We start from the raw sequence: 55821 nt of genomic DNA, 5'->3' as shown, positions 1-55821 counted from the left end.
CGGCAGCGGGCTGTCCCACTGGACCCGGTAGTGGAACAGCAGCATGGCGGCGACCAGCAGCACCGTGCCGATGATCGGGAAGATCTTGTACTTGCCGGTCTTGGAGATGATGCGGCCGACCACCATGGTGCCGGCGATCATGCCCACCATCAGCGGCAGCATCAGCAGGCCGGACTTGGTGGGGCTGACGCCCTTCACGATCTGGAGGTACAGCGGGACCATCATCATCCCGCCGAACATGCCCATACCGATGAGCACGGACAGCAGGCTCATCTTGCTGAACACGGAGCTGCGGAACAGGCGCATCGGGATCAGCGCCTCGTCGCCCATCGCCCGCTCCACGAAGACCCAGGCGATCAGGCCGACCACGCCGACGGCGTAGCAGACGTACGAATTGGTGGAGGTCCAGCCCCAGGTCTGACCCTGCTCGGCCACCAGCAGCAGCGGCACCACGCCGATGGCGATGGTGAGCGCGCCCCACCAGTCGATGCGGTGCTCGCGCCGGGTGTGCGGAAGGTTCAGCACCTTGGCGACGACGAAGAGCGCGATGATGCCGACCGGGACGTTGACGAGGAACACCCAGCGCCAGCCCGCGATGGCCAGGATGCTGCTGCGACCGGCAAGGAAGCCGCCGATCAGCGGGCCGAGGACGCTGGAGGAGCCGAACATGGCGAGCATGTAGCCCTGGTACCGGGCGCGCTCGCGGGGCGGCACGATGTCACCGATGATCGCGAGCGCCAGCGACATCAGACCGCCGGCGCCGATGCCCTGGAAGGCGCGGAAGGCCGACAGCTCGTTCATCGAGGTGGCGAAGGAGCAGGCCGCCGAGCCGGCGATGAAGATCGTGATGGCCGCGAGGAAGAAGGGTTTGCGGCCGTAGAGGTCGGAGAGCTTGCCGTACAGCGGGGTGCTGATGGTCGACGTGATCAGGTAGGCGGTGGTGACCCACGCCTGCGCGCTGAGTCCGTGCAGATCGTCCGCGATGGTGCGGATCGAGGTGCTGACGATGGTCTGGTCGAGGGCGGCGAGGAACATGCCCAGCATGAGACCGCTGAGGATCGTCATGATCTGGCGGTGCGTCAGCCGGCCGGCCGGTGGCGGCGGCGACGCGGATATCGCTGTTGTTCCCCCGCGGGCCGGGGACGCGGACATGGTCATGCGTGCAGATCTCCTTGCCTCGCCTCGCCCACCGGGTGCTGCCCGGTTCCGAGGCTCGTATACGTGCTGTCCACCAGGTCGTCGTTGAGGCGCTTCAGCAGACGGGTGAGAAGGGTGCGGTCCTCGACCGGCCACGGTTCGAGGAGTCGGGTCAGCTCCGCCTCGCGGCGGTGTACGGCGCTCTGGTACGCGGCGCGACCGGCCTCGGTCGCGCTGAGCAGCGAGCCGCGCCGGTCCTCCGGGTCCGGGTGGCGTTCCACCAGGCCGCGGTCCACCAGCGAGCGCACCTGCCTGCTGACCGTCGACAGGTCGAGGAAGACGTCCGCCGCGAGATCGGTCGCGCGGCACCGGCCGCAGGTCACCAGCCGGGCGAGCAGCACACGGTCGGCGGCCCCGCACTCGAATCCGGCGCGCTGGGTCCAGGCGGCGAAGAGCCGCATGAGGCGGACCATCTCGGCGCCCAGGCCCGACGCGGCGGCCTCGGCGCCCATGGTCTCCGCGATCGCCGGAGCCTCGGCACCCACGGTCTCCGCGATCACCGCGGCCTCGGCGCCCACCGCGTCGGCGATCGCGGTCGCGGTGTACGCCGCCCCGGCGGACGGTGCGTCGTCCGTACGTGCGTCGTCCGCCCGCACGGCATCCGTCCGTACGGCGCCCTCATGGCCTCTGCGGCTCTCTGTGCCGATCATCACTCACATTCCGTTGCTTGCGGCTACCAAGTGAGTGTAGGGCCTGGCCGACGCCACCTGTACGCCGGTGTCCGGTCATGGTTCGGCAATACGACGGCCTGCGCGGTGGGGGGAGCAGGGTACCCGGCCAGGCTGTGTGCCCGGACCGCGCGCGCCGCCGGCCGGGCATCGCGGCACGGGCCCCCTGCCGGGCGGAACGCGCTCTGGGGTGACCGCTGCGGCGCCCCCACCCGTGGGGCACGGGAGGCGCCGGACGCGCACGCGCGGGTGAGGGCGGGGGTGTCACGCGGTCCGGATCGGGCCGGGTGCGAAGGGCGCGCGATGTGTCGAGCACCTGTTGTCCCTCGTTCCCGGAACGTTCAACTCACCTCCCTGTCAGGGTCCTTCGGCGCACGCCCACGGTCCTTGCGGTCCCGAAGGGGTAAGACGACGTTGCTCGGCCTGCTGCTGGGGCTCGCCGCCGCCGACGGGGGCACTCTGGAGATCCTCGGTGTGCCGGTCGGGCGCGCTCTTTCGGCCGTTGACGGAGTGGCCGGATTCGTCGACGGGCCCGGCCTGTACCCCTCGTCGACCGCCCGGCAGAACCCGGCCGCGCTGGCCGCACTGCGCGGGCGCGACGCGCGCACGGCGGGGATCGGGGAGGTGCTCACCGAGGTCGGTCTGCGCGATGTCGCCGACGACCGAGAAGCCGCTCGCGGCGCGGTGGGACAGCTGGAAGTCCGAGCAGCACCTGACCGGGCCGAACGCGGTGCCCGACTACGCCAACCCGGCCCAGATGAACCACTAGATGAACCACTACACGTGGTACCAGACCCACAACTGGGCCAAGCCCTACCCCGGTGAGAAGAAGCTGTACGCGCCGAACGACGTCCCGGGCGCGTACATCCCGTCGTCGGAGAACGACGGCTGACGCACCCGACCGGGCATGAAGAGGCCCCCGGCCGGTGTCAGCGCCGGCCGGGGGCCTTCTCCCTGTTTCCGGTGGGGTGCCCCGGTGCAGGGTTCATCCATGGCTGATCCTTCCGCAGGAGCATGGCCGGCCGGCTATCGAGTCCGCCCCGCCACCACCGCCGACACCGACGCGGTGCACCGCCTGGTCGGCGCGGGCGAGCGCGCGCTGCACGGCCTGGCCGCGACCGACGCCGATCGCATCGCGGCCGATCTCGGCATGGCCGGGGCCGCTGCGGCGTGTGACACGGTGCTGGTCACCGGTCCCGCAGGGGATCCGGCCGCATGGGGCTGGGTGCGGGGGCGGCGGGCCACCGTCCATGTGCATCCAGAGCACCGCGGTCGGGGGCTCGGCACCGCCCTGCTCGCCTGGTCCGAGGCGCGGGCCCGGGAGCTGGGCGGCGACCGGTTGTCCCAGACGGTCTCCGACAGCGATCTCGCGGCCGCGGCACTGCTGCGCTCGGGCGGGTACGTCAGGGTGGTCACCGAGTGGCTGCTGGAGATGCCGCTGCCCGGCGAACCGGAGGTTCCGGAGCCGCCCGCGGGGATCACGGTGCGGGCGTTTCGCGCGGGCGACGAGGAGTCCGCGTACCGGCTCACCGAGGACGCGTTCGACGAGTGGCAGCAGCGGCGCAAGCCGTACGCCGAGTGGGCGCGGCTCACGGTCGGGCGGGCGACGTTCGCCCCGTCGGCGTCACCGCTCGCCTTCGAGGGCGATCGGCTGGTCGGTGCGGTGCTGTCGCTGGACGCGGGGGGCCTGGACGGCGGCGAGGGGTACGTGGACGGGGGTGAGGGGTACGTCGAGCGGGTCGCCGTCCGCCGCGATCAGCGCAACCGGGGTATCGCGCGGCTGCTGCTGCGCGAGGCGTTCCGCGCCTTCTACCTCCAGGGCAGGCGCAGTTGTGTCCTGTGGACGCATTCGGACACGGGAGCGCTGGCGCTGTACGAGCGGATCGGGATGACGGTGCGACGCAGTTCCACGGTGTACGGCAAGGCGCTCACCGTGGGATAGCCGACCGAGGGGCTTCCGGTCTGCCCCCGCTCGCGCGCTGGTGCTGGCCCCCGTACCGGTCCGGCTGCCAGCCGGAGTGATCGTGTCGTGGGTGATCTCTACCGTGGTGCGCATGGCAATTCCTTTACTTTCACCCGCGCTTCGCAGAGGTACCGCGCTCGTGGCCGGGGCCGTCACCTTGGTCCTGCTCGCCGCGCCCCTGGCCGCCGCCCGGGCACCGGACACGTCCCGGGCGTGCGGCACGCACGAGGCGGTACGGCGGTCGGTGCACCGGCTGGTCACCGCGGACCGGATCGCCGGAGCCGCGGTCCTCGTCGACGGGCGTGCCGCAGCGCCGGGTTGCGCGCGCTGGTCCGTCACGGACGGGGTGGCCGACCTGCGCACCGGCCGCCGTACGAACACCACGGACCGGCTGCGGATCGGCAGCATCACCAAGACGTTCACCGCCACCGTGGTCCTGCAGCTCGCCGCCGAGCACCGGCTGTCCCTGGACGCCCCGGTCGAGCGCTATCTGCCCGGCCTGATCCAGGGACATGGCTACGACGGCCGCCGGATCACCGTCCGCCGGCTCCTCCAGCACACCAGCGGTCTGCCCGACTACCTCGAAGCACCCGAGTGGGCGAACCCGGAAGCGCTGCGCCGTCGCCACTTCGAGCCGCGCGAACTCATAGCCGCTGCGCTCCGGTTGCCGCATCCGGAGCAGTCCTGGCACTACGCGACCACCAACTACGTCGTCGCCGGGCTGATCGTCCGGGCGGTCACCGGGCACTCGCCCGAGGCGGAGATCACCCGGCGCGTCATCGTGCCGCTCGGGCTGCGCGACACCTACTGGCCCGGCGACGACCCCCGGATCCAAGGCCCCCATTCCCAGAGCTACTTCACGGACGCCGCGGGCCACCGGGTCGACGGCACCGACTGGAACATGACCTTCGGGGACGTCGGCGGTGCCCTGGTGTCCACCCCGGAGGACCTGACACGGTTCGCCACCGCGCTGTTCGGCGGGCGGCTGCTGCCGGCGGCCCAACTCGCCGAGATGCGGCGCACGGTGGCCGCCGACCCCGACCGGCTCTGGCCCGGTGCGCGCTACGGACTCGGTCTGATCACGACCCCGCTGTCCTGCGGCGGCGCCTGGTGGGGGCATGCCGGGACGGTACCGGGCGGGCACCGGGCGCTGGTGGCCGAGGGACCGGGTGGACGCAGCGTCGCCGTGGCACTGAACGAGATACCCGCGACGCTCCAGGCCGAACTGGACTTCCTCGACGTCGTGGACAAGGCCTTCTGCGACGAAGGCTCCCCCAATGGAAGGACAACCGCATGACCACCTCCCTCGCGGGCGACCTGCGCCGTGGCCACCGCTTACGCGGGCTCATGGCACGGACCGGTCCGGTGGCCGCGCTGTGCCTGGCCGGAGCGCTCACCCTGAGCGCCGCCCCCGCCGCCCCCGCCGCCTCGGCGGCACCCGCCGATCCCCTGGCCCGCTACCACCACCAGCACCTCACCTGGAAGAGCTGTCTGCTCGGCCCGGACGACGAGACCGGCAAGGAACTGGAGCAGGCGGGCGCCCAATGCACCGAAGTCACCGTGCCGTTGGACTACACACACCCCGACGGCCGGACGATCACCGTCGCGCTCTCCCGGATCCGGGCCACCGACCCCGCGCACCGCATCGGCGCGCTCGTGCTCAACAGCGGCGGTCCCGGCGGGCAGACCATCGGTGATCCGCCGTGGGTGCGCAAGGCGATGAAGGACGTCGGCGGCCGGTACGACGTGGTGGGGGTGGATCCCCGCTTCGTGGGCCGCAGCACCACGCTGGACTGCGGATGGCCGACCGGCAGCATGATCCGCGGGGCGGGCAAGGACCGTGCCGACTTCGATCGCATGACATCCTTCTCCGCCGACCTCGCCCGCCGCTGCCGCACCCGCGCGGGCGACCTGGTGCCGTACGCCAGCACCCGCGACACCGCCCGCGACATGGATGTCATCCGGGCCGCGCTGGGCGAGCGCCGGATCTCCTATCTCGGCTACTCGTACGGCAGTTACCTCGGCGAGGTGTACACCACGATGTTCCCCGGCCGCACCGACCGGGTGGTCCTCGACGGTGTGATCGACCCCGCCCGCTACGGTCCCCGGCTGCTGCGGGGCACGGAAGCCGCCGGGAAGCACGCCCTGAGCGACTGGGCGGACTGGGCCGCCGCCCGCGACAAGGACTACGGCCTGGGCCGTACCGGGAGCGCGGTCCTCGCGACGGTGGAGGCGATCCAGTCGGCCGCCGAGCGCGCTCCGCTGCGGGTGGGCGAGTACCGGGTGGACGACCAGATCGTCCCCACCGTCATGTTCAACGGCCTCTCCCAGGACAACCCCTCGGCCTTCGGCGACTTCGCCCAGGGGGTGCGGGACCTGCGGCGCGCCGCCGAGGGGCACCCGGTGTCCCCGTCCCCCTGGCTGGCCGACGTGCTCCAGTTCCTGCTGACGGGACACGACTCCGGGTACGGCAGCGCGCAGACGGCGATCCTGTGCGCCGACGGGGCCGCGCCCCGCGATCCGGAGTCCTACTGGCGCGATCTGCGGCGGGCCGATCCCGAGGACCGGCTGTTCGCTCCCGTCACGAACAACATCAACGCCTGCGCGTTCTGGGCTCCTCCGCGCGAGGCACCGACCACCATCCGCACCGACCTCCCGGCCCTGCTGGTCAACGCCACCGGCGACCCGCGCACCCTCTACTCCGGCGCCGAGACGGTCCACCGCGGCTGGCCCAGCTCCCGCCTGATAACCCTGCACGACGCCGATCAGCACGCCGTGTTCGGGATCTTCGGCAGCGCGTGCGTGGACGACGCGGTGGACGCCTACCTCGCGACCGACCGGCTGCCGGCCGCGGACATCTCCTGCCCCCGGGGCCGTTCCTGACGCGTCAGGAACGCATCAGCACCTCGTCAGGGGCCGCTGCCATCCTCTTCTTGTGAACGGAACGGGGCACCGCCCCGGACCAGGAACAAGGAGAGGTGCCCGGAGTGGCTTATCGGGGACCGAAGAGCTCGCCTCGAGGTCGGATCCTTATGGGGTCCACGCAGGTTCAAATCCTGCCCTCTCCGCCAGTACGGTCCGGTTCCGGTCATCGCCCGGTACCGGGTGCGGATTCGTCCTGGTCCTCGGCCTCCGGCGGCGGGGACCAGGGCGGCTCCAGGGGCGGCGGCCCCTCCCAGGCGCCGCGGAGCATCTCCTTGAGGGTCTTCGGCGGGGTCTCCTTCTCCTCGTGCACATGCATGAGACGGGCGGTGCTCACCCGTATGTGGCACTGGTGTCCCCGCAGCCCGACGAGGACCACCCACGAGCCGTCCTGGGCGAGAAAGGCGTGCCGCGCGGGCTGGTCCCCCGGTTTGGCGTGGCGGGTCAGAGTGGTGGGCAGGTAGTGCAGCGCCGCGTCCTCGGCCACGGCGGCGATCCTGGCCTCGTCCCCCTTGACGCGGTGCGCGGCCGCCAGCTTCCAGTGGTGCAGCCTGAACTCGATGGCCTGATGATGTTTCGTGTCCCGTATGTCTTCCTCGATGAGGATGTACCAGTCAGCACTCATGATCCGCGCATCCTGTCATGCGCCCCGGCGCACGCCTCCACCGAGCGGGTGCCTTCCGGCGCGCCGGGCCGGTGTCCCGTCGGCGTCGGTCACCGGTGGCTCCTAGCCTCGGAGCATGCCCCGGCTTCCCGCACATGTACGCGCCTGTCTGTTCGATCTCGACGGGGTGCTCACCCAGACCGCCAAGGTGCACGCGGCGGCCTGGAAGGAGATGTTCGACGCCTACTTGCGAGAACGCGCGCAGCGGGAGGGCACACAGTTCGTGCCCTTCGACGCGGTGCGGGACTACGACGAGTACGTGGACGGGCGGCCAAGGGAGGACGGGGTGCGGACGTTCCTCGCGGCGCGCGGGGTGCGGTTGCCCGAGGGGTCGCCGCAGGATCCGCCGGACGCCGAGACGGTCCAGGCGCTGGGCGCCCGCAAGAACGAGCTGGTGCTGCGCCGGATCCGGGAGGACGGCGTGGAGCCGTACGAGGGCTCGGTCCGCTTTCTGCACGAGGTCCGCGCGGCGGGTCTGGCCTGCGCGGTGGTGTCGTCCAGCGCGAACGCCCGGGACGTGCTGGCCGCGGCCGGTATCGCGGACCTGTTCGACGAGCGGGTCGACGGGGTGGTGACCCGCGAGCGGCGGTTGCACGGCAAGCCCGCTCCGGACACCTATCTGGAGGCGGCGCGGGAACTGTCCGTGGAGCCCGGCGCGGCGGCCGTGTTCGAGGACGCGCTGGCCGGTGTCGAGGCCGGGCGGGCGGGACGGTTCGGGCTGGTCGTGGGGGTGGACCGGGTGGGGCAGGCGGAACAGCTCCAGGCGCACGGCGCCGACATCGTCGTACGCGACCTGGCGGAACTTCTGGAGTCGCCGTGATCACGCATCCCAGCTACACCGTCGAGCCCTGGTCCCTGCGCGAGACCGAACTGAACCTGGATGTGCTCGCGCAGAGCGAGTCGGTGTTCGCGCTGTCCAACGGGCATGTCGGCTGGCGCGGCAACCTGGACGAGGGCGAGCCGCACGGGCTGCCCGGCGCCTATCTCAACGGGGTCCACGAGCGGCATCCGCTGCCGTACGCGGAGGCCGGTTACGGCTATCCCGAGTCCGGCCAGACCGCGATCAACGTCACCGACGGCAAGGTCATCCGGCTGCTGGTGGACGACCATCCGTACGACCTGCGCTACGGCCGGCTGCTGTCCCACGAGCGGGTCCTGGACTTCCGTACCGGTGTGCTCAGCCGCACCGCCCGCTGGACCTCGCCCGGCGGGCGCACGGTCCGCATCACCTCACGGCGGCTGGTGTCCTTCACCCAGCGCGCGGTGGCCGCCGTCGTCTACGAGGTGGAGCCGGAGGACGGCCCGGCCTCGGTGGCCATCCAGTCCGAGCTGGTCGCCAATGAGCAACTCCCCCATGTGGAGGGCGATCCCCGGGTCGCCGCCGCGACCGAGTCCCCGCTGACGGCCGAGGAGCACTACGCCGAGGAGACCCGGCTGCGGCTGGTGCACCACACCGACCGCAGCGGGCTGCGGGTGGGCGCGGCCGCCGACCATCTGGTGGAGGGGCCCGAGAACACCCGCTGGTCGGCGCAGTGCGAGCCCGATGTCAGCCGGTTGACGGTGACCGCGGACCTGACGCCCGGACAGCCGTTGCGGCTGGTGAAGTTCGTCGCCTACGGCTGGTCCGGGGAGCGTTCGCTGCCGAGCATGCACGATCAGGTGGACGGGGCGGTGGCGGTCGCCGTCAGCACCGGCTGGGACGGTCTGGTCGCCGAACAGCGGGCGTATCTGGACGAGTTCTGGGCGGGCGCGGACGTCGAGGTGGAGGGGGACGCGCAGATCCAGCAGGCGGTGCGGTTCGCCCTCTTCCATGTGCTTCAGGCGGCGGCCCGCGGCGAGAACCGGGCGATCCCCGCGAAGGGGCTGACCGGGACCGGGTACGACGGGCACTCCTTCTGGGACACCGAGGCGTATGTGATGCCGGTGCTGACGTTCACCGCGCCGGAGACCGTGGCGTCGGCGCTGCGCTGGCGGCACAGCACCCTGCCCGCGGCCCGCGAGCGCGCTCGTCAACTGGGCCTGGAGGGCGCGGTGTTCCCCTGGCGGACCATCGACGGCGCCGAGTGCTCCGCCTACTGGCCGGCCGGGACCGCCGCGTTCCACATCAACGCGGACATCGCGCTGGCCACGGTCCGGTACATCGCGGCGACCGGGGACGAGGAGTTCGAGCGCGGGGTGGGGTTCGACATCCTGGTGGACACCGCCCGGCTGTGGCGCTCCGTCGGCCATCACGACCCGGAGGGCGTCTTCCACATCGACGGGGTCACCGGGCCCGACGAGTACAGCGCCATCGCCCGGGACAACCTCTACACCAACTTGATGGCCCGTCAGAATCTGCTGGCGGCGGCCGATGTGGCCATCCGCCACCCGGACCGGGCCGACGAACTCGGTGTGGACGACGAGGAGGCCGCGGCCTGGCGGGACGCGGCGGCCCGGATGGCGGTCCCGTACAACGAGGCCCTGGGCGTGCACGAACAGTCCGCCGGATACACGCACTTCCAGCGCTGGGACTTCGAGGGGACCCCGCCAGAGAACTATCCGCTGCTGCTCAACTACCCCTACTTCGACCTGTATCGCAAGCAGGTGGTGAAGCAGGCCGATGTGGTGCTGGCGATGCTGGAGTGCCCGTACGCGTTCACCGAGGAGGAGAAGGCCCGCAACTTCGCCTACTACGAGGCGCTGACGGTCCGCGACTCCTCGCTGTCGGCGTGCTGCCAGGCGGTGCTCGCCGCCGAGACCGGGCACCTCCGGCTGGCGTACGCCTATCTCGCCGAGGCCGCGCTGATGGATCTGGACGACCTGGAGCACAACACCCGCGACGGGCTGCACATCGCCTCCCTCGCCGGGACGTGGATCGCCGTCGTCGGCGGCTTCGGGGGCCTGCGCTGGCATCTCGGCAAGGACGAGCGGCCGGATGTGCTCGGCTTCGCGCCGCGGCTGCCCGAGGCGCTGTCCCGGGTGGTGTTCACGGTGCAGGTGCGCGGGCGCCGGCTGAAGGTGGACATCGGTCCGACGCGGGTGCGCTACCGGCTGGTGGAGGGCGACCCGGTGACGGTCCTCCACTACGGCGACCCGGTCACCGTGGCGACCGACGCGCCGCAGGACCGCCCGGTCCCGCCCCCGCCGGTGCGCCCGGAGCCGCAGCAGCCCCGGGGCCGGCGCCCGGAGGGACTGGCCGAGCAGGACGAGACGACGGAGCAATAGCCGTACGGACGGCCCGAGTTCATACCGGCCGTTCACCCGGATGGGTATATCCGGCCAAGAGTCACGGTGCGGGCGCATGACCGGCTCCCAGGCGGTGAGACATCGGTCATGGAGATGAACATGGACGAACCGCCGCGGGGCGACCCGTTAGCGGGCGCCCCGCGTTTCCCGGCCGCGACCGACGTGGTGTTCACGGCGGACTTCGCCTCCACGACCCAGTGGGTCGCGGGCCGTTCGCGGGCGTTCCCGGGCGGTGGCCCGGCCCATCCGGACGAGGACCGGCTGGACCGGCTGGTGCCCGATCCCGGCTACTGCCGCTCGGGGCTCTTCCGGGCCACCCGCCGGGCGGACGGCCGCTGGAACACGGGGCTGCTGACGACGGAGGGCAGCCGGGAGGGGTTCACGGTGCAGCCGGGCGATGTGCTGGAGGCACGGGTGCGGCTGCCCCGGGAGACCGGTGCCTGGCCGGCGATCAGGACCTGGCGGGACGGCGGTCAGGGGGTGGACGTGTTCGAGTACCACGTGGACAACCCCGACCATCTGGAGTTCACCAACCGTGTGCGCAGCGCCAGTTGCTATCTCCACGACGAAGCGGTCCGTCCTGGCGCCTGGGTGGATCTGCGCACCGAGTTCGGGCCGCGCTGTGTGATCTGGTCGCTGAACGGCGCCTCGGTCTTCGCCGACCACCGGGGCGTGGGGCAGGCCTGGCGGGCCCATCTCATCGTCGCCCTCTCGGTGTGCGCCGGGCGCTACCATCCACCGCCGGAGCCGGGCACGAGCGAGATGTCGTTCGAGGTGAGCGGCCTGACCGTGCGCCGCCCGTACGGTGGCGTCCGTACGGCGTACGCGGGGCCGGTATGAGCCGTCCTCCGGCGCCCCCTGGCGAAGGTGGTCCGTCCGTGTCCGTGCCCAGTCTGCTCGCGGTGTTCGCCCACCCGGACGACGAGTCCCTGTCGGCGGGCGGGGTGCTGGCCCGGCACGCGGCCGCGGGCGCCCGTACCGGCGTCGTCACCTCGACATGGGCCGCGGACACCGGGCGCGCCGCCGAGTTGGCCGAGGCACTGCGCATCCTCGGCGCGGGAGAGCCCCGATTGCTGGGGTACGCCGACGCGCGGGTGCCGTGGTCGGCGCCGGGCCGCGCGCGGTTCTGCGACGCACCGCTGGACGAGGCGGTACGGCGACTGGTGGCGCACATCCGCGCGTTCCGCCCGCAGATCGTCGTCACGCACGACGCGTACGGCGGGGTGACGGGGCACCCGGATCATGTGCACACGCACCGGGTGACGGTGCTCGCCGCCCAGGCCGCCGGGCTGGCGCGATTCCATCCGGAGGCCGGTGCTCCCTGGCAGCCGCGCGCCCTGTATCTGGCGACCCATCCGCACTCGGCCGTGCCGGCGCTGCGGGAGGTGGTCGGGGAGCGCAAGACGACGTACAGCGTGCCGGACGAGCAGGTGACGGCGGCGGTCGATGTCGGACCCTGGCTGGAGCGGAAGATCGCCGCCGTGCTGGCGCACCGCTCCGAGGTGGAACGCGGGGCCGTACCGGGTCTGCTCGCCCGTCTCTCCGTACCGGAGTGGAAGCGGCTGATGGGCACGGAGTGGTTCATCCGGCATGATCTCGCCACCACGGCACCGGCTTGCACGGAGCTGACCGTCTGACCGGCCGCCGAGAGGCGGGCGCCCGGCCGATTGGCCATGCTGGGCTGAGACCGGCAGTTCTGCGCGACAAGGAGCACGGCATGCCGATGGACGCGATCGGACGATTCATGGCGGCTCTGGACCCCGACCAGCGGGCGGCCATCGGCGCGAAACCACACGCCGAACAGCAGCAGCTGGCCGCGGCCTGGGAGCGGGAACTGGAGGCCGACGACGAGCTGGACACCCTGGACGAACTGTCCCCACCGGCGGCCGAGGCCGAGGCGGCACGCCGCGTCCTGCACCGCGAGGCGGGCTGAGCGACGGACGACCGGGAGCCGGAGGGCCGAGGGACGCGGAACCGGGGACGGCGGGCCGGGAGACGGCGCGCCGCGTGCGTGAGCGCTGCGTGACGATGGCAGCGCTCACGCACGCAGCGCGCCGTCCAAGCCCCGCAAGTACTCGCCCACCCGCCCGCCCCCGGCGGGAGCCGCGGGCAGGCGGCCGAGGACGGTGATGACGGCGGCCGGGGCGTGTGCGTGTGCCCAGGCGAGGGCGTCGGCGGCGACGGCCGGATCCCCTTCGGCCGCCAGTTCCCTCGCCCGTGCGGCATGGGCCGCGGCGCCCAGGATGTGTTTGACCTGGTGGGCGTCGGCGAGGGGGTGGAGGAACGCGGCGCCCGCCGCGTGGCCCGCCGCGCGGGCGGCGTCGGCGGCGGCCGGTACGGCGGGCTCGCGTGCCGCGCGGAACGCCGCGAAGCCGCTCATCCGCAGTGCCCGGGTGCGGCGGCCGCCGCCCTCGAAGGCGCGGGCCGCCTCGATGGCCTCGCGGGGGCGCGGGTCGGCGGGAAGGCTCTGTTCGAACAGGTGCAGGACCCTGTCGGCGCAGTCGGCCGCGAAGCCCGTGATCTCCCGCAGCTCGTCCTCGGTCAGCGCTATCCGGTCCATTCGGTCCGCCCGGTCTGTCCGGTCCGTCTTGCTCGGCTTGGTCGGCACGAGCCCCATCCTGCCGTAGACCGGATCCGCGGCGGGGGTCGTTCAGCCGTCCGGAGGTGGACCGAACGGCCCCGTGGCGATCGTGGGGCGGACGCGGAGACTGGTGACCGAGCGGCCGGAAGGCCGGCGTCCCGTCGGGCAGGAGCGTTCTCGTCATGCGGCAACCCAGCGGCAGCGACTTCGGCGGCCGGTCATGGTGACCACGGCCGTGGGCGCCGGACCCGGTGCCGCGAGCGGAATCGGCGCGGCGGCGGCCCGGCCCGGCGAGGACGTGCTGCGCGAGTGGGAGGTGACACCGGCCGGGCTGACCGAGCAGGAGGCGGCGCGGCGGCTGGAGCGCTGGGGGCCGAACGCGGTCCGCTCGCACCGGGCGCGCGGGCTGCTGGTCCTCTGGCACCAGGTGCGCTCCCCGCTGCTCGGCCTGCTGCTGGCCGCCGCCGTCGTGTCGTACTTCGTGGGCGAACGCAACGACGCCGTGATCATCGCGGTGATCGTGGCGCTCTCGGTCGGCCTCGGTTTCGTCAACGAGTACCGGGCGGAGAAGACCGCCGAGTCGCTGCACGCCCGCATCAGGCACCGGGTGCTGGTGCTGCGCGACGGCCGGCCGCACGAGGTCGACGTCACTCGACTGGTCCCCGGTGATGTGGTGGAGCTGCGGCTGGGCGATGTGGTGCCCGCGGATCTGCGGCTGCTGTCGGTGACGGAACTGAGCTGCGACGAGTCGGCGCTGACCGGCGAGTCCCTGCCCGTCGCCAAGGACACGGCGACCGTGCCCGCCGGGGCCGCGCTGGCGGAGCTGACCGGGTGTGCGCTGATGGGCAGCGTGGTGCACGTGGGCAGCGGGCGCGGGGTGGTGGTCGCGACGGGACCGCGCACGGAGTTCGGGGCGATCGCGGCCGGGCTCGGCGAGCATCAGCTGGAGACCGAGTTCCAGGTGGGGCTGCGGCGGTTCTCCATGCTGCTGGTGTACGTCGCCGGGGCGCTCACCACGACGATCTTCGTGATCAACGTGGTGCTGCACAAGCCCCTCATCGACGCGCTGCTGTTCTCCCTGGCGATCGCGGTCGGCATCACCCCTCAGCTGCTCCCGGCGGTGGTCTCCACGTCTCTCGCGGCCGGCTCACGGCGGCTGAGCCGACTGAAGGTGCTGGTCAAGCGGCTGGTGTGCATCGAGGACCTCGGGGACGTGGACATCCTGTTCACCGACAAGACCGGCACGCTCACCCTCGGGCGGATCGAGTTCATGCGGTCGGTGCCACTGGGCGACGCCGCCGCGCAGGACGTGCTGCGATGGGGCCTGCTGTGCACGGAGACGGAGTTCGACCAGGGCCGCGCGGTGGGCGGCAACCCGCTGGACGCGGCGCTGTGGGACTCCCCCGCGGCCGACGCCCAGCGCGCCGCCGTGGCCGGGTGCGCCAAGGCGGGGCTGCTGCCGTTCGACCATGAGCGGCGGCTGGTCTCCGTGACCGTCACCGATGAGTCGGGCGCCGCGCTGCTGGTGACCAAGGGCGCCCCCGAGGCCGTACTGGAGCGCTGTGCCCAGGTGCCGCAGGAGGCGCGGCGGCGGCTGGAGGCGGAGTTCGCGGCGGGCAACCGGGTGGTGGCCGTCGCCACCCGCGCCCTGCCGGCCGCCGTGGCGCCCACCGCCGAGGACGAGCGGGGGCTGCGGCTCGCCGGACTGCTGGTCTTCCTCGACCCGCCGAAGCCCGACGCGGCGGCCGCGCTGGAGCGGCTGGCCAAGCTCGGGATCGGCGTGAAGATCGTGACCGGTGACAACGCGGCGGTGGCGGTGAAGGTCTGCCGCGATCTGGGACTCGGCGAGGTCGCCGCGCTCACCGGAGCGGACCTGGACGGCATGGACGACGCCGGGCTGACCGCGGCGATCGCGCGTACGACCGTGTTCGCGCGGGTGAGCCCGGAACAGAAGGCACGGATCGTCCGGTTGCAGCGCGGGACCGGCAGCGATGTCGCCTTCCTGGGGGACGGTGTCAATGACGCGCTCGCCCTGCACGCGGCCGATGTGGGCATCTCGGTGGACTCGGCCACCGATGTCGCCAAGGACGCGGCGGACATCATCCTGCTGGAGAAGAGCCTCGGCGTGCTGGCGGACGGGGTCGCCGAGGGGCGGCGCATCTTCGCGAACACGATCAAGTACGTGCTGATGGGGACGTCCAGCAACTTCGGCAACATGTTCAGTGCCGCCGGTGCCTCGCTCTTCCTGAGCTTCCTGCCGATGCTGCCCTCACAGATCCTGCTGAACAACCTGCTGTACGACAGCAGCCAGCTGGCCATCCCGACCGACGAGGTGGACGAGGAGCAGGTGCGCCGCCCGGCGCACTGGGACATAGCGTTCATCCGCCGGTTCATGCTGTGCTTCGGCCCGATCAGCTCGCTGTTCGACTTCGCCACCTTCGGCGTGATGCTGTGGGTCTTCCACGCCGGGCCCGCGCAGTTCCGCACCGGCTGGTTCGTGGAGTCCCTCGCCACCCAGACGCTGGTCATCTTCGCGATCCGGACCCGGCGCAGCCCGTTCTGGCGCAGCCGGGCGAGTCTGCCGCTGGTGCTGACCACGCTGACCGTGGTCGTGGTGGGTGCCCTGCTGCCGATCACCCCGCTCGCGCCCACCCTCGGCTTCCAGCGGCTCCCGCTCGGCTACTTCGCCGCGCTGGCCGGGATGGTGCTGTGCTATCTCGCCCTGGTGGAGGTGGGCAAGCGCCTCTTCTACCGGACCCGGCCGGGCGAGGCCGGTCCGCGCGCCGAGGTCGGCCACCGCCATCTGCGGCGCCGCGCGGCCCGCTTCAGCACGTCCGGCCGGCTGGCCCATTGAGGCCGACCCTGCCGAATGGGTGCGTGCCGTCAGCGGCTACTGTCACCTGTCGTCCGGTGTGCTCCCTATAGGCAGGTGGAGGAAGCTTTTCCATGTCTGGTCACGCGACGGCCGTCGTAGCGGTCGGCAGCCTGCCGGAGCTGACACCCGCACGCGCGCTTGGGTCGTGGCAGCTCGATGTGCCCGCGCTGATCCTGATCGCGCTTCTGGGCGGCCTGTACGGCTGGGGCGTGCTCCGGGTGCGCCGGGCGGGCGGTACCTGGTCGCCGGGCCGGACCCTCGCGTTCACCCTGCTGGGCCTCGGCGGGCTCGCGGTGGCCACCATGTCGAGTCTCGCGGTCTACGACCATGTGCTGTTCTGGCCGGCCGCGGTGCAGAACGTCCTGCTGGACCTCATCACCCCGCTGGGCCTGGCCCTGGGCGATCCGCTGCGGCTCGCCATCGAGGCGCTGCCGGGCAAGGGCGCCGGGCGGGTGCAGAAGGTGATGAGCGGCCGGGTCGTACGACTGCTCACCTTCCCCCTGGTCAGCACGGCGCTGGTGCTGGGGACCGAGCTGACGGTCTACTTCACGCCGTACTTCGCCACCGCGCTGCGCGTCGGCTGGCTGCACGAGCTGATGTATCTGCATCTGCTGGCGGCCGGCTGCCTGTTCGTCGTACCGGTGCTCACCCGGGAGGAGGCGCTGCCCAAGTGGTGCACTCACCCGGTGCGCGCGGCGCTGGTGTTCCTGGACGGCATCATCGACGCGGTGCCCGGCGTGGTGGTGATGACCCACGGCACGCTGATCGCCGGTGCCTGGTATCTGCACCACGCGCCCACCTGGTCGCCGGACGTCCAGCACGACCAGCAGATCGGCGGCGGCGCCATGCTGAGCATCGCCGAACTGGTCGCGCTGCCCTTCCTGCTGGCGATCCTGGTGCAGTGGGCGCGGGCCGAGCGGGTGCAGGCCGCGGCCCTCGACCGGCGGCTGGACCGGGACCTTGCGCCGGTCGCGTCCCCGGTGTCCGCGCCCGGCCGTGCTCAGGCCGCCTCCGACGGGGCCGAGGCCGTACGGGTACGGCCCTGGTGGGAGACGGAGCAGAACGAGGTGGCTTCCCGGATCCGCCGCCAGCACGGCGAGGACTGACCGGCGGCGCGAGCTGACCGACACGGACCGACCGGCGGCACGGGCTGACCCGCGCGGGCTGACCGGCACAGGCTGTCCGGCGCTGATCAGGGCCGGGTGCCCCGGGTCAGGATCACGGCGTAGCGGCACTCCGCGTCGGTGGTGTTGGCGAAGACGCGCGGGGCGGGGTCGCCGAGTTCGAGGGTGTCCCCCGGGCCGAGTTCATGGATCTCCGCGCCGTCGTGGAAGGTCAGCCGGCCGTCGAGGACCCAGACGACCTGGCGTACGAAGGCGAAGGCCGCGGCCGGGTACGGCACCCGGGCCCCGGCGGGCAGCCGGATCTCGGCGACCTCCGCGGGGAAGTCCGCGCCGGTGATCTGGCGGCGCCGGTAGCCGGTGGCGGGATCCTGCCATTCGGGCGCCTCGGTGCGACGGCGCACGCCCGCTTCCTCGGCGGTCTCCGGCCGCGTGCCCTCCGCGAGCGCGAGCAGCGAGGCGACGCTCAGCTGGAAGGCGGCGGACAGCTTGCCGAGCACGACGGCGGTGGGGCTGCTCTCACCGCGCTCGATCCGGTTGATCATGGCGCGGGAGACCCCGGACGCGTCCGCCAGCTGGGCCAGGGTCCAGCCGCGCCGTTCCCGCTCCGCGCGGATCCGGGCCGCGATCCGCCCCACCAGGGGATCTACTATGTTGGACATGCTTCCAATATATGAGAGAGATCGTGGGGTGACCGTGCGCCCGGCGTGCGCCGGTGATGCGGAGGCGGTGCGTGCGATCCGCAACCATGCGATCGAGCACTCGACGGCCCTGTGGACGGAGATCCCGCAGTCGCCCGCCGAGGGCGCGGCCTGGCTGGCGCGGCATCTGGAGCGCGGTTCGGCGTTCGTGGCCGAGGCGGGCGGCGAGGTGGCGGGGTTCGCCGTGTTCGCGCCGTGGCGGGACCTGGAGGGCTACCGGCACACGGTGGAGGACTCGGTCTACGTCCGCGAGGGCCGGCACGGGCTCGGCATCGGCTCCACCCTGCTGACCACGCTCATCACGGCGGCGCGCGCGGCGGGCCATCACCTCATGATCGCCGGGATCGAGTCGGGCAACGGCGCCTCGGTCCGGCTCCATGAGCGCTTCGGGTTCGAGCACGCCGGGACGATCCGGGAGGCCGGGATCAAGTTCGGCCGCCGCCTCGATCTGACCCTCATGCGGCTGGCGCTGGACGAAGCCGCCGCGCCCGGGTCCCTGGGCTGATCAGGCGCCCGCCGAGATGCGGGGCGGGGCGGGCGGCCGTTTACTGAAGCCCGCCCGGTGCGTTGCCGAACGCCGTCCGAGGGCGCCGAGGGCGGTGGAGGTGGAGCGGGCGTGAGCGGCACGGTCGGGCAGCCTCCCGCGGCCGACGACGGGCGATCGCCCGCGACCGGCGACCGGCAGCCCCCCGCGGCCGACGACCCGGCGCGGACACTGCTGAGCCGCCGCTATCTCCGGCTGCTGGCGCTCTCGCTCGGTCTGGGTGTGCCCATCGCGCTCGCCAGCTTCTTCTTCGTCAGCCTCCAGCACTGGCTCCAGCACCAGGTGTGGCAGGAGCTGCCGCACGCGCTCGGTCTCGGGCACGCCCCCTGGTGGTGGCCGCTGCCCACGCTGGCGCTGGCCGGACTGATCCTGGCCCCGATCATCACCCGGCTGCCCGGCGCCGGCGGGCATGTCCCGGTGCACGGTCTGGGCGGGGATCCCATCGGCCCCCGCGCCCTGCCGGGCGTGGTGCTGGCCGCCGTCCTCACCCTTCCGCTGGGCGTGACCCTCGGCCCCGAGGCGCCGCTGATGGCGGTCGGGTCCGCCCTCGCCCTGCTCGGGGTGCGCGCGCTGCGCCGGCATCCGGCGGACGCCGCCTCGGCGACGGTCGTGGCCACCGCGGGCTCCACCGCGGCCATCTCCACCATCCTGGGCGGCCCGGTGGTGGCCGCCGTCATGGTCATGGAGGCCGCCGGTCTCGCCGGGCCCCGGCTCGCCATGCTGTTGCTGCCCTGCCTGGCCGCGAGCGGGGCGGGCGCGCTCGTGTTCACCGGCTTCGGCCACTGGACCGGCCTGTCGATCGGCGCCCTCGGGCTGCCGAAGGTGCCGTTGGACACCGTCCCGGACGCGGGCGACTTCCTGTGGGGGCTGCCCGCGGCCGCGCTGATCGCCGTGCTCGTCTCGGTGGCCCACGGGCTCGGCGAGCGCACCCACCGCTGGACCTCCGCCCACGGTACGGCGGTGCGCACCGTGGTGTGCGCCGTGGCCGCCGGGGTCTGTCTGACGGCGTACGCCCTGCTGACCGGCCGCTCGCCCGAGGAGGCGGCCCTGTCGGGGCAGACGACGCTCGGGCAGCTCGCCGAGAACCCGCACGGGTGGTCGGTGCTCGCGCTGGTGGCGCTGGTCCTGTGCAAGGCGCTCGCCTGGGGCATCAGCCTGGGCAGTCTGCGCGGCGGCCCGATCTTCCCGGCCGTGCTGCTCGGGGTGGCCACCGGGCTGGCCTGCGCGGGCCTGCCGGGGCTCGGGACCGCCCCCGCGTTCGCGCTGGGCATCTCGGCGGCGGCGACCGTCGTCACCGGGCTGCCGCTCACCGGCTGCGTCCTGGCTGTACTGCTGCTCGGCCGCGACGCGTACAACCAGATGCCGCTGATCGTCCTCGCCGCGGTAACCGCCCTCCTCGTCAGCCGACTGCGGGCGAGCCGTCGGCCGAAACCCGCTCCGGCCGACGTTTAAGGACACATCACTGCGAGCGGCCGCCGAACCGCCAGGCGTGGACCTCAATGCCGGCGTACCGGTCCTCGGTCAAAAGGGCGCGGGCGGCGGCCGGGCCGGGGGCCCGGAGCAGGGCCGCGGTGCCGAGCCAGGCGGTGGCGTCGTCGGAGAGCAGGGGGCCGTAGGCGATCAGATCGTCGCCGCGACCGGCCGGGACCGTGAGGTCGGCGGCCTCGCCCGCGCCGAGGCCGAGCACCAGGAAGCGGTCGCCGTCGGTGGGCCCGCCGGGGAAGTCCCACATGGTCCGCCCGAGCAGATCGCGCCAGCGTCGCAGCAGCACGTCCCGGTAGACGCCCGCCTGGTAGCCGGGCTCGTCGAAGGCGAACGCGCGGGCCGTCGCGGCGTCCGGCAGGTCCAGGATGTGCACGCTGCCGGTGGGCGTCTCGCCGTCCCCCGCGAGCGTCGGACCGCGGGCGATCATCTCCTGGGCGAACCGGTCCATGTAGGACCAGTGCTCCTCCAGCAACTCCATGCGCAGCGCCAGGGAGTCGGAACGGTCGCGGTGGTGGCAGAGGAACTCCATGCGCACACTCTCTCGCGCCCCCGCCACCTGATCACCCCCTTTTCCCGGCGCCGGTGTCCCCGGTCCCGGGGCAGGGCAGGACGCTTCCCGGGCACTCCGCGTGCGACACCCGGAGAAACCGTGCAGGGTGGGAAACGTCGGCCGTCCGCCCGCCGGTCCGGCGGGCGGGAGATGTTTCGAGGAGATCCGATGTCCGATGCCGTAGCGCCCCCGCAGCCGGTACTGGAGCCCGCGGCGGCCGAGTTCGCGGCGGCGACCGCGAAGCCGCCGTTCCTGTTCGACCTGCCGCCCGCGGAGGGCCGTAAGGCGGTCGACGAGGTGCAGTCCGGGGACATCGAGAAACCGGCGGTCGACGAGGAGTGGATCACCGTCTCGGGCGGGCCCACGGGCAGCGTCCGGGCGCGGATCGTGCGGCCCGCGGGCGCCTCGGGCAGCCTCCCGGTCATCCTCTATCTGCACGGCGCCGGCTGGGTGTTCGGCAATGCCCACACCCATGACCGCCTGGTGCGCGAACTCGCCGTCGGGGCGCGGGCCGCGGTGGTCTTCCCCGAGTACGACCTCTCCCCCGAGGCCCGCTACCCCGTCGCCATCGAGCAGAACTACACGGTCGCCCGGTGGGTCGTGGAGCAGGGCGCGACCAAGGACCTGGACGGCTCCCGGACGGCGGTCGCCGGGGACTCGGTCGGCGGCAACATGAGCGCCGCCCTCACCCTGATGGCCAAGGAGCGCGGCGGTCCCGCGCTGGTCCAGCAGGTGCTGTTCTACCCGGTCACCGACGCGAACTTCGACACACCGTCGTACCACCAGTTCGCCACCGGCTACTTCCTGCGCCGCGACGGCATGCAGTGGTTCTGGGACCAGTACACGACCGACGCGACCGACCGCGCCCAGATCACCGCCTCGCCGCTGCGCGCCACCACCGAGCAGCTCAGCGGTCTGCCGCCCGCGCTGGTCATCACCGGCGAGGCGGATGTGCTGCGCGACGAGGGCGAGGCGTACGCGACCAAGCTGCGCGCGGCCGGCGTCCCGGTGACCGCCGTACGGTTCCAGGGCATCATCCACGACTTCGTCATGCTCGACGCCCTGCGCGACACCCACGCGGCCCGTACGGCCATCGAGCTGGCGACCCGCACCCTGCACCGGGCGCTGCACGCCAACTGACACCGGTCCCCTCCCGGTTGACCGGCCCCGGGCCGACGGGATTTCATGAGGACCATGTCTGGCGGCTCATCCCACACGACCGATCCGGTGCTCTTCTTCGCCACCCCCGAGGAGTGGGAGAAGTGGCTGGAGGACCACCACGCGGACACCACGGGGATCTGGCTGAAGCTCGCCCGCAAGAGCGTCGCGGGGCCCGACGGTGTCGACTACCGGGGCGCGCTGGAGGCGGCGCTCTGCTTCGGCTGGATCGACGGCCAGAAGCGGAAGCTGGACGAATCGCACTGGCTCCAGCGCTTCACCCCGCGGCGGTCCGCCAGCAGGTGGTCCCAGGTCAACCGGGAGAAGGCCACCCGGCTCATCGAGGAGGGCCGGATGCGGGCCGCCGGGCTGCGCGAGGTGGAGCGGGCGCGCGCGGACGGCCGCTGGGCGGCGGCGTACGCCGGTCCGCGCGCGGCCACCGTGCCCGACGACCTCCGGGCGGCCCTGGACGCCGAGCCGGCAGCCGCCGCGTTCTTCACCACTCTGGACAGCCGCAACCGCTACTCCGTCCTGCACCGGATCGAGGAGGCGAAGAAGCCCGAGACCAGGGCGGCGCGCATCGCGAAGTTCGTCGCCATGCTCGCCGAGGGGAAAAAGCTCCATCCCTAGCGAGCCGGGGCGCGGTCCCCCGCCGGTCCAGCGCATACGATGCGGAAGCGAACCCCCTTTTGTCCCGTTTCGTTTCCCTTCGATCCGTCTGGATCCGTCCCGATCCCTGTCGACTGGAGCAGCGATGACCGATGGCCCCGAACCGATCAGTGCCGAAGCGCGGAGTGCGCTGGAGCAGGAGCTGGCGGATCTGCGGGAGGAACGGCAGATGGTCGCCGGGACACTGAAGGGCAATCCCGACGTGGGCGACCAGGCCGATCAGGCGGACGAGTTGCAGCGGGTGGACCAGCTCGACCGGCTGGAGCGGCGGATCGCGGACATCACCGAGCGGCTGCACGAGGCGGACCGTGCCGGGCCCGCGCGCACCGATGTGGTCGGAGTGGGCAGCACGGTCACCGTGCGGTTCGCGAACGGCTCGGTGGAGACGCTGTCCATCGGCGAGGGGGCCGAGGCCCTGGACCAGAACCTGGTCACCGAGGACAGCCCGCTCGGCCGGGCGCTGCTCGGGTGCCGGGCCGGGGACAGCGTGCGGTACGACACCCCGGACGGGCCCGCGAGCGCGGTGGTGGAGTCGATCGGCGGAGCGTCCTAGCGAACGCTCCGCCGGGGCGCGTCAGCTCTCGGGCTTGCCGGCCTCGGGCTTGCTGACCGAGCAGTGCAGCGTGTCCTTCACCACGTCGGCGACGATCGTGTCCCCGGGCTCGGCGTCGCCGCTGAGCAGCAGTGTGGCGATGCGGTTGTCCAGTTCCGCCTGGATGGTGCGGCGCAGCGGGCGGGCGCCGAACTCCGGCTGGTGGCCATGGGCGATGAGCAGTTTCTTCGCGGCCTCCGTGACCTCAAGCGTCATGCCCTGGGCGTGCACCCGGTGCTTGCTCTGGTCCAGCAGATGGTCCACGATCTGCGACAGGTCGTCCTCGGTGAGCCCGTGGAAGATGATGATGTCGTCGATGCGGTTGAGGAACTCCGGCAGGAAACGGCCCCGCAGATCGTCCATCAACTCGTCCTTCAGATCGGACACATCGCCCTTGTGGTCGAGGATGCGGTGCGCGCCGATGTTGGACGTCATGATGATGACGCAGTGCCGGAAGTCGACGGTACGGCCCTGGGAGTCGGTCAGTCGGCCGTCGTCCAGGATCTGGAGCAGGGTGTTGAAGACGTCGGGGTGCGCCTTCTCCACCTCGTCGAACAGCACGACGCTGTACGGCTGCCTGCGCACCTTCTCGGTGAGCTGGCCCGCCTCCTCGTAGCCGACGTATCCGGGCGGGGCGCCGACGAGCCGGGCGACGGTGTGCTTCTCCTGGAACTCGCTCATGTCGAAGCGGACCATCCGGTCCTCCTCGCCGAACAGCAACTCGGCGAGTGTCTTGGCCAGTTCGGTCTTGCCGACACCGGTGGGGCCGAGGAACAGGAAGGAGCCGACGGGCCGGTTGGGGTCGCCCATGCCGGCGCGGTTGCGCCGTACGGCCTGGGAGACCGCGGTGACGGCCTCGTCCTGGCCGACGATGCGGGCGTGCATCTCCTCCTCCAGCCTGAGGAGTTTCTCCTTCTCGCTGGCGGTGAGCTGGGAGACGGGAATGCCGGTGCGCCGGGAGACGATGTCGGCGATGTCGGAGGCGGTGACGGAGACAACGCCCTCGCGGCGCTCCTCGATCCCGGCGAGTTCGGCCTCCAGCTCGGCGAGCTGCCGCTTCAGATCGGAGGCCCGCTCGAAGTCCTCGGCGGACACGGCCTGTTCGAGCTCGCGGCGCAGCTTGGCGATCCGGTCCTCGCGGCTGACGACCTCGGTGGAGCGGCTGGCGCTGCGCAGCCGTACCCTGGCGCCCGCCTGGTCCATGACGTCGATGGCCTTGTCGGGCAGGAAGCGGTCGGTGATGTACCGGTCGGACATCTCTGCGGCGGCTACCAACGCGCCGTCGTCGAAACGGACTTGATGGTGCGCCTCGTAGGCGTCCCGCAGCCCTTCGAGGATCTGCACCGTCTCCTCGACGGTCGGCTCGGGGACCATCACCGGCTGGAACCGGCGCTCCAGGGCGGCGTCCTTCTCGACGTACTTGCGGTACTCGTCGATGGTGGTGGCGCCGACCACATGCAACTCACCGCGCGCGAGGGCGGGTTTGAGCATGTTGCCCGCGTCCATGGAACCCTCGCCGGTGGCGCCGGCGCCGACGACCGTGTGCAGCTCGTCGATGAAGAGGATGATGCTGCCGCTCGCGGCCTGGACGTCCTCGATGACCTTCTTCAGCCGCTCCTCGAACTGGCCCCGGTACTGGGCGCCCGCCACCATGCCCGACAGGTCGAGCGCGACGACCCGCTTGTCCTTCAGGGTGTCGGGGACCTCACCGGCCACGATGCGCTGGGCGAGGCCCTCCACGATGGCGGTCTTGCCGACGCCGGGTTCGCCGATCAGCACCGGGTTGTTCTTGGAGCGCCGGGACAGGATCTCCACGGTCTGCTCGATCTCCTCGGCGCGTCCCACCACCGGGTCCAGCTTGCCGGCCTTGGCCTCGTCGGTCAGGTCGCGGCCGTACTCGTCCAGGGTGGTGGCCGGCTGCTTGCGCTCGGCCGGCGCGTTCTCGGCGCGGGCGGCCTGTTCGGCCAGGCCCGAGAGCTTCTGGGTGTCCATGCCCTCGGCCCGCAGCAGCCGGGCGGCGCCGGTGTCGCTGTCGCCGAGCAGCGCGGCGAGGATGTGCTCGGGGCCGATGTACGACACCCCGGCCGCCTGGGACTGGGCGTAGGCGGCGCCGAGGGTGCGCTTGGCGGCGGGGGTGAGCCCGGGTTGCGCGGAGGGCTGGCCGGACTCGTGCGGCAGGACCTTGGCGATCTCGTTCGCGAGGGTGTCGGGGTCCACGTCCACCTGGAGCAGCAGCCTGCGCGAGGGCTCGACCTTGGTGGCGGCCCACAGCAGATGCTCGGTGTCCAGGTCGGAGGTGCCGTCCTCGGCGGCCCGCTGCGCGGCCAGGTTGAGGAGTTGCTGCGACGACTCCGTCAGCAGTCGCCCGATCGGCACCCGCTGCACGGCGGGCGGCGAGGACGCCGGCGACATCCCGAAGAAACGATTCAGCAGCTCACTGAACGGGTCCTGGGAACCGAAGGGGGCGCCGAACGACATCGACATGAGAACTCCTGGTGCGCAAGGGGTCAGTTCTCACTGAACCCCGGCGCCGAGTGGCCCGCAAGCGGAGGCCGGGCGGGGAGATCGTCGAGGAAGGCGATGGTCGGCACATGGAAGAGACAGCCCGTGACCGGCACCGAGAAGTCGAGGATCCGGTCGTGCGAGGCGGGGTCCCGGCCGAGGAACATATTGCGCAGCATGGACTCCGTGACCTCGGGTGTACGGGCGTAGCCGATGAAGTAGGTGCCGAACTCGCCCTGTGCGATGTTTCCGAAGGGCATGTTCTCGCGCACGATCTTGCGTTCGTTCCCGTGCTCGTCGGTGACGGTGTTGAGGGCCACGTGGGAGTCGGCGGGCTTCACGTCGTCGGGCAGTTCGATGTTGGCGAGCCTGGTGCGCCCGATGGTCTTCTCCTGCTCCTCGACGGACAGGGCGTTCCAGCCCTTCATGTTGTGCAGGTACTTCTGCACGATCACATAGCTGCCGCCGCGGAAGCCCGGGTCCTCGTCGCCGATGAACACCGCGTCGTCCGCGATCTCGCCCTCGGGGTTCTCGCTGCCGTCCACGAAGCCGAGCAGATCGCGTTCGTCGAAGAACTTGAAGCCGTGCACCTCGTCCACCACGGTGGCGGCGCCCGCCAGCCGCTCGGCGAACAGCCGGGCCAGTTCGAAGCAGAGGTCCATGCGGCGGCAGCGGACATGGAAGAGGATGTCGCCGGGGGTGCCCGGGGCCTGGTGGCGGGGGCCGTCCAGTTCCTTGAACGGGTGCAGATCGCGCGGGCGCGGCCCGCCGAACAGCCGGTTCCAGGCGGCGGAGCCGATGCCGACGACACAGCTCAGCTCCTCGGGCGGGGCGCGGAAGGCGACCGAACGGCGCAGGGCGGACACATCCTGCAACAGGTCGCGGACGGTGTCCTCGCCGCCCTGGTCGATGGTGACGACGAGGAACACGGCGGCCCTGGCGGGCGGGACGACGACGGGCTGCGACTCGGGCACGGGGACCTGCCTCCTCGTACGGGGCGGAGCCGGACCGTTCCAGCATGGCGCGGCCCCGCGGGCTCGGCAGGTCGGAGGGCCGCTGGGCGCCTTAGCGTGGGGAGATGCGCGACGAGGTGAGCGATGACCGCCAGATGTCCGATGCCCACCGGGTGACCGATGCCGACACCGCGCGGGCGCTGGGCAGCGGCGAGGTGCCCGTGCTCGGCACGCCCCGGCTGATCGCCTGGCTGGAGGCGGCGACCGTGCGCGCCGCGGCGCCGTTCACCGGTCCGGGCGAGACCACCGTGGGGACCGCCGTCCGGGTGCGGCATCTGCGCGCGACGCACGTCGGCGGCCGGGTCGAGGTGACGGCCCGGCCGCCGGCCCGGGCGCAGGCGCGGCGGCTCACCTTCGCGGTGCGGGCCGTCGACGCGGACGGCCTGCTCATCGCGGAGGGCGAGATCGACCGCGCGGTGGTGGACCGGCGGCGGTTCCTCGAAGGAGGCGCCTGAGCTGGATCACACGGGGGTGTGCCCCTCCAGGTAGTCGCGCACGGCCGCGGGCAGCGCGATGCCCGCGGTCTCCCCGTTCGGCGTCCAGCGGATGTCCTCGGGGGCGAGCCGGGCGCCGTCCGAGGGGTCCTCGCTGAGGAGTTGGCACAGCACGGCCGGGCCGTCGTCCAGCGCCGCGGAGCCGTCGGCCAGATAGCCGGTGAGTTCATAGACGACGCGTGCGGCGGTGGCCTCGGCCGTCTCCGCCGGCTGCCCGGTGCCCGACGGCAGCCCCCAGCGGTCCGCCTCCCGGACCAGCAGCAGCCGGCCGTCGTACACGACGACGGCCTGTACGGCGTTCTCCATGCGCTTCCTCCCCCTTGTCCGCCGCTCCCCCGGTCGCTGCTCGCCTACCCAGCCGCGCCGCCCCGCACACGGGTCAGGCCGTGTCCGCGGGCCGGTACAGCACCGGCAGGTCCCCGGGCCGTACCCGGACGGTCACCGGCAAGGTGGCCTCCACCTCGCCGTCGGCGCCGTAGGGGACCGGGCCACTGGACTCGATGCGCAGCTCCTTGGCGCGCAGGACCCGCACTTCGGGGCGGCGTATGTGAGTTCCGGTCTTCAGCTCGTTCATCAGGGTGAAGAAGAGCCGGCGGGGCGCCTCCTTGATCATCACGATGTGCAGCAGGCCGTCGTCGACCCGGGCGCCGGGGGCGATCTGCCGACCGGAGCCGTAGTAGGGGGAGTTGGCGGCGACGACCGTGTAGCCGCGGTGGGTGTGCTCCTCGCCGTCGACGGTGACGCGGTAGTCGGCGGGCCGCCAGGTGGTCACCGCGCGCAGGCCGCCCGCGTAGTAGGCGGCGGCGCCGCGCAGCAGCCGGGTCTGGTTGGCGTGCCGGTTGGCCAGCGCGTCGACCCCGGCGTACACACTGCCGAGGACCACGGTGCGCCGGTGCACGGCGGACTCCACCTCGATGGTGTCGACGGCCCGGGGTTCGGCGTGCAGCAGGATGTCGGCGAGCGCGGCGGGGTCGGCCGGCAGGTCGAGGGCGCGGGCGAAGTCGTTGCCGCGTCCGGCCGGGACGATGCCGAACACGGTTCCGGTGCCGCTCAGGGCGCCCCCGATGCCGCCGGTGATGCCGTCGCCGCCGACGGCGAGCACGATCCGGCCCCGCTCGCCGGCCTTTCGGGCGATGTCCTGGGCGTGGGCCAGGCTGTGGCTGTACTCGGTCTCCAGACCGGCCCCGGCCTCCCTGAGCAGGCGGGCCACCTGGAGCAGCGTGGCCGCCGCGGTGGAGCCGCCCGCGGTCGGGTTGACGACGGCGGTGAACTGGCGCATCGGGAGTGCCTCCGGGGCAGGCGGTGGGGTGGGGTCAGTCGGTGGGCAGCAGGACGCCGGGGTTGAGCAGCCCGTCGGGGTCCAGGCGGCGCTTGACGGCGCGCAGTGCCTCGACGGCCAGCTCTCCGGTCTCCCTGACATACCAGTCGCGGTGGTCGGTGCCCACCCCGTGATGGTGGGAGATGGTGCCGCCGGCGGCACCGATCGCCTCGTTGGCCGCGTGCTTGGCGGGCGTCCAGTGGGCCACCGGGTCCTCGCCCTGGGCGCTGACGACCGTGAAGTACAGCGAGGCGCCGTTCTCGTACACATGGGAGATGTGGCACATCACCAGGGGCGGGGTGCCCGCCTCGGTGAGGGTGTCGGTGAGCGCGGTGCGCACGGCCGCGTACAGCTCGGGGACGCGGGACCAGAAGGCGGCGGTCTCCAGGGTCTCGGCGAAGGCGCCGACGTCGAGGAGGGCGTCGCGCAGATACGGCGCGGAGAAGCGGCCGTGCGCCCAGCGCTCGCCGGACTCGGTGCCGAGCGGGGTGCCGCCGCAGGCGGTGAGGACGGCGGCGGCCCGCTCGCGCCGGTACGCGGTCTCCTCGGGCGTGCCCTCGTAGCCGGTGATGGCCAGGCAGCCGGCGTCGCTCTGACCGAGCCCGGCGCCGATCTTGTCGGGCGAGGCGAGGCCGATGAGGGTCTCGGTCTCGTCGGACAGGCGCAGCACGGTCGGGCGCGGTCCGTCCTGGGCGAGCCTGCGCAGCGCGGCGGCGCCCGCCTCGAAGGAGGCGAACCGCCAGCCCTCGTAGACCTTCGTCTCGGGCAGCGGGCGCACCCGCACGGTGACGGAGGTGATGACGCCGAAGGCGCCCTCGGAGCCGAGGATCAGCTGGCGCAGATCGGGGCCCGCGGCGGAGCGGGGGGCGCGGCCGGTCTCGACGGTGCCCTCGGGGGTGGCGAGGGTGAGGCCGAGGACCATCTCGTCGAAGCGGCCGTAGCCGGCGGACGCCTGGCCGCTGGAGCGGGCCGCGGCGAAGCCGCCGATGCTGGCCCACTCGAAGGACTGCGGGAAGTGGCCGAGGGTGAAGCCCTGTTCGGCGAGGAGCGCCTCGGCCGCCGGGGCGCGCAGGCCGGGCTGGAGGACGGCGGTGCGCGAGACGGGGTCGAGTTCGAGCAGAGCGTCCATGCGGCGCAGGTCGAGGGCGACGAACGCGCCGCGCTCGGGGGCGAGTCCGCCGACCACGGAGGTGCCGCCGCCGAACGGCACGGCGGCCAGGGCGTGGTCCGCGCAGACGCGCAGTACGGCGAGGACCTCGTCGTGGGTGGCGGGCAGGACCACGGCCTGCGGGACGTCGCTGACGTCGCCGGTGCGGATGCGCAGCAGGTCCGGGGTGGACTTGCCGCGGGTGTGCCGGACGCGGCTCTCGGCGTCGGTGCGCACGTGCTCGGCGCCGCCGACGGCCTCGGCGAGCGCCGCGAGGGCGGCGGGGCCGGCCGTGGGGGCGGGCAGGTCGAGGTCGTCCAGGGCGAGCGCGGGGGTGCTGCGCGGCTTGACGCCAAGCAGATCGCGCAGCAGCCCGGTCACCGAGTCGGGCAGCGGTGCCGCCTTGGCCGGGTCGCCCCAGCCGTTCCACAGCATGTCCATTGAACGGTCGTCCTCACAGGTCGGTGGCTCGGTCCGGGCGGTGTCGGGCCCTGTCGGGCGGACCGTCACGGCCGGCCGTACGGCGACGGTCCGCTGGTTTTCCGCCCGGCCCGGGGCGTTACACTGTTACACATGACGCCTATTCGTCACAACGGTACGGAAGACACGGAGAGCGATCCGATCCTCGACGCGGTGCGCGACTGCGTGCTGGCCGTCGGGGTCCGCCGCACGACCCTCGCCGACGTGGCCCGCCGCGCCGGTGTCTCCCGGATGACCCTGTACCGGCGCTGGCCGGATCTGCGCACGCTGGTGGGCGATCTGATGACCCGTGAGTGGATCGCCGTGGCCACCCGGGCGATCCCCGCGCCCACGCCCGGCCTCGACACGCGCACCAGGATGGTCGAGGGGCTGGTGGCGGGCGTCGAGGCGTTCCGGGCGCACCCGCTGTTCCACAAGATCGTCGACGTCGATCCGGAGCTGCTGCTCCCCTATGTGCTCGACCGGCGCGGGGCGAGCCAGCTGGCGCTGCTCGCGCTGCTGACCGAGAGCCTGCGCGAGGGCCACGAGGACGGCTCCGTGCGCCGCGCCCACACCGAACGGCAGGCGCGCGCCCTGCTGTTGACGGTGCAGTCCTTCACCCTGTCCCTGCGCACGATGGCCGACGAGGACGACCCGGAGCTGGACTCCGCCGCCTTCCTCGGCGAGCTGCGCACCCTCCTGGAGAGGATCCTCAGGCCATGAGTCACACCGAGGCGATACCCGGCTCGTCCCTCAGCGCGGCCCGGCGCACCCGGGAACTGACCGAGGCGACGGCGGGGCGGGTGGCCGATGTGCTGGTCGTCGGGCTCGGCGCCACCGGGGCCGGGGTCGCCCTGGACGCGGCGGCCCGCGGTCTGGACGTCGTCGCGGTGGACGCCCACGACCTGGCCTTCGGCACCTCGCGCTGGAGCTCCAAGCTGATCCACGGCGGGCTGCGCTATCTGGCGTCCGCGCAGTTCGAGGTGGCGCACGAGAGCGCGGTGGAGCGGGGGGTGCTGATGACCCGTACCGCCCCGCACCTGGTCTGCGCGCAGCCGTTCGTGCTGCCGCTCACGCCGATGGTCTCGACGGCTCAGGCGTCCCTCGCCTGGGCCGGGTTGCGGGCCGGTGACATGCTGCGGCTGGCCGCCCGCACCCCCCGCCAGGTGCTGCCCGCGCCGCGCCGGCTGTCGGCGACGGAGGCACGGCACCTGGCGCCCGCGGTGCGCGGGGCCGGGCTGCGCGGCGGGCTGCTGTCCTGGGACGGGCGGGTCACCGACGACGCCCGGCTGGTGACCGCGCTGGCCCGGACGGCGGCGGCGCGCGGGGCGCGGGTGCTGACCCGGGTCCGGGTGCTGGAGCTGACCGGCGGCGGCGCCCGTATCCGTGACGAACTCACCGGTGAGGAGGGCGAGATCAGGGCCCGCGTGGTGATCAACGCCGCCGGGGTGTGGGCGGGCGGTCTGGTCGACGGGATCCGGATCCGGCCCTCGCGCGGCACGCATCTGGTGCTGCGCTCGGAGCGGCTCGGGGAGCTGCCGGCCGGTCTGCACATCCCGATCCCGGGCGAGACCAATCGCTTCGTGCTGGTGCTGCCCCAGGGGGACGGCCGGGTGTACGTCGGCCTCACCGACGAGCCGGTCGAGGGGGGCATCCCCGATGTGCCGGAGGTGCCCGAGACGGACATCGGCTTCCTGCTGGACGTGCTCGGCTCGGCGCTGGACGTGCCGGTCGCCCGGGACGAGGTCGTCGGCGCGTTCGCCGGGCTGCGGCCGCTGCTGGACATGTCGGGGGGCGGCGCGGGGACCCGCACCTCCGACATCTCGCGCCGGCACGCGGTGCTGACCTCGGCGGACGGGGTGATCACGGTGGTCGGCGGCAAGCTCACCACGTATCGCCGGATGGCCCAGGACGCCGTGGACGCGGCCACCGCGGCCAAGGGGCTCGCCGTGCCTCCGTCCCCCACCGCGGACCTGCCGCTGGTCGGTGCCGCCGCGCCCGAGCGGCTGCGGGCCCTGCCGGTGCCCAGCCGTCTGATCCGCCGCTACGGCACGGAGGCCCTCGCGGTCCACGCCCTCACCGCCGAGGACCCCGCCCTCGCCGCGCCCGTGCTGCCCGGCCATCCGGTCACCCGCGCCGAACTCGTGTGGGCGGCCCGGCACGAGGGCGCCCTGGACGAGTCCGACCTGCTGGACCGGCGCACCCGCATCGGCCTGGTCCCGGAGGACCGGGAGGCGGCACTGGCGGTGGCGCGGGAGGCGGTGGCGGAGGGGGTGCCGGGCTGAGGGCAGAGGGCAGGCCGAGGGGAGATCGCGGGCCGAGGGGGGATCGCGGGCCGAGGGGAGATGGCGGGCTGAGGGGGTACGTCGACGATCGCCGTCGCGTTCCTCGCCCCCGCCCCTTCCCCACCCCTCACACCAGCCGCCGGATATCCCCCCGCACCCGGTAGAAGCCTCCCGCCGCCGGATGCAGGGCGTCCACGACGTAGCGGGCGCCCGGGACGCGTATCGCGCGGGGGAACTGGACGTTCCAGGAGGCGTCGTAGCCCCCGGAGATGACGTGGACCCGGAGGCGGCCGGATTCCTGGACGCACTCGACGACGACCGAGCCGGTCGGAGCCTGGGCCACGGTGGCGACGGCCTCGACGGCGGTGGCCGGGGCGTACGCCGGGAGCGCGGCGGCGAGTTTGACGTCGCGGACGACCGGCACCGAGCCCTGCTGGGCCGCGCCGATGGCGGTCTCGCTCGCGTCCACGCACACCAGGGAGCCGTCCGTGGTCACCAGGTACAGCCGCTCGTCGCGGTACTGCATCGACAGCGCCGAGCCGCTGCCCGTGCCGAGCTTCCACAGCCGGGTGCCGTCGCGGTCGAAGCAGTAGACGGACGAGGCCGCGTCCCCGGCGAACACGAACCGGCCGCCCGGCGAGGTGGCGCAGGAGTACACCGCGCTGTCGCAGGCGTACGTCGCCTCGATCGCGCCGGTCGCCTTCGACAGCCGCTGCACCACCCGGTGCCCGGTGCCCGCGTACACCGCGTCGTCCTCCTGCCAGCCGAACAGCACCCCGCCGCGGGTGCGGGTGTGCCACAACTCGCCGCCGCCGTCGGGCCGGTAGGCGGTGACGCCCTGGTGGTGGCCGTGGTAGACGGCGCGGTCGTCGGCGCGCACCATCCAGGCGTGCTCGCCCTGGCTGCGGCGGGCCCACTGGTGCTCGTCCTCGTGGTCGATGACGGTGAGCCGGCCCGCGCGGTCGGAGACGTTGAGCACGCCCTCGTGGATGTCCAGCCAGAAGATGTCGACGTCGGCGTTGATGTCGTACGCGGCGAAGGGCAGTTTGGAGGACAGGTCGTACACCTTGCCGTCGTCGCAGCCCGCGTAGATCCAGAAGTCGTCGGCGACCAGGCACTTCACGCCGTCCGGCAGCCCGAAGCGGGCCAGTACGGCGCCCTCGTGGTCCAGGGTGTAGACGTCGCCCGCCTGGTTGCCGATCCAGCAGTGGTCGTCGTCCACATGGATGCCGAACGCCGCCGAGCCGGTGCGGAACCGCCACAGCACCGGCGCCACGGCGCGGGCGGTGGAGGGGGCCGAGCTGACCTGGCGCCGGGTCACCGGCCGCGGGGCGCGACCGCCCCGCACCGCGGGGGCGTACCCCTTGCGGACCTTCTCGCCGACCTTCTTCGCCGCGGCGGCCCGCGCCTTCTCCACGGTCGGGAACGTGCTGGTCTGCGTCTGGCCATCGGCACCGATCCGGCCGTACCGCACCGTCACCACCGGTCCGTCGACGCTCACCTCGTAGAACTTGTGCGCGCCCCCGCCCTCCTGCGACAGCTCCAGATACGTCGTCTCCGCCGCGGACACCGCAGACATGGCACACCCCTCCCCACAGCGGACCCCCGGCCGTCCCGCAGGTCCTCACTGATCACACCGTAGGTCGGGGCACTGACAATCGACCCGGACGGCGAGGCGGCGCCCGCGCCGCTCAGCCGCCGAGCAGTTCCGCGAACCGGCGGGTGTCGATGTTGCCGCCCGAGGCGATGACGCCGACCCGGGGCGGGAGGTCGCCGACGCGCCCGGCGAGGAGGGCGGCCAGGCCGGTGGCGCCGCTGGGTTCGAAGACGGTCTTCAGCCGGTCGAAGGCGAAGCGCATCGCGTCGAGGATCTCCGTGTCGCCGACCAGCGCGACGGAGTCGACCAGGTGCCGGTTGACGGCGAAGGTCAACTCGCCCGGGACCGCGACCGCTTGGCCGTCGGCGATGGTGCGGGGCACGGGGACGGCCACCCGGGTGCCGCTCTCCAGGGACCGCTTGGTGTCGTCGCTGCCCTCCGGCTCCACCCCGATGACCCGGATGTCCCGGTGCAGTCCCTTGGCCGCGACGGCGCTGCCGGCGATCAGCCCGCCGCCACCGACCGGCACCAGCAGCGCGTCCAACGGGCCGACTTCTTCGAGGAGTTCGAGGGCGGCCGTGCCCTGGCCCGCGATGACGTCCGGGTGGTCGTACGGCGGGATCAGGGTCAGGCCCCGCTCCTTCGCGAGGGCCGTGCCGAGCGCGACGCGGTCCTCGGTGTAGCGGTCGTAGGTGACGATCTCGGCGCCGTACCCGGCGGTGGCCTCCCTCTTGGAGCGCGGGGCGTCCTCGGGCATCAGGATGACGGCGCTGGTGCCCAGTTCGCGGGCGGCGAGGGCGGTGGCCTGGGCGTGGTTGCCGGAGGAGAACGCGGCGACACCCTTGGCCCGCTCCTCGGGCGGGAGCCCGGCGATGGCGTTGTAGGCGCCGCGGATCTTGAAGGCGCCCATCCGCTGGAGGTTCTCGCACTTGATGAACACCCGCGCGCCCACTCGTTGGTCGAGGGTGCGCGAGGTGAGGACCGGGGTGCGGTGGGTGAAGCCCTCGATGCGCGCGGCGGCCGCGCGGATGTCGTCGAAGGTCACGGGCAGGTCGGCGGCGCCGGACATGGCGAAGTCCTCTTTCTGTACCGGGTGTTCGTGTGCTGCTGCGGCCGGGCTCCTCACGGATCCGACGGCGGTTTCGCGTAGTTGTAGACGGTCGCCCGGGACACTCCGAGGAGGTCGGCGATGGTGCGCGCGGCGTCGCGGGACTCGAAGTAGCCGTCCCGGTTGAGCTGTTGCACGAGCGCCTTCTTGTCCGCACGGCTCAGCGACCGGGGCGGGGCGCCGCGCTCGGCGGAGAACTCCTCCACCACCCGGCGCAGTTCGCGTGCGTGGCGGTCGCGCAGCGTCTCCAGGGGTGCCTCGCCGTGTCCGCTGTCGGTGGCCACGAGGTTCGCCAGGGTGAGAGCCACGGGCGACAGCACGGAGACGTCGAGGTTGAGGCAGAGCGCGGCGATGTACCGCCCCTCGGCGTTCTTGATGCCGATGGAGGTGCTCTTGGCCGGGCGGCCGTCGGGGAAGCGGTTGGGGTAGTTCTGGACGACATCGGGGAAGGCGGGGTCGGCGATGCGGCTCAGCCCCAATTCCGTGGCGGAGTCGCCCACTTGGCGGCCCGACAGGTTGTTCTCGATGGCCCGGATCGAGCGGTCCGGGTCCCTCAGGTCGTGCAGGACCACCTCGCACAGGCCCGGGAACATCCGCCCGAGGGCGACGGCGATCTTCTCGGCCTCCTGGACGAGATGCTCGTCCGCCGCCCCGCTGTCCATCCGCCGACCCCTCCCCTGAGGCTCCTTGGCCTTAAAATCTATTTCTGGACAATGAGGCTAAGCGATCGGCCGGCCGCTGTCCAGGGAGTACCGGCGGCACCGGCCGGGCGGCACGTCAGCGGTCCTTGGCCAGGGCGACGAGCTCCGCGAACAGCCCGCCGCCCGCCACCAGTTCGTCGTAGGACCCCTGCTCCACGATGCGGCCCTGCCGCATCACGACGATCCGGTCGGCGAGACGGGTGTTCTCCAGCTGGTGGGTGACCACGATGGTCATCCGCCGGGCGGCGATCCGCTTGATCTCCAGGAAGATGCGGTGCTCACCGCGCGGGTCCATCTGCGAGGTGGGTTCGTCCAGGATGAGCAGGGGCGTACGCCGGTACAGCGCGCGGGCGCAGGCCAGTCGCTGCCACTGGCCGCCGGACAGCTCGACGCCGCCGTAGACCTCCCGCGCGAGCAGCGTGTCGAGCCCTTGCGGCAGGCCCTCGATCGCCTCGCGCATGCCGACGGCCTCCACGGCCTCCCACACCGGGTCGTCATGACGGGTGCGCGGCTGGCCGAGGGTGATGTTCTCCCGGGTGCGCAGCGGCCAGCAGGCGAAGTTCTGCGGCACGAGCGCGGTGCGCGCCCAGACGGACTCGGGCCGGGCGCCCGCCAGATCGATGCCGTCCCACCGGACGCGGCCCTTGTCTGGCAGCAGGATGCCGGTGATCAGCCTGGTCAGCGTGGACTTGCCGGAGCCGTTCTCGCCGACGATCGCGAGGATCTCGCCGCGGCGCAGGGTGAGAGAGACGCCGTCCACGGCGGGCTCCTCGCTGCCGGGGTAGCGGTGCGCCACCTCGTCCAGGCGGATCTCCTCGACCTCCGCCGGGACGACCGACTCCCCGCGCCGCGGGGCGCGTTCGGCGGCCAGGTCGAGGAAGGCGCGCATGTCGGCGAGGTAGAGGGAGGTGTGGAACATCGCGGCGCCGTTCTGCACGAACTGGGTCAGCGCGCCGAGGGTGGTCTGCACGGCGACGACCGCGGTGGCGGCGACCGGCAGCGCCACCCGCCCGGTCATCGCGAGCCAGGCGAGCGCGGCCCAGGTGCCGAGCAGGAACAGGCCGCCGAGCGCGGAGGTCGCGAGGACGATGCGGAGCATGCGGGGCGCGGCGTCGAGGATGCGCCGGTCGATCCGCTCGGACAGCGCGCGGTACCAGTGGATGAGGTAGCCGGTCATCCCGTTCGCACGGACCTCGTCGCCGTGCCGGGAGTACGCGGCCCACCAGCGCATCATGCCGCGTACGTTGCGGTCGGCGAGGTTCAGGTAGTGGGTCTCGTAGTCGACGCGGGCCGAGAGCACCGCACCGAGGCCGGCGGGCAGCACCGCCAGCAGCAGGAGCGGCAGCATCAGCCAGTGCAGTGCGGTGATCACACCGCCGGCGGCGATCATGCGGACCAGGGCGGCCATGAACCGCTGGGCGTCCTTGACCATGGTGGTGGTGCGGGTGACGCCGACCTCCGCGGCCTCCTGCCGGTCGGCGAAGCCGTCCTCGCCATAGGCCGACGCCTCCACCCGGCACACGGCGGAGACGAGCGCCACATCGGCCTCGGTGACCAGGCGCGGGGTGATCCGGCCGTCGGCGTAGGAGGCGAGGGCCGAGCTGATCCGGCCGGTGGCGGCGGCCGCGGTCACGACGGCGAGGGCGGGCAGCGCTCCGTGCAGGCGTTCGGACACCGGGCCCAGGCCGAGGATGTGGGTCATGGCCCGCGAGGTGGCGGTCAGGACGAGGGCGGCGGCGACGCCGGTGACGAGCTGGCACCCGAGCAGCAGGACGACACCGGTGCGGTCCACCGCCCAGGCCATGCGCGCGGTCCGGCCGAGCACCGAGGGCAGCCGGCCGCACATGGTACGGAAACCGGCCCCTTCCAGCGGGTTCTTGCCGGACTCCCCCTCGTAGCCGATCGTGGCCGGTGGCGGTGGCGGTGTCGGTGTCGGTGTCGGGGAGCTTTCGGTCGAGGCGTCGGTCACCTGCGTCCCTCCTCGGGGTCGGCACCGCACCTGGGTGGTCCGGTGGTGCCAGGCTCAACGAGAAGAGGGCGATTCGAACGCGCTCGATTCCGGACGAAGAGGCGACCTGGTGTCCGGGGCGTCGAAGCTACGGCCGCAGTCGGCACAAGGGTCCTCGCGTCGACGGGCATGGCCGAAACGCCGGGACGGGGAGGCAGGACGGGGCGGGGAACTACCCGAGCGCAGTGGATTGAACGTTCCCCGCCCCGGGTCGACCCACCGCCGATACATCGCCGATGCATCGGCGATGGGGCGGGGGCCGGTCTGGGGCGCTGCGGCACACAGGGGACGTGCCGCGGGCGTGCTGAGGTGTACCGCGACGCACTGAGGCGGACCGCGGCGATCGAAGATCTCGTTCAGACCTTGCGTCGCCGCCCGCCCGAAGGCCAACGGAGACGGACCGACCGGGTGACGCCCCCCGTCGCTACGCCCGCCGTTCTTCGCCCTCGGCGGTCCCCGGTACGGTCATCGAGCGGTGCGCGGCGGCCCCGGCGCCGCGGCGACGCGGGGTGTCGGCCTCGCCCGGACCCGGCCCCCGCAGGGCCGCATGGTGGCCCCTCACCGATGGTGCGACATTGGGATGAGACTGTCCGCGATGAGACTGTCCGACGAGGGGTAATCCTGGAGGCGCGATGGGGCGTGACGTCCCGGCGCTCGTGTTCACCCGCGAGGACCGCCGCCGGTACCGGGTCAAGATGCAGGAGTGCCTGGACGCGTTCGCGAAGATGCTCCGGGAGGCACGGTTCGACTCCGAGCGGCCGCAGGTCGGCCTGGAGATAGAGCTGAATCTGGTGGACGACGCCGCCGAGCCCGCCATGCGCAACAGCGATGTGCTGGACGCGATCTCCGACCCGGCGTGGTCCACCGAGCTGGGCCGGTTCAATCTGGAGATCAATGTGCCGCCGCGGCGGCTGACGGCGGGCGGTCCGGACGCCTGGGAGTCGGAGATCCGGGCCGCGCTCGACCACGCCGACGAACGGGCCCGCTCGGTCGGCGCCCGGCTGATCACCGTCGGGATCCTGCCCACGCTGCGGCAGGAGGACATCGGCGAGGAGACGCTCTCCGAGAACCCCCGCTACCGGCTGCTCAACGACCAGGTCTTCGCGGCCCGGGGCGAGGATCTGCGGATCGAGGTGGACGGCGTCGACCGGCTGCGCACCTATGCGGACAGCATCACCCCGGAGGCCGCGTGCACCAGCACCCAGTTCCATCTCCAGGTCTCCCCCGAGGAGTTCGCCGACTACTGGAACGCGGCACAGGCCATCGCCGGCGTCCAGGTGGCGCTCGCGGCGAACGCGCCCTTCCTGTTCGGCAAGGAGCTGTGGCACGAGACCCGGATCCCGCTGTTCGAGCAGGCCACGGACACCCGCCCGCAGGAGATCAAGGTGCAGGGCGTACGGCCCCGGGTGTGGTTCGGGGAGCGCTGGATCAACAGCGTCTTCGATCTGTTCGAGGAGAACGTGCGCTATTTCCCCGCCCTGCTCCCGCTGTGCGACGAGCAGGACCCGGCGGAGACCCTGGACCGCGGCGACGTGCCCGAACTCGGCGAACTCACCCTGCACAACGGCACGATCTACCGCTGGAACCGCCCCGTCTACGCCGTCTCCCGGGACCGGCCGCACATCCGCGTGGAGAACCGGGTGCTGCCCGCCGGTCCGACCGTCGCCGACACCCTCGCCAACGGTGCCTTCTACTACGGTCTCACCCGCGCGCTGGTCGAGGAGGACCGGCCGGTGTGGTCGCGGATGTCCTTCAAGGCCGCCGAGGAGAACCTGCACAGCGCGGCCCGGTACGGCATGGAGGCGCTGCTGTACTGGCCGGGCGCAGGCGAGGTCACCGCGCCCGAACTGGTGCTGCGCAGGCTGCTGCCGCTCGCCCATCGCGGCCTGGAGCGCTCCGGGATGGACGCGGCCTGGCGGGAGCCGCTGCTCGGCATCGTCGAGCAGCGCTGTGTGGCGGCCCGCAACGGCGCCGTGTGGCAGAAGGAGATGTTCCACCACCTCATCGACACCACCCACTGCTCCCGGCACGAGGCGCTGCGGCGCATGACCGAGCTGTACATCGACTACATGCACCTCAACGCCCCGGTGCACACCTGGCCGGTCGACTGAGGCACGGCGAATCCAACTCCCGCGCGGATCAAGCCAGTACGAGGACCAGCGGGATCCCCCGGCACGGCACCAACCGCATGCCCTCGTGGGCGCCGATCGGGTTCCGCCCGAGCAGCAGAGCGCCGAAGTCCGGTCCCCTGGTGAGGGATCCGGCCAGGTGCGCGGGGTCGGCGGAGGCGGCGACGCGGCCACGGGCGTTCACCAGGTGGGCGGGGCGCGCGAGACGCCGTAGCAGCGGGAGGACGGCGGCCTCGAAGTGGCGCAGATGCACATCGGCCGCGGCGACCCCGGCGAACTCGCCCTGGGCATACACCGGTTCGGAGAGCGTGAGGCTGTATTCGTCGGAGCAGAGGTAGTCGACGTACGGTCCGGCCACCGCCCGCCGCCCGGTGCCGCGGGGCCCCGCGAACCAGTCCCAGTGGGTGTAGTCGGAGTACGCCGTCCGGCCGGGGTCGAGGTCGAGCAGCAGCGGCCGTACGTCGCCCTCGGTGCCGCACTGCCACCACTCCAGCCAGGCGGGCACATCGGCGAGCAGCCCCGGGGCGGCGACGAAACCGGCGCCGGAGACCAACTCCCCCCGCGCGAGGCGCTGATGGAGTCCGGGGCGCAGAGCGGCGAGGTCGGCGCTGACGGCCGGGCGCCCCGCGGCGCTCACCCGGGCGAGCAGTGCCGTCGTATCGGCGCGGGTCGCGGCGACCGCGCCGAAGACGGCTTCCAGGGCGTCGCCCACCCGCGCGGCCACCCACAGCTCCGTCTCCGTGCCGGGCGCGGCGAGCCCCGGGCTGACGCCCATCGTGTCCTCCAGCGGACGGGAACCGGACGCGGCGCGGTCAGAGGGCGAGGCGTACGGCGACGAGCCGGGCCACCGGGTCCCTGACGCACCGCTCGGCCAGCGTGCCGGCCGTTGCGTGGTCCCCATCCTGCACGGCGGAGATCAACCCGCGCTGCCGGTCCGCAACTTCTTCACGACAGGAGTCGTCGGCGAGCACGAGGCACAGCAGCGCGCCCACCTCGCCCTGGAGCGCGAGCTGTTCCCGGGTGAGCCGGGCGGACTGGGCGGCGGCCGCGAGTTCGACATGGAAGCGGCCGTACAGACGGCCGCGCGCCGCCGCGTCCTCGGCCCGTATCAACTCATCCGCGCTGCGGCGCAGCTGGGTCAGGTCCTCGGGCTCCGTGCGCTGGGCGGCGAGCCGGGCGGCGGCGCCGGACAGGGCGGCCCAGTGGTCGCCGAGGTCGCGCAGTTCCTCGGTGCTCCAGCCGCGCAGCCGGGTTCGGAGCCGGTCCTCGGCGGGCAGTTCGGGCAGGGCGACGAAGCTGCCGCCGCCGCGCCCCCGGCGGGTGATCAGCAGGCCCTGTTGCCGCAGGGCCATGAGGGCTTCCCGCAAGGTGACGGTGGAGACGCCGAGTTGCCCGGCGAGTTCGCTCTCGCCCGGCAGTTGCTCGCCGTCGGCGAGGAGGCCCAGTTCTATGGCGTCGCCGAGGCGGCGGACCACGGTGTCCACCCGGGCCCGGTTGTCCACCGGGCTGAACACGGCTCTGCGGGCGCCGCCGTCGGTCTGATCCTGCCTCACGGGCATCACCTCGTGCGTTGACTCAAGCTTTACCCCAACGGGCTCTTGAGTTGAGAACTATGACTTCATATGTTTGCGGTCAACGTTCCGCGCGCCAGAAAGGTTCCCCCATGCAGGGAATTGCGATCCGGCTGCACGACCTGCGCAAGTCGTTCGGGGAGACGGCCGCCGTGGCGGGGGTCGATCTGGAGATACGGGACGGCGAGTTCTTCTCGATGCTCGGCCCGTCCGGCTCCGGGAAGACCACGGTGCTGCGGCTCGTCGCCGGGTTCGAGACGCCCGACGCGGGCCGGATCGAGCTGGCCGGACAAGAGGTCACCGGGCTCGCCCCGTTCGAGCGGGATGTGCACACCGTCTTCCAGGACTACGCGCTCTTCCCGCACATGACGGTCGAGCAGAACGTGGCGTACGCGCTCAAGATCCGCAAGGTGCCCAGGGCCCAGCGCCTCGCCCGTGCCCGCGAGGCGCTCGCGGAGGTGCGACTCGGGGGCTACGGCGCCCGGCGGCCCGCCCAGTTGTCCGGCGGCCAGCGGCAGCGTGTCGCGCTCGCCCGCGCCCTTGTCGGCCGCCCCCGTGTGCTGCTCCTGGACGAGCCGCTCGGCGCCCTCGATCTGAAGCTGCGCGAGCAGATGCAGGGCGAACTCAAGGCGATCCAGCGGGAGGTGGGGATCACCTTCGTGTTCGTCACCCACGACCAGGAGGAGGCCCTGACGATGAGCGACCGGATCGCCGTCTTCGACCGGGGCCGCATCGCCCAGGTCGGCACCCCCGCGGAGATCTACGAACGCCCGGCGACGCCTTTCGTCGCCTCCTTCGTCGGCACCTCCAACCTCCTCGACGGAGAGGTGGCCCGGCAGCTCGTCGGCGCCCCGGGCACCTACAACATCCGCCCGGAGAAGATCCGTGTCCTGAAGGAGTCCGCGGAGGCGGACGAGCCCGAACACATCACCGCCACGGGCCTGGTCGCCGATGTCGTCTACCTCGGCGACACCACCCGTCTCCTCGTCGACCTCGACGGCGGCGGCCGGCTCACCGCGGTGCAGCAGAACCTGGAGACCTCCGCCGAGGACGTCGCCGCCTACCGCGGCACCCGGGTCCGCCTCCAGTGGCACCGCCGCCACGCCGTCCGTCTCCCCTCCTGACCCCCACCTCTTGGAGAAACGCCGTGCGTCTCACCCGAACCCTGCGCACCGCCGCCTGTGCCGGCGCCGCGCTGCTGCTCGCCGCCGCCTGCGACTCCTCCCGCTCCACCTCCGCCACCGGTCTCAACCCGCCCGATCTGAAGGCCCCGACGAAGCTCGGCAGGACGGAGGGGCAGGTCGATCTGATCGCCTGGGCCGGGTATGTCGAGGACGGCTCCGACGACCCGCGGGTCAACTGGGTCGGCGACTTCGAGAAGCAGACGGGCTGCCAGGTCCACTCCAAGGTCGCGGCCAGCTCGGACGAGATGGTCAAGCTGATGAAGACCGGCGAGTACGACGCCGTATCCGCCTCCGGCGACGCCTCCCTGCGCCTGATCGCCTCCGGTGACGCGGCCCCCGTCAACACCGGCCTGGTGCCCAACTACAAGGATGTCTTCAGCGGGTTGAAGAACGGCGCCTGGAACTCGGTGAACGGCAGGATGTACGGCATTCCGCACGGCCGGGGCGCCAATCTGCTGATGTACAACACCCAGAAGGTGCGGCCCGCGCCCACCTCCTGGTCCGCGGTCTTCGAGGGCGCCTCGAAGTACAAAGGCCATGTCACCGCGTACGACTCGCCGATCTACATCGCTGACGCGGCGCTCTATCTCAAGGCCACCAGGCCGGAGTTGAAGATCAAGGACCCGTACGCGCTGGACCAGAAGCAGTTCGACGCGGCCGTGGCCCTGCTGAAGAAGCAGAACGCGGACGTCGGCGAGTACTGGGGCGACTATCTCAAGGAGGTCTCCGCCTTCAAGAGCGGTGACTCGGTCATCGGGACCACCTGGCAGGTGATCGCCAACCTCGCGTCCTCCGAAGGTGCCGAGGTCAAGGCGCTGCTACCGAAGGAGGGTTCGACCGGCTGGTCGGACACCTGGATGGTCTCCAGCAAGGCCAGGCATCCCAACTGCGCCTACAAATGGCTGAACTGGATCGTCTCCCCCAAGGTCAACGCCGAGGTCGCCGAGTACTTCGGCGAAGCACCCGCCAACTCCAGGGCCTGCGCCGAGACTTCGAACAAGAACTTCTGCGCCGTCTACCACGCGGCCGACGAGAACTACTGGAAGCGGATCGCCTTCTGGAACACGCCCATCGAGCAGTGCCTGGACGGCCGCACGGACGTCACGTGCGTGCCGTACGCCAAGTGGGTGCAGGCCTGGACCGAGATCAAGGGCTGAACCATGGTGAGCGAAGCGACCACCGCGGCGAGGCCTTCGGGGGTACGACGGCTCGCCGGGGCCCTACACCGCCGGCCCCGGCTGCGCCTCGCCCTGCTGCTCACCGCGCCGCTCCTGTGGCTGATCGTGCTGTATCTCGGCTCGCTCGCGGTGCTGTTCGCGTCCGCGTTCTGGACCACCGACTCCTTCACCTCCCAGGTGGTGAAGGTCTGGTCGACGGACAACTTCCACCAGCTGGTGACGACACCGGTGTTCCGCGAGGTGATCGTGCGCAGCGTGGGCGTCGCGCTCGCGGTGACCGTGCTGTGCGCGCTGATCGCCTTCCCGGTCGCCTTCTACACCGCCCGGGTGGCCCCGCCGCGCCGGCGTCCGCTGCTGGTGGTCGCCATCCTCACCCCGCTGTGGGCGAGTTACCTGGTCAAGGTGTACGCCTGGCGGCTCATCCTGTCCCGGGGCGGGCTCGCCGACTGGCTGCTCGCGCCGCTGGGGCTCGGCGGCCCCGGGTTCGGACTGCCGGCCACGGTGCTCACGCTGACGTACCTGTGGCTGCCGTACATGATCCTGCCGATCCACACCGCGCTCGAACAGCTCCCGGCGCAGCTGCTCGACGCGTCGGCGGACCTCGGGGCCCGCGCGGGGCGCACCTTCCGTTCGGTGGTGCTGCCGATGGTGCTGCCGTCGGTGGCGGCGGGCTCGGTGTTCACCTTCTCGCTGAGCCTCGGCGACTACATCACCGTGCAGATCGTCGGCGGCAAGACCCAGCTGATCGGCAATCTCGTGTACTCCGACATCGAGTTGAACCTGCCCATGGCCGCCGCCCTCGGCACCGTTCCCGTGCTCGTGATCGTCCTGTACCTGCTGGCGATCCGCCGCACCGGCGCCCTGCACAGTCTGTGACCGACTCCCGTAAAGGAGGAACGAGGTGCATCTCACCCGCAGTGCACGCATCGCCCTGCGCGTCGGCGCCGGGCTCGGTTTCGCGGTGATCTACGTGCCGCTGCTGCTGGTCCTCGTCAACTCCCTGAACCCGGACCGCAGCGCGAGCTGGCCGCCGCCGGGGCTGACCGGGCGCTGGTGGTCGGCGGCCCTGCACAACTCGGGCGCCCGGCACGCGCTGTGGGTGTCGGTGAAGGCGGGGCTCGGGGCGACCGCGATCGCGCTGGTCCTCGGGACGCTGATCGCGTTCGCCGTGACGCGGCACCGCTTCTTCGGCCGGGGCACGGTGTCGTTCGTGGTGGTGCTGCCCATCGCGCTGCCCGGCATCGTCACGGGCATCGCCCTCAACTCGGCGTTCGGCACAGTGCTTTCGCCGCTCGGCGTGGGGCTCGGGCTGTTCACGGTGATCGTCGGGCATGCCACGTTCTGCGTCGTCGTGGTGTTCAACAACGTGGTGGCGCGGCTGCGGCGGACGACGGGGTCGTACGAGGAGGCGGCCATGGACCTCGGCGCGACCACCTTCCGCGCCTTCCTGGACGTCACCTTCCCGCTGGTGCGCTCGGCGCTGCTGGCCGGTGCGCTGCTGTCGTTCGCGCTGTCCTTCGACGAGATCGTGGTCACCACGTTCACCGCGGGGCCCGGCATCGAGACGCTGCCGATCTGGATCTTCGACAATATGACGCGGCCCCAGCAGGCGCCGGTGGTCAATGTGGTGGCCGCCGTCCTGGTGCTGCTTTCGGTGGTGCCGATCTATCTCGCGCAGCGGCTGTCGGCGGACACCGCGACCGCCAGCCGGGTGTGAGCCCGGGGCCGGACACGCGCGGGCAGGTGCCGGTCCGGGTGTGGCGCCCGCCGTGATGGAACCCTGCGGCCCATGAGCAACCCTCCGAGCGTGAACAGTTATGTCGACCGGGTCACCGCGGGACCCGGCGGGGCGATGACGGACGAGGCCGGCGTCATCACCGGCGATCTCACCGTGGCCACGATCCTGCGGTCGGACGGCCGCAGTGCGCGGGTCGCCGTCCAGCACTTCGGCGGTGACACCTGGTACACCCTCACCGGCAGTCCGGCGCCCGTCCCCGAGGGGCGGCTCGCCGCCTATCACCGGGATCTGCTGGGCCGTATCCGCCGAGGTGGGGGCACCCGCGCGAGCTGACTTACGGTCAGTTCCGGTGTGCGAACGAACAGTTGATTCTTTCATGAACACGCAAAAAGGCGGCTCCCGCACCTTGACCGGGGTTTGGTCCAGACCAATTATGGCCTAGACCAGTAGCCCCGGCCGGGCCCTACCGTGCGCCACCCCCGCTCGATCGACTGTCGTTCGCCAACCGGGAGTACCCGATGACACGTCCGAGATCCGTACGCGCCCTGCTCACCGGCGTGGCCACCCTGGCCGCGTCCGCGGGGCTGGCCCTGGGGATCGGGGGCACCGCGCACGCGGCGACCCCGCTGCCCGCGCATGTCTTCGCCCCCTATTTCGAGGCCTACAACGGCGACAGCCCCGCCGCGCTCGCCCAGTCCTCCGGCGCCAAGTACCTGACCATGGCCTTCATCCAGACCGAGAAGAAGGGCTCCTGCACGCCCTACTGGGACGGTGACACCAGCACCCCCATCACCTCCTCGGTCTACGGCTCCGACTTCAGCACCATCCGCTCGCGCGGCGGCGACGTCATCCCCTCGCTCGGCGGGTACGCCGCCGACGACGGCGGCACCGAGATCGCCGACAGCTGCACCAATGTCGACTCCATCGCCGCCGCGTACGAGAAGATCATCACCACGTACGACGTCTCCCGGCTCGACATGGACGTCGAGGACAACTCGCTGACCAACCAGGCCGGCATCGACCGCCGCAACCAGGCGATCAAGGAGGTCCAGGACTGGGCCGCCGCCAACGGGCGCTCGGTGCAGTTCTCGTACACCCTGCCCACCACCACGAGCGGGCTCGCCGACAGCGGGCTCGCGGTGCTGCGCAGCGCCAAGAACGCGGGCGCCAAGGTGGACGTCGTCAACCTCATGACGTTCGACTACTACGACGGTGCCACCCACCACATGGCCACCGACACCCAGACGGCCGCGACCGGGCTGCACGACCAGCTCGCCTCGCTGTACCCGAACCTGTCGGACACCCAGCTGTGGAACATGATCGGCGTCACCGAGATGCCCGGCATCGACGACTACGGCGCGGCCGAGACCTTCACCACCGCCGACGCCACATCGGTGTACAACTGGGCGGTCTCCAAGGGTCTGAACACCCTGTCCTTCTGGGCGCTCCAGCGCGACAACGGCGGCTGCCCCGGCACCGGCGGCTCCGACAGCTGCTCGGGCATCAGCCAGGACACCTGGTACTTCACGCACACCTTCGCACCGTTCTCCGGCGGTACGACCACCCCGCCGGCCAACGACTTCTCGGTCTCCCTCTCCCCCGCCTCCGCCGCCCTCGACCCCGGTGCCTCCACCACGGCGACCGTGAAGACGTCGGTGACCTCGGGCAGCGCCCAGTCCGTCGACCTCGCGGTCAGCGGCGCGCCGAGCGGGGTGACGGCGACGCTGAGCCCCACCTCAGTCAGCGCGGGCGGCAGCTCCACGCTCACCGTGAAGACGGCCGCCTCCACCGCGCCGGGCACCTATCCGCTGACCGTCACCGGCACGGCGGGCTCGGCCACGCACAACTCCACCTTCAGCCTCACCGTGAACGGGTCCGGCGGCGGCACCCCGACGGCGCTGACCAACGGTGACTTCGAGAGCGGTTCGCTCTCGCCCTGGACCTGCGACAGCGGGGCCTCCGTGGTCGCCTCCCCGGCGCACGGCGGCAGCCACGCCCTGCAGACCTCGCCGACCTCCTCGGCGACCGGCCAGTGCGCCCAGACCCTCACCCTCAAGCCGAACACCTCGTACTCGCTCAGTGGCTGGGTGCAGGGGTCGTACGCCTACCTCGGGGTCAGCGGTGGCGCGACGGCCAGCACCTGGACCTCCGCCTCCGCCTGGCAGAAGCTGACGGTGCCCTTCACCACCGGCTCCTCCGGCACGGTCACCGTGTACGTGCACGGCTGGTACGGCCAGGGCACGGTCTACGCGGACGACCTCGCCGTCTCCTGACCCGTCCCCACGGCTGGGCCCGTCCGGTGAGCGCACCGGGTGGGCCCGGCCGTCGTCTCCCGCCCCGCCACGCGGTGATCTTCCGCGGCCTGAGAGAGGCTGTGGGTGAGACTCCCCGGGAAGAGATGACCGCAGGCAGGAGAGACGGCCGTGATCGAACTGGCCGCGGCGTTCGCCGTCGCGGGCGCGGCGAGCAACGCCGTCGGCACCGCGTTCCAGCGCAAGGCCGCCTCCGCGAGCAGCCGCGGCGGGCTCCGGCTGCTCGCCGAGCTGGTGCGCCGGCCGTTCTGGATGATCGGCATGGCCGGGGTGATCTGCGCGGCCCTGTTCCAGAGCCTGGCCCTGGTCAACGGTCCGCTGGCGCTGGTCCAGCCGCTGTTCATCCTGGAGCTGCCCTTCGCGCTGCTGGTCGCCGCCCCGCTGATGCACCGGCGGCTGCCCCCCTCGGGCTGGTGGGGCGTCGTGAGCTGTGTGGCGGGGCTCGCCGTGCTGCTGATCGCGGCCGCGCCGCACGGAGCGCTCGACCAGGCCCCGCTCACCCGGTGGATCCCGGCGCTGTGCCTGTGCGTGGGCGCCATGGCCGTCGCCGTGCTCCTCGCCGCTCCCGGGCGCCCGGCGGCCCGGCGCGCCGCGCTGCTGGCGACCGCCTCCGCCACGGGCAACGCGCTGACCGCGGCGCTGCTGAAGTCGGCCTCCGGCACCTTCGCCGACGAGGGGTTCCTGGCGTTCCTGCGGTCGTGGCAGACGTACGGCTTCGCGCTCGCCGGGGTGGCGGCCGTGCTGCTCCTGGAGAACGCGCTCCAGGCGGGCCCGCTGGCCGCGGCCCAGCCCGCGCTGACCATCGGCGACGCGGTGGTGAGCCTGGCCCTCGGCATCGCCCTGTTCCACGAGCGGATCCGCACCGGCTGGTGGCTGGTGCCGGAGGCGTGCGGGGCGCTGATGATCGTCGCGGGCGTGCTGGTGCTGAGCCGGGCCGTGCAGCGGATCGCGGTGGTGCCGGTGGCGGCCGAGGAGGAGATCGCGACCTGAACGGCCCCCGGCGTCACCCCTGGACTTCCCCGGACCGGGTCCCGTGACCGTCCCTTTATGCACCACGCCGCGCCAAATGACGCTTTTCGTATTCTTATCGTCCATATTATGCGACGCGTCAGACGATCCGAATGCCCCGTTCAAGGAGGCGATGGCGTGCCGTCGAGTGGAATCAGCCGCCGGAGTGCGGCGCGTCTGGGCCTCGGCGCCGGACTCGGGGTGGCGGCCGCCGCGCTGACCGGATGCGACGGCGGCGGGCTGGGCCTCGGCTCTCCGGGGCCCGGCGGACAGCGGCAGGCGCCCCGGCTGATCGGCGACGGCTCCACCGCGTACACCGGGCGCCAGCCGAACCAGCCGGACGCGCCCACCCGGCTGGAACCGGGCCGGACCCCGCCGCAGTTCGTGGTGTTCTCCTGGGACGGCGCGGGCGAGCTCGGCACCGGGCTCTTCCCGCGCTTTCTGGAACTGGCCCGCGAGCACGACGCCCGGATGACCTTCTTCCTGTCCGGCCTCTATCTGCTGCCGGAGGACAAGAAGCGGCTCTACCGGCCGCCCAACAACCCGGTCGGCGCCTCGGACATCGGCTATCTCACGAACGAACACATCAAGGAGACCCTGAAGTACGTGCGTCAGGCCTGGCTCGACGGGCACGAGATCGGCACACACTTCAACGGGCACTTCTGCGGGGGCTCCGGATCGGTGGCCGACTGGACCCCGGCGCAGTGGCGCTCGGAGATCGAGCAGGCCCGGACCTTCGTCAAGTCCTGGCGGACCAACACCGGTTGGCACGACGAACCACCGCTGCCCTTCGACTACGACAAGGAACTCGTGGGCGGCCGCACCCCCTGTCTGCTCGGCCAGGAGAACCTGCTGCCGACCGCGCGCGAACTGGGCTGGCGCTACGACGCCTCGTCACCGGGCGGGGTGCAGCGCTGGCCCCGCAAGCGGGACGGCGTATGGGATCTACCGTTGCAGGGCATCCCGTTCCCCGGGCGCAGCTTCGAGGTGCTGTCCATGGACTGGAACATGCTGGCCAACCAGTCCCTGAACTCGACGCGCGCGCCGTCGTACAACTACCCCTACTGGCGCGCCCAGACCTCGCAGTCGTACATGGCGGGGTTCGACCGGGCCTACGAGACGAACCGCGCGCCGCTGTTCATCGGCAACCACTTCGAGCAGTGGAACGGCGGCATCTACATGGACGCGGTCGAGGAGGCGCTGCGGCAGATCGCCGGGCGGCCGGAGGTACGGCTGGTCTCCTTCCGGCAGTTCGTCGACTGGCTCGACGCCCAGGACCCGGCGATCCTCACGCGACTGCGCACCCTGGAGGTCGGCGAGAAGCCGGTGGGCGGCTGGAGTTCGTTCCTGCGTCCGGGCACGTAGCAGCCGCGGGGCCAAGTACAGCCGGTACAGGGCGGGTTCACGCGGCCGACGCGCGCTCGCGCTCAGCCGGGGGTCGTCATGCGCTGGGTGCCGATGACCGACAGCAGCCGCAGGGCCTCCTCGGAGGACGAGCCGGGGACGGCGGTGTAGATGACGACCTGCTGATCGCGGTCGGTCAGTTCCAGGGCGTCGCAGTTGACGGTGACCGGCCCCACCAGCGGGTGCCGGAAGGTCTTGCGCGCCGTCGGTTCGGCGTCCACCTCACGCGCGTCCCACAGACGGGTGAACTCCGCGCTGCCGTCCAGGAGTTCGCGGATCAGCGCGGAAACCTCCGGGTCGTCGGGGTAGCGGACGGCCGCGGTGCGCAGGCGACGTGCCACGTGCCGTTCGAACGCGGCGGCGTCGGACACCCCGTACAGGCGCCGGCCCTCGGTGCGCGGCCCGAGGAAGGCCCGGCGGGCGAGGTTGCGGTCGCGGCGCGGCAGGGCCGAGAAGTCCTCCATGAGGGCGGCCGCCAGGTCGTTCCAGGCGAGCACCTCCAGGGTGGCCGAGGTGACGAAGGCGGCGGCCCCCGGCAGCCGGTGCACCAGGTCGAGGATGCTCTGCCGCACCTCGCGCGGGGGTCCGGGTGCGGGGCTCGGCGGGGCGCCGGCCAGTTGGTGGAGGTGGTCGCGTTCGGCGTCCGTCAGCCGCAGTGCCCGGGTCAGCCCGGCCAGCACCTCGCGCGAGGGGCGCGGGGCGCGGGCCTGTTCGAGCCGGGCGTAGTACTCGGGGGAGATGAACGCCAGCGCCGCCACCTCCTCGCGCCGCAGCCCCGGCGTACGACGGCGCGGCCCGAGGGGCAGTCCGACGTCGGCCGGTCCGATCCGCTCGCGCCTGCTGCGCAGGAAGGCACCCAGTTCCGCTCTGTCCACCGTTCCAGTGTGCGCGCCCGCCGGACGGCCGAGCCAGGTACAGCTGGTGCCTGGATACGGGCCGGGGCAGGGCGCAGGCTCGTAGGTATGAACACCACACAGAACACCGAGACCCCTCGTCCGGCGCCCGCCGGGCTGCTGGCCGGCAAGGTCGCCTTCATCACCGGTGCCGGGCGCGGCATCGGCGCGGCCGCGGCGCGCTTGTTCGCCCGGGAGGGCGCGCGGGTGCTGCTCGCGGCCCGTACGGAGGAGCAGCTGAAGGCGGTGGCCGAGGAGATCCGGGCGGCGGGCGGCACCGCGGAGCACGTGGTGTGCGATCTGGCCGACGGGGCGAGCGTGCGCGCCGCCGTGGACCGTGCCGTGGAGCGGTTCGGCCGGCTCGACGTCGCGTTCAACAACGGCGCCACGATCCAGCGGCCCGGCCCCATGGACGAGCTGCCGGCAGCCGATCTCGACCAGATCTACACGGTGAACATGAAAGGCGTCTGGCTGGCCATGGCCGCCGAGGTCGCGGCCATCCGGGCGAGCGCCGGAACCGGTGCCATCGTCAACAACTCGTCCGTGGGCAGCCTGCGCGGAAACCCCGAACTGCCCGCCTACGCGGCCACCAAGCGGGCCGTGAACAGCCTGACCGCGTCGGCCGCCGTGACCTACGGCCCGGAGGGCATCCGGGTCAACGCGATCGCGCCCGGCTTCACGCTGACGGAGATGACCCGGACCTGGGAGTCGGAGTCGCCCGGGATCCGGGAGCGGATCACGGCGGGGACCCCGCTGGGCCGGGCGGCCGCCCCGGAGGAGATCGCCGAGGCCGCCGCGTGGCTCCTCAGCGATCGGTCCTCCTTCGTGACCGGCACGGTGCTGCGGGTCGACGGGGGCGCCCGCGCCTGACCCGGGTCTTCGTCAGCCGAGGCCCATGACGCTCATCGTGCGCTCGGCCATCCGCTGCTCGCCGAGCGCGTTGGGGTGGACCGGCACGATGTTCGAGCCGAACAGCAGCGGCTCGATCCACCGGGTGCCCGAGGGCTGGCAGGCGTCATGCCCGTTCGACGCCTGGGAGAAGTCCACGAAGGTGGCCCCGGTCTCCTGGGCGGCGCGCTGCACGACGGAGTTGAGGTGGGCCTGGAGCGCCCGCAGATACGGGATGTCACCGGAGGCGATCGGCAGCTTCAGGAAGCAGGAAGCGTCGAAGGCGGAGGGCACGATCCACGGGTAACCCAGCACCGCCACCCGGGCGTTGGGCGCCTTGGCCCGCAGCGCGGTCAGGGCGCTCTTCAGCGCGGGGTAGGTGTTCGCGTCGATCGCGTCGTCGAAGGACGTGCCGTACTTGTCCTTGCACGGGTGACCGAAGCCGGCGCTGAGGACGCCGGCGGTGCCGCAGTCCACGATGGCGCTCACGAAGGTGCTGTTGTCGTTGCCGCCGATGGTCAGCGTCACCAGGTCGGTGTTGGCGTTCACCGCGTCCAACTGCGGTGCCACGCCCGAGTACTGGGACTGGGTGAAGTCCTTGGTCTCGGCGCCGCCGCAGGTGACGTCCGTCAGTGCGGCGCCGGTCGCCTTCGCGAGCACGTGCGGGTAGTTCACGGTGGAGCGCAGACAGAGCAGATTGCTGGTGTCGATGGGCGTGACGCCCGAGCCCGCGCTGTAACTGTCGCCGAGAGCGACGTAGTTGAGGGGCGTCGCGGCATGAGCGGGGGCGGCGGTGAGGCCGAGGGCCAGGGTGCCGGCGAGTGCGGATGCCGCGGCGGCGGCACGGCGCAGGGCAGGGGTGGGCATGAGGAGTGCTCCCTCTTCGACGCGACTGGTGCGGGGCGTGGGGTATCGCCGGCCGCCGGGGCGCTGCGTGGGGTGCGCACAACGACGGCCGTGGAGCAGGGAGTTGCGGTACTACCAGCGAGTTCTACCGCTAGGTAATGTGCGGGCAGCTGATCGCCGAGTCAACATCGCGGACCGAAGTTCTTGAAATGCTCATGAAATATGGGTGTCGAAATGCCGTAACAGCGGGTGTATGACGGATCATTCGAGCACGGATCAACCCGGGAGCGGTGGACCGCCGACGAGGAATCCGGTCGTGTCGGCGCCGTCATGCCACCGACTCCGGCGGCGCATTCACCCGGGAGCCGGGCTCCTGACGCTGACCTGCGGGAACGGGGATAGGGTGCGGGACATGGCTCCCTCCGCCGAAAGGACGACCATGGACCAGTTCTCCCCCGCGCCGACCGTGGAGCGCGTGGACGCACGGCACCGTTACGAGATCCTGGTCGGCGGCGAACGCGCCGGTCTCACCGCCTACCGCGACCGGGGCGAGCAGCGGGTCTTCTTCCATACCGAGATCGACGACGCCCATGCCGGGCAGGGTCTGGCCGGGCAGCTGGTCGAGTACGCCCTCACGGATGTCCGCGCGCTCGGCAAGCGGATCGTGCCGGTGTGCCCGTACGTCGCCAAGTTCCTGAAGAAGCACGAGGAGTTCGCGGACATCACGGACGAGGTGACCCCCGAGATCCTCAGCTGGCTCGACACTCAGCACGGCTGATACACGGGACCCGGCCCGGCCCCGGCGCAAAGGGCTTGCCATCCCCGTTGTGGCGATGGCAAGATCCCTCCAGCTCGAACAGCAACTTCACAGCTCGCACTTCTTCACGCATTCACACATTCACACATTCACGAAGGACTGAAGTCCATGGTTTCGGCGTCCCACAGCGGCCGCCGTCGGAACTGAGCCCCCTGCCCCACGGCAGCGCGCTCGCACGTTCCCACGCTCTCCTCACGGCGGTCCGACGACGCGGTGTCCAGCACACCGCCGCCTCGCTCACCGAGGCGATCCCTCGTACGCACGACCACTTTCACCGTGAGGAATTCCCAGCGTGCACACCGATGTCCAGAGCTTTGCCGTCGCCCATCTCCTGCGCCGCCCCGCGGCCCATCGAGTGGGCGGCTTCGTCGTGGGGTTCGATCCGGCCACCACGAGCCCGTACGTCAACTACGCCACCCCCGTCCCGGGCGCCGAGCCCACCGACGCGGACGTGGCGGATCTGATCGCCGCCTTCCGCACCCGCGGCCTCCTGCCCCGGCTGGAGTTCGCCCCGGACGCCGCTCCCGCGGTCGAACCGGCGCTTAGGCGCGCGGGGTTCACCACGGAGGCGGTGCACGAATACCTGGTCTGCACCCCCGCGACACTCACCGTCCCGGGAGCCCGGGTGCGGGTGCAGGCGCCGGTCACCGACGAGGACTACGTCGCGATCGACACGGCGCTCTCCGAAGCGTTCGGCGGCGAATGGGCCCCGTCCCCGGAGGGCGCGGCCCGGCTGCGGCGCACCGAGGAGGGCGGCGGCGCGGTCCGCTTCGTCCGCGCCGAGGACGGGAGCTGCGCGGGCGGCGCCCTGTGCTCGGCACCGGCCGAGGGCACCGCGGAACTGGCGGGCGTCGGCACCCTGCCCGGCCACCGGGGCCGGGGCATCGCCGCGGCGGTCACCGCGGCCCTGGCCGAAACCCTGTTCGCCCGGGGTGCCCGGACCGTATGGCTGGAGTACTCCGGCGCCGGCTCCCGCCGCGTCTACGAACGCGTGGGCTTCCGGCCCGGCGGCACCAGGATGTATCTGCGGCACGAGGGCTGACGCGCGGAGTGCCGCAAGGGCGGGTGGCGCGGGGTCGGCTCACCCTCACCTCCCGCCCTCTTCCGGCAAGGGGTTGTCCTCGGCGAACCGGCGGATCACGGGAGAAGCCGGGCCGGCCGACGCCCGGTGGCCGGTGGCATCGTCCGGTCCTCCGCGCCCCCGGCGACCGCCGCGTGCGCCCCCGGTGTCCGAGGGCAGGTCCAGGCGTTGTCGCGGAATTGTCCTTGATCGGTAACAGCGGGAGCGCGGGCGCCCTCCCCGCCGTCCTGGCAGATGCAGTGCACGACACACGAGCCGGGGACACGGCGGGGAGCAGGGGGCGGGACATGGCGCGGCACGCTGGGCGGGGCTGGTACGGACGGGTGATCGGGGCGGCGGTAGGGGTCACGGCGGTGGCGGCCGGCGCCTCGGTGTGGACGGCGCAGGCGGGGCAGAACGCCCCGGCCGCACCGGCTCACCACGCCGCGCCGAAGACGGTGGCCGTGTCCCCCGTCATCGCCCACTCCTCCGACGGCGGCGCGCACGCCGTCAACATCACCATCGACGACGGCCCCGACCCGACCTGGACCCCGCAGGTGCTCCAGGTGCTGCGGGAGAACGGGGTCAAGGCGACGTTCTGCATGATCGGCCCCGAGGCGCAGGCGCACCCGGACGTCGTCAAGCAGGTGGTCGCGGCCGGGCACCGGCTGTGCGACCACACGGTGTCGCACGACACCGCCATGGATCACAAGTCCGAGTCCTACCAGTCGCAGCAGATCCTGGACGCCGAGCGGCAGATAACCGAGGCGTCCGGGGGCGTCCGCCCGATGTACTACCGGGCGCCGGGCGGCGCGTTCACGCCGTACAGCCGCAAGCTCGCCGCGTCGCACGGGATGCGGCCGCTGGGCTGGAACGTGGACTCCAAGGACTTCGAGCGGCCGGGCACGGACGCCATCGTCGCCACCGTCAGGAGCGAGCTGGCCAACGGGCCCACCCTGCTCTTCCACGACGCGGGCGGCGACCGCTCGCAGACCGTGGCCGCGCTGCGCACCCTGCTGCCGTGGCTGAAGCAGCAGGGCTACGGCTTCGGCTTCCCCGTGCGCTGAACGAGCCGCTCTTCCCCTCGGTCGGGCCTCCGGCCGGTGAACCCCCGGGAAATTCTTGGCCACCGAACACCCCGGACGGGTGTTCGGTTCCCTCCGGGTGTCTACGATGAGGCCGTTCCGCCGGCGATCAACCCGCCCCGCGGACAGCTGCGTACGTCGTCCGGAAAGGCTCAGCATGC

General features: G+C 72.3%; 51 protein-coding genes and 3 pseudogenes (2 of these 54 running past the window's edge). 35 read left to right on the top strand and 19 right to left on the bottom strand.

The features are described from left to right. Both AB0N90_RS03745 and AB0N90_RS03740 read right to left on the bottom strand, forming a co-directional pair. A protein-coding gene (locus tag AB0N90_RS03745) for an MFS transporter (RefSeq protein WP_361679430.1) crosses the window boundary here: on the bottom strand, nt 1-1158 show its 5' end (the start). The gene continues 1440 nt to the left of window position 1, outside the view; 1158 of the gene's 2598 nt are visible here — the first part of the coding sequence; its start codon is at nt 1156-1158; the stop codon falls past the left edge of the window. Next, nucleotides 1155-1649, bottom strand: coding sequence for a MarR family winged helix-turn-helix transcriptional regulator (locus AB0N90_RS03740; protein ID WP_365192820.1), 495 nt, complete (start codon nt 1647-1649; stop codon nt 1155-1157). The genes AB0N90_RS03745 and AB0N90_RS03740 overlap by 4 nt, the downstream gene beginning before the upstream one ends. A 618-nt stretch (nt 1650-2267) precedes the next feature. Here AB0N90_RS03740 and AB0N90_RS03735 point away from each other — a divergent pair. The 6 genes and pseudogenes from AB0N90_RS03735 to AB0N90_RS03710 form a co-directional block, all read left to right on the top strand. Beyond that, a pseudogene (locus AB0N90_RS03735) lies at nt 2268-2531 on the top strand (ABC transporter ATP-binding protein); the annotation flags it as partial. Then, nucleotides 2530-2757: pseudogene (locus AB0N90_RS03730) on the top strand (hypothetical protein); the annotation flags it as partial. The pseudogenes AB0N90_RS03735 and AB0N90_RS03730, both read left to right, overlap by 2 nt. Before the next feature lie 99 nt (nt 2758-2856). Then, nucleotides 2857-3807 carry a GNAT family N-acetyltransferase gene (locus tag AB0N90_RS03725; RefSeq protein ID WP_365192719.1) on the top strand — a complete coding sequence of 317 codons (951 nt, stop codon included), beginning with the start codon at nt 2857-2859 and terminating at the stop codon, nt 3805-3807. 160 nt (nt 3808-3967) lie between these two features. Then, nucleotides 3968-5125 carry a serine hydrolase domain-containing protein gene (locus tag AB0N90_RS03720; RefSeq protein WP_365192717.1) on the top strand — a complete coding sequence of 386 codons (1158 nt, stop codon included), beginning with the start codon at nt 3968-3970 and terminating at the stop codon, nt 5123-5125. 50 nt (nt 5126-5175) lie between these two features. Then, on the top strand, nt 5176-6711 hold the full coding sequence (locus AB0N90_RS03715) for an alpha/beta hydrolase (protein WP_365192818.1): 1536 nt from the start codon (nt 5176-5178) through the stop codon (nt 6709-6711). Nucleotides 6712-6800: 89 nt separating this feature from the next. Next, a pseudogene (locus AB0N90_RS03710) lies at nt 6801-6899 on the top strand. 17 nt (nt 6900-6916) lie between these two features. Here the strand turns inward: AB0N90_RS03710 and AB0N90_RS03705 are convergent. Then, nucleotides 6917-7375 carry a hypothetical protein gene (locus AB0N90_RS03705; protein WP_361679439.1) on the bottom strand — a complete coding sequence of 153 codons (459 nt, stop codon included), beginning with the start codon at nt 7373-7375 and terminating at the stop codon, nt 6917-6919. Nucleotides 7376-7490: 115 nt separating this feature from the next. Here AB0N90_RS03705 and AB0N90_RS03700 point away from each other — a divergent pair, with 115 nt between their 5' ends. The 5 genes from AB0N90_RS03700 to AB0N90_RS03680 all read left to right on the top strand — a co-directional run bounded on the left by AB0N90_RS03700 (nt 7491) and on the right by AB0N90_RS03680 (nt 12572). Beyond that, complete coding sequence (locus tag AB0N90_RS03700) at nt 7491-8234, top strand: beta-phosphoglucomutase family hydrolase (RefSeq protein WP_365192715.1); 744 nt, start codon at nt 7491-7493, stop codon at nt 8232-8234. Next, nucleotides 8231-10618, top strand: a complete 2388-nt coding sequence (locus tag AB0N90_RS03695) for a glycosyl hydrolase family 65 protein (protein ID WP_365192714.1) — start codon at nt 8231-8233, stop codon at nt 10616-10618. The genes AB0N90_RS03700 and AB0N90_RS03695 overlap by 4 nt, the downstream gene beginning before the upstream one ends. A gap of 120 nt (nt 10619-10738) precedes the next feature. After that, a complete protein-coding gene (locus AB0N90_RS03690) occupies nt 10739-11479 on the top strand; it encodes a beta-glucanase (RefSeq protein WP_365192712.1) in 741 nt (246 codons plus the stop codon). A 38-nt stretch (nt 11480-11517) separates the two neighbouring features. Then, nucleotides 11518-12276 (top strand): PIG-L family deacetylase, encoded by a 759-nt coding sequence (locus tag AB0N90_RS03685; RefSeq protein WP_365192710.1) that lies wholly within the window; start codon nt 11518-11520, stop codon nt 12274-12276. Between the two features lie 80 nt (nt 12277-12356). Further along, on the top strand, nt 12357-12572 hold the full coding sequence (locus tag AB0N90_RS03680) for a hypothetical protein (protein ID WP_365192709.1): 216 nt from the start codon (nt 12357-12359) through the stop codon (nt 12570-12572). A 105-nt stretch (nt 12573-12677) separates the two neighbouring features. Here the strand turns inward: AB0N90_RS03680 and AB0N90_RS03675 are convergent, their stop codons facing one another. Further along, nucleotides 12678-13247 (bottom strand): putative immunity protein, encoded by a 570-nt coding sequence (locus AB0N90_RS03675; RefSeq protein WP_365192707.1) that lies wholly within the window; start codon nt 13245-13247, stop codon nt 12678-12680. 193 nt (nt 13248-13440) lie between these two features. On the opposite strand from AB0N90_RS03675, the gene mgtA reads away from it, so the two are divergent. Further along, the gene (mgtA, locus tag AB0N90_RS03670) at nt 13441-16074 is read left to right on the top strand and encodes a magnesium-translocating P-type ATPase (protein WP_365192705.1); all 2634 of its coding nucleotides are present in this window, start codon (nt 13441-13443) and stop codon (nt 16072-16074) included. 92 nt (nt 16075-16166) lie between these two features. Next, nucleotides 16167-17201, top strand: coding sequence for a cytochrome c oxidase assembly protein (locus AB0N90_RS03665; RefSeq protein ID WP_365192703.1), 1035 nt, complete (start codon nt 16167-16169; stop codon nt 17199-17201). A gap of 86 nt (nt 17202-17287) precedes the next feature. Here the strand turns inward: AB0N90_RS03665 and AB0N90_RS03660 are convergent, their stop codons facing one another. Further along, nucleotides 17288-17878 (bottom strand): helix-turn-helix domain-containing protein, encoded by a 591-nt coding sequence (locus AB0N90_RS03660; RefSeq protein ID WP_365192701.1) that lies wholly within the window; start codon nt 17876-17878, stop codon nt 17288-17290. On the opposite strand from AB0N90_RS03660, the gene AB0N90_RS03655 reads away from it, so the two are divergent. Both AB0N90_RS03655 and AB0N90_RS03650 read left to right on the top strand, forming a co-directional pair. Then, nucleotides 17877-18422, top strand: a complete 546-nt coding sequence (locus AB0N90_RS03655) for an N-acetyltransferase family protein (RefSeq protein WP_365192700.1) — start codon at nt 17877-17879, stop codon at nt 18420-18422. The genes AB0N90_RS03660 and AB0N90_RS03655 overlap by 2 nt on opposite strands. A gap of 210 nt (nt 18423-18632) precedes the next feature. Next, nucleotides 18633-19913, top strand: a complete 1281-nt coding sequence (locus AB0N90_RS03650) for a chloride channel protein (protein ID WP_365192816.1) — start codon at nt 18633-18635, stop codon at nt 19911-19913. Nucleotides 19914-19920: 7 nt separating this feature from the next. Here the strand turns inward: AB0N90_RS03650 and AB0N90_RS03645 are convergent, their stop codons facing one another. Beyond that, on the bottom strand, nt 19921-20475 hold the full coding sequence (locus AB0N90_RS03645; RefSeq protein WP_365192699.1) for a YciI family protein: 555 nt from the start codon (nt 20473-20475) through the stop codon (nt 19921-19923). Nucleotides 20476-20664: 189 nt separating this feature from the next. On the opposite strand from AB0N90_RS03645, the gene AB0N90_RS03640 reads away from it, so the two are divergent. The 3 genes from AB0N90_RS03640 (at nt 20665) to AB0N90_RS03630 (ending at nt 22876) form a co-directional block, all read left to right on the top strand. Further along, a complete protein-coding gene (locus AB0N90_RS03640; RefSeq protein WP_365192697.1) occupies nt 20665-21636 on the top strand; it encodes an alpha/beta hydrolase in 972 nt (323 codons plus the stop codon). A gap of 54 nt (nt 21637-21690) precedes the next feature. Next, nucleotides 21691-22284, top strand: coding sequence for a YdeI/OmpD-associated family protein (locus tag AB0N90_RS03635; RefSeq protein ID WP_365192695.1), 594 nt, complete (start codon nt 21691-21693; stop codon nt 22282-22284). Nucleotides 22285-22408: 124 nt separating this feature from the next. After that, on the top strand, nt 22409-22876 hold the full coding sequence (locus tag AB0N90_RS03630) for a GreA/GreB family elongation factor (RefSeq protein ID WP_330258035.1): 468 nt from the start codon (nt 22409-22411) through the stop codon (nt 22874-22876). Between the two features lie 21 nt (nt 22877-22897). Here the strand turns inward: AB0N90_RS03630 and AB0N90_RS03625 are convergent, their stop codons facing one another. Both AB0N90_RS03625 and AB0N90_RS03620 read right to left on the bottom strand, forming a co-directional pair. Continuing rightward, entirely contained in the window at nt 22898-25399 is a 2502-nt protein-coding gene (locus AB0N90_RS03625; protein WP_365192693.1) for an AAA family ATPase, read from the bottom strand. 23 nt (nt 25400-25422) lie between these two features. Next, the gene (locus tag AB0N90_RS03620) at nt 25423-26391 is read right to left on the bottom strand and encodes a Dyp-type peroxidase (protein WP_365192692.1); all 969 of its coding nucleotides are present in this window, start codon (nt 26389-26391) and stop codon (nt 25423-25425) included. 104 nt (nt 26392-26495) lie between these two features. Between AB0N90_RS03620 and AB0N90_RS03615 the strand changes: the two genes are divergently transcribed. Continuing rightward, a complete protein-coding gene (locus AB0N90_RS03615; protein WP_365192690.1) occupies nt 26496-26885 on the top strand; it encodes a hotdog domain-containing protein in 390 nt (129 codons plus the stop codon). A gap of 6 nt (nt 26886-26891) precedes the next feature. Here the strand turns inward: AB0N90_RS03615 and AB0N90_RS03610 are convergent, their stop codons facing one another. The 3 genes from AB0N90_RS03610 to AB0N90_RS03600 all read right to left on the bottom strand — a co-directional run bounded on the left by AB0N90_RS03610 (nt 26892) and on the right by AB0N90_RS03600 (nt 29830). Beyond that, nucleotides 26892-27230: an NUDIX domain-containing protein gene (locus AB0N90_RS03610; RefSeq protein WP_361679493.1), complete on the bottom strand. Its 339-nt coding sequence runs from the start codon at nt 27228-27230 to the stop codon at nt 26892-26894. Nucleotides 27231-27303: 73 nt separating this feature from the next. Continuing rightward, the gene (locus tag AB0N90_RS03605; protein WP_365192687.1) at nt 27304-28203 is read right to left on the bottom strand and encodes a YegS/Rv2252/BmrU family lipid kinase; all 900 of its coding nucleotides are present in this window, start codon (nt 28201-28203) and stop codon (nt 27304-27306) included. Nucleotides 28204-28237: 34 nt separating this feature from the next. Then, nucleotides 28238-29830: an FAD-binding oxidoreductase gene (locus AB0N90_RS03600; protein ID WP_361679499.1), complete on the bottom strand. Its 1593-nt coding sequence runs from the start codon at nt 29828-29830 to the stop codon at nt 28238-28240. 132 nt (nt 29831-29962) lie between these two features. On the opposite strand from AB0N90_RS03600, the gene AB0N90_RS03595 reads away from it, so the two are divergent. Beyond that, the gene (locus tag AB0N90_RS03595; protein WP_365192685.1) at nt 29963-30571 is read left to right on the top strand and encodes a TetR/AcrR family transcriptional regulator; all 609 of its coding nucleotides are present in this window, start codon (nt 29963-29965) and stop codon (nt 30569-30571) included. After that, nucleotides 30568-32133 carry a glycerol-3-phosphate dehydrogenase/oxidase gene (locus AB0N90_RS03590; protein ID WP_365192683.1) on the top strand — a complete coding sequence of 522 codons (1566 nt, stop codon included), beginning with the start codon at nt 30568-30570 and terminating at the stop codon, nt 32131-32133. The genes AB0N90_RS03595 and AB0N90_RS03590 overlap by 4 nt, the downstream gene beginning before the upstream one ends. A 127-nt stretch (nt 32134-32260) precedes the next feature. Here AB0N90_RS03590 and AB0N90_RS03585 read toward each other — a convergent pair whose 3' ends face one another. The 4 genes from AB0N90_RS03585 to AB0N90_RS03570 all read right to left on the bottom strand — a co-directional run bounded on the left by AB0N90_RS03585 (nt 32261) and on the right by AB0N90_RS03570 (nt 37508). Then, nucleotides 32261-33712 carry a WGR domain-containing protein gene (locus AB0N90_RS03585; RefSeq protein ID WP_365192681.1) on the bottom strand — a complete coding sequence of 484 codons (1452 nt, stop codon included), beginning with the start codon at nt 33710-33712 and terminating at the stop codon, nt 32261-32263. Nucleotides 33713-33824: 112 nt separating this feature from the next. Next, nucleotides 33825-34799 carry a threo-3-hydroxy-L-aspartate ammonia-lyase gene (locus AB0N90_RS03580; RefSeq protein WP_365192679.1) on the bottom strand — a complete coding sequence of 325 codons (975 nt, stop codon included), beginning with the start codon at nt 34797-34799 and terminating at the stop codon, nt 33825-33827. A gap of 53 nt (nt 34800-34852) precedes the next feature. Then, nucleotides 34853-35500, bottom strand: a complete 648-nt coding sequence (locus AB0N90_RS03575) for a PAS domain-containing protein (protein ID WP_365192677.1) — start codon at nt 35498-35500, stop codon at nt 34853-34855. A 115-nt stretch (nt 35501-35615) separates the two neighbouring features. Then, nucleotides 35616-37508, bottom strand: coding sequence for an ATP-binding cassette domain-containing protein (locus AB0N90_RS03570; RefSeq protein WP_365192675.1), 1893 nt, complete (start codon nt 37506-37508; stop codon nt 35616-35618). Nucleotides 37509-38179: 671 nt separating this feature from the next. Between AB0N90_RS03570 and AB0N90_RS03565 the strand changes: the two genes are divergently transcribed. Beyond that, nucleotides 38180-39658, top strand: coding sequence for a glutamate--cysteine ligase (locus AB0N90_RS03565; RefSeq protein WP_361679520.1), 1479 nt, complete (start codon nt 38180-38182; stop codon nt 39656-39658). A gap of 28 nt (nt 39659-39686) precedes the next feature. Here AB0N90_RS03565 and AB0N90_RS03560 read toward each other — a convergent pair whose 3' ends face one another. Beyond that, nucleotides 39687-40451 (bottom strand): cache domain-containing protein, encoded by a 765-nt coding sequence (locus AB0N90_RS03560; protein WP_365192673.1) that lies wholly within the window; start codon nt 40449-40451, stop codon nt 39687-39689. A gap of 37 nt (nt 40452-40488) precedes the next feature. Further along, nucleotides 40489-41235 carry a GntR family transcriptional regulator gene (locus AB0N90_RS03555; RefSeq protein ID WP_365192672.1) on the bottom strand — a complete coding sequence of 249 codons (747 nt, stop codon included), beginning with the start codon at nt 41233-41235 and terminating at the stop codon, nt 40489-40491. A 104-nt stretch (nt 41236-41339) separates the two neighbouring features. Between AB0N90_RS03555 and AB0N90_RS03550 the strand changes: the two genes are divergently transcribed. The 8 genes from AB0N90_RS03550 (at nt 41340) to AB0N90_RS03515 (ending at nt 50032) form a co-directional block, all read left to right on the top strand. Continuing rightward, nucleotides 41340-42371 carry an ABC transporter ATP-binding protein gene (locus AB0N90_RS03550; protein WP_365192670.1) on the top strand — a complete coding sequence of 344 codons (1032 nt, stop codon included), beginning with the start codon at nt 41340-41342 and terminating at the stop codon, nt 42369-42371. 23 nt (nt 42372-42394) lie between these two features. After that, complete coding sequence (locus AB0N90_RS03545; RefSeq protein WP_365192668.1) at nt 42395-43588, top strand: ABC transporter substrate-binding protein; 1194 nt, start codon at nt 42395-42397, stop codon at nt 43586-43588. A gap of 3 nt (nt 43589-43591) precedes the next feature. After that, entirely contained in the window at nt 43592-44485 is an 894-nt protein-coding gene (locus AB0N90_RS03540; protein WP_361679535.1) for an ABC transporter permease, read from the top strand. A gap of 25 nt (nt 44486-44510) precedes the next feature. Then, nucleotides 44511-45326: an ABC transporter permease gene (locus AB0N90_RS03535; RefSeq protein WP_365192666.1), complete on the top strand. Its 816-nt coding sequence runs from the start codon at nt 44511-44513 to the stop codon at nt 45324-45326. Between the two features lie 72 nt (nt 45327-45398). Next, entirely contained in the window at nt 45399-45680 is a 282-nt protein-coding gene (locus AB0N90_RS03530; RefSeq protein WP_361679541.1) for a hypothetical protein, read from the top strand. A 185-nt stretch (nt 45681-45865) separates the two neighbouring features. Continuing rightward, a complete protein-coding gene (locus AB0N90_RS03525; RefSeq protein WP_365192664.1) occupies nt 45866-47620 on the top strand; it encodes a carbohydrate binding domain-containing protein in 1755 nt (584 codons plus the stop codon). A gap of 150 nt (nt 47621-47770) precedes the next feature. Continuing rightward, nucleotides 47771-48649 (top strand): DMT family transporter, encoded by an 879-nt coding sequence (locus AB0N90_RS03520; RefSeq protein ID WP_361679547.1) that lies wholly within the window; start codon nt 47771-47773, stop codon nt 48647-48649. A gap of 156 nt (nt 48650-48805) precedes the next feature. Further along, complete coding sequence (locus AB0N90_RS03515; protein ID WP_365192662.1) at nt 48806-50032, top strand: hypothetical protein; 1227 nt, start codon at nt 48806-48808, stop codon at nt 50030-50032. Between the two features lie 62 nt (nt 50033-50094). Here AB0N90_RS03515 and AB0N90_RS03510 read toward each other — a convergent pair whose 3' ends face one another. Continuing rightward, nucleotides 50095-50946, bottom strand: coding sequence for a helix-turn-helix transcriptional regulator (locus tag AB0N90_RS03510; protein ID WP_365192660.1), 852 nt, complete (start codon nt 50944-50946; stop codon nt 50095-50097). Between the two features lie 87 nt (nt 50947-51033). Here AB0N90_RS03510 and AB0N90_RS03505 point away from each other — a divergent pair, with 87 nt between their 5' ends. Continuing rightward, nucleotides 51034-51834: a glucose 1-dehydrogenase gene (locus AB0N90_RS03505; protein WP_365192658.1), complete on the top strand. Its 801-nt coding sequence runs from the start codon at nt 51034-51036 to the stop codon at nt 51832-51834. Nucleotides 51835-51846: 12 nt separating this feature from the next. Here AB0N90_RS03505 and AB0N90_RS03500 read toward each other — a convergent pair whose 3' ends face one another. After that, nucleotides 51847-52719 (bottom strand): SGNH/GDSL hydrolase family protein, encoded by an 873-nt coding sequence (locus tag AB0N90_RS03500; RefSeq protein WP_361679559.1) that lies wholly within the window; start codon nt 52717-52719, stop codon nt 51847-51849. A 418-nt stretch (nt 52720-53137) separates the two neighbouring features. Here AB0N90_RS03500 and AB0N90_RS03495 point away from each other — a divergent pair, with 418 nt between their 5' ends. The 4 genes from AB0N90_RS03495 to AB0N90_RS03480 all read left to right on the top strand — a co-directional run. Beyond that, nucleotides 53138-53476: a GNAT family N-acetyltransferase gene (locus AB0N90_RS03495; RefSeq protein WP_365192814.1), complete on the top strand. Its 339-nt coding sequence runs from the start codon at nt 53138-53140 to the stop codon at nt 53474-53476. Nucleotides 53477-53807: 331 nt separating this feature from the next. Further along, complete coding sequence (locus AB0N90_RS03490; protein ID WP_365192656.1) at nt 53808-54557, top strand: GNAT family N-acetyltransferase; 750 nt, start codon at nt 53808-53810, stop codon at nt 54555-54557. 326 nt (nt 54558-54883) lie between these two features. After that, nucleotides 54884-55642 (top strand): polysaccharide deacetylase family protein, encoded by a 759-nt coding sequence (locus AB0N90_RS03485; RefSeq protein WP_361679565.1) that lies wholly within the window; start codon nt 54884-54886, stop codon nt 55640-55642. A gap of 175 nt (nt 55643-55817) precedes the next feature. After that, a protein-coding gene (locus AB0N90_RS03480; protein WP_365192654.1) for an EfeM/EfeO family lipoprotein crosses the window boundary here: on the top strand, nt 55818-55821 show its beginning. It continues 1190 nt past the right edge of the window; only the first 4 of its 1194 coding nucleotides appear in the window; it begins with the start codon at nt 55818-55820; its stop codon lies beyond the right edge, outside the window.

The organism is Streptomyces sp. NPDC093018 (assembly GCF_040684035.1).
In the GTDB taxonomy this organism is placed as follows: Bacteria; Actinomycetota; Actinomycetes; order Streptomycetales; family Streptomycetaceae; genus Streptomyces; species Streptomyces murinus.
Note: the sequence above shows the minus strand (reverse complement) of the source record. Positions and strands in the feature narration are given on the sequence as shown.

Excerpts from the sequence above, each read along its gene's own strand:
- AB0N90_RS03505 (WP_365192658.1), top strand. The coding sequence starts at position 51,034 with ATGAACACCACACAGAACACCGAGACCCCTCGTCCGGCGCCCGCCGGG.
- AB0N90_RS03715 (WP_365192818.1), top strand. The coding sequence starts at position 5,176 with ATGGCACGGACCGGTCCGGTGGCCGCGCTGTGCCTGGCCGGAGCGCTC.
- AB0N90_RS03700 (WP_365192715.1), top strand. The coding sequence starts at position 7,491 with ATGCCCCGGCTTCCCGCACATGTACGCGCCTGTCTGTTCGATCTCGAC.
- AB0N90_RS03645 (WP_365192699.1), bottom strand. The coding sequence starts at position 20,475 with ATGGAGTTCCTCTGCCACCACCGCGACCGTTCCGACTCCCTGGCGCTG.
- AB0N90_RS03555 (WP_365192672.1), bottom strand. The coding sequence starts at position 41,235 with ATGCCCGTGAGGCAGGATCAGACCGACGGCGGCGCCCGCAGAGCCGTG.
- AB0N90_RS03680 (WP_365192709.1), top strand. The coding sequence starts at position 12,357 with ATGCCGATGGACGCGATCGGACGATTCATGGCGGCTCTGGACCCCGAC.
- AB0N90_RS03590 (WP_365192683.1), top strand. The coding sequence starts at position 30,568 with ATGAGTCACACCGAGGCGATACCCGGCTCGTCCCTCAGCGCGGCCCGG.
- AB0N90_RS03595 (WP_365192685.1), top strand. The coding sequence starts at position 29,963 with ATGACGCCTATTCGTCACAACGGTACGGAAGACACGGAGAGCGATCCG.
- AB0N90_RS03495 (WP_365192814.1), top strand. The coding sequence starts at position 53,138 with ATGGACCAGTTCTCCCCCGCGCCGACCGTGGAGCGCGTGGACGCACGG.
- AB0N90_RS03725 (WP_365192719.1), top strand. The coding sequence starts at position 2,857 with ATGGCTGATCCTTCCGCAGGAGCATGGCCGGCCGGCTATCGAGTCCGC.
- AB0N90_RS03660 (WP_365192701.1), bottom strand. The coding sequence starts at position 17,878 with ATGTCCAACATAGTAGATCCCCTGGTGGGGCGGATCGCGGCCCGGATC.
- AB0N90_RS03655 (WP_365192700.1), top strand. The coding sequence starts at position 17,877 with ATGCTTCCAATATATGAGAGAGATCGTGGGGTGACCGTGCGCCCGGCG.
- AB0N90_RS03540 (WP_361679535.1), top strand. The coding sequence starts at position 43,592 with ATGGTGAGCGAAGCGACCACCGCGGCGAGGCCTTCGGGGGTACGACGG.
- AB0N90_RS03560 (WP_365192673.1), bottom strand. The coding sequence starts at position 40,451 with ATGGGCGTCAGCCCGGGGCTCGCCGCGCCCGGCACGGAGACGGAGCTG.
- AB0N90_RS03550 (WP_365192670.1), top strand. The coding sequence starts at position 41,340 with ATGCAGGGAATTGCGATCCGGCTGCACGACCTGCGCAAGTCGTTCGGG.
- AB0N90_RS03665 (WP_365192703.1), top strand. The coding sequence starts at position 16,167 with ATGTCTGGTCACGCGACGGCCGTCGTAGCGGTCGGCAGCCTGCCGGAG.
- AB0N90_RS03615 (WP_365192690.1), top strand. The coding sequence starts at position 26,496 with ATGCGCGACGAGGTGAGCGATGACCGCCAGATGTCCGATGCCCACCGG.
- AB0N90_RS03690 (WP_365192712.1), top strand. The coding sequence starts at position 10,739 with ATGGACGAACCGCCGCGGGGCGACCCGTTAGCGGGCGCCCCGCGTTTC.
- AB0N90_RS03500 (WP_361679559.1), bottom strand. The coding sequence starts at position 52,719 with ATGCCCACCCCTGCCCTGCGCCGTGCCGCCGCCGCGGCATCCGCACTC.
- AB0N90_RS03640 (WP_365192697.1), top strand. The coding sequence starts at position 20,665 with ATGTCCGATGCCGTAGCGCCCCCGCAGCCGGTACTGGAGCCCGCGGCG.
- AB0N90_RS03740 (WP_365192820.1), bottom strand. The coding sequence starts at position 1,649 with ATGGGCGCCGAGGCCGCCGCGTCGGGCCTGGGCGCCGAGATGGTCCGC.
- AB0N90_RS03630 (WP_330258035.1), top strand. The coding sequence starts at position 22,409 with ATGACCGATGGCCCCGAACCGATCAGTGCCGAAGCGCGGAGTGCGCTG.
- AB0N90_RS03485 (WP_361679565.1), top strand. The coding sequence starts at position 54,884 with ATGGCGCGGCACGCTGGGCGGGGCTGGTACGGACGGGTGATCGGGGCG.
- AB0N90_RS03625 (WP_365192693.1), bottom strand. The coding sequence starts at position 25,399 with ATGTCGATGTCGTTCGGCGCCCCCTTCGGTTCCCAGGACCCGTTCAGT.
- AB0N90_RS03635 (WP_365192695.1), top strand. The coding sequence starts at position 21,691 with ATGTCTGGCGGCTCATCCCACACGACCGATCCGGTGCTCTTCTTCGCC.
- AB0N90_RS03610 (WP_361679493.1), bottom strand. The coding sequence starts at position 27,230 with ATGGAGAACGCCGTACAGGCCGTCGTCGTGTACGACGGCCGGCTGCTG.
- AB0N90_RS03605 (WP_365192687.1), bottom strand. The coding sequence starts at position 28,203 with ATGCGCCAGTTCACCGCCGTCGTCAACCCGACCGCGGGCGGCTCCACC.
- AB0N90_RS03525 (WP_365192664.1), top strand. The coding sequence starts at position 45,866 with ATGACACGTCCGAGATCCGTACGCGCCCTGCTCACCGGCGTGGCCACC.
- AB0N90_RS03530 (WP_361679541.1), top strand. The coding sequence starts at position 45,399 with ATGAGCAACCCTCCGAGCGTGAACAGTTATGTCGACCGGGTCACCGCG.
- AB0N90_RS03580 (WP_365192679.1), bottom strand. The coding sequence starts at position 34,799 with ATGTCCGGCGCCGCCGACCTGCCCGTGACCTTCGACGACATCCGCGCG.
- AB0N90_RS03585 (WP_365192681.1), bottom strand. The coding sequence starts at position 33,712 with ATGTCTGCGGTGTCCGCGGCGGAGACGACGTATCTGGAGCTGTCGCAG.
- AB0N90_RS03705 (WP_361679439.1), bottom strand. The coding sequence starts at position 7,375 with ATGAGTGCTGACTGGTACATCCTCATCGAGGAAGACATACGGGACACG.
- AB0N90_RS03600 (WP_361679499.1), bottom strand. The coding sequence starts at position 29,830 with ATGGACATGCTGTGGAACGGCTGGGGCGACCCGGCCAAGGCGGCACCG.
- AB0N90_RS03575 (WP_365192677.1), bottom strand. The coding sequence starts at position 35,500 with ATGGACAGCGGGGCGGCGGACGAGCATCTCGTCCAGGAGGCCGAGAAG.
- mgtA (WP_365192705.1), top strand. The coding sequence starts at position 13,441 with ATGGTGACCACGGCCGTGGGCGCCGGACCCGGTGCCGCGAGCGGAATC.
- AB0N90_RS03565 (WP_361679520.1), top strand. The coding sequence starts at position 38,180 with ATGGGGCGTGACGTCCCGGCGCTCGTGTTCACCCGCGAGGACCGCCGC.